52 protein-coding genes (1 of these 52 only partly in view) are annotated in these 55,755 nt (G+C 66.1%); 20 read left to right on the forward strand and 32 right to left on the reverse strand.

Annotation, left to right across the window (positions count from 1 at the left end):
* Positions 1-39: 39 nt before the first annotated feature.
* A protein-coding gene (locus AC0GNO_RS16380; protein ID WP_472903721.1) for an IS3 family transposase occupies positions 40-1,241 on the reverse strand; the annotation gives its coding sequence in 2 pieces (ribosomal slippage) (positions 40-971 and positions 971-1,241; 1,203 coding nt in all).
* 156 nt (positions 1,242-1,397) lie between these two features.
* Here AC0GNO_RS16380 and AC0GNO_RS16385 point away from each other — a divergent pair.
* Complete coding sequence (locus AC0GNO_RS16385) at positions 1,398-2,042, forward strand: hypothetical protein (protein ID WP_472904711.1); 645 nt, start codon at positions 1,398-1,400, stop codon at positions 2,040-2,042.
* A 353-nt stretch (positions 2,043-2,395) separates the two neighbouring features.
* Here AC0GNO_RS16385 and AC0GNO_RS16390 read toward each other — a convergent pair whose 3' ends face one another.
* From AC0GNO_RS16390 to AC0GNO_RS16410, 5 genes are read right to left on the reverse strand one after another with little or no spacing between them, the layout of a single operon-like run.
* Positions 2,396-4,240, reverse strand: coding sequence for a TniQ family protein (locus AC0GNO_RS16390; protein WP_472904712.1), 1,845 nt, complete (start codon positions 4,238-4,240; stop codon positions 2,396-2,398).
* Complete coding sequence (locus AC0GNO_RS16395) at positions 4,241-5,263, reverse strand: TniB family NTP-binding protein (RefSeq protein ID WP_472904713.1); 1,023 nt, start codon at positions 5,261-5,263, stop codon at positions 4,241-4,243. It lies immediately after the preceding gene.
* An 8-nt stretch (positions 5,264-5,271) separates the two neighbouring features.
* Positions 5,272-7,398: a Mu transposase C-terminal domain-containing protein gene (locus tag AC0GNO_RS16400; protein WP_472904714.1), complete on the reverse strand. Its 2,127-nt coding sequence runs from the start codon at positions 7,396-7,398 to the stop codon at positions 5,272-5,274.
* A complete protein-coding gene (locus AC0GNO_RS16405; protein WP_472904715.1) occupies positions 7,376-7,579 on the reverse strand; it encodes a hypothetical protein in 204 nt (67 codons plus the stop codon). Before AC0GNO_RS16405 ends, AC0GNO_RS16400 begins: the two co-directional genes overlap by 23 nt.
* Positions 7,576-8,310, reverse strand: coding sequence for a hypothetical protein (locus AC0GNO_RS16410; RefSeq protein ID WP_472904716.1), 735 nt, complete (start codon positions 8,308-8,310; stop codon positions 7,576-7,578). Before AC0GNO_RS16410 ends, AC0GNO_RS16405 begins: the two co-directional genes overlap by 4 nt.
* A 331-nt stretch (positions 8,311-8,641) precedes the next feature.
* Between AC0GNO_RS16410 and AC0GNO_RS16415 the strand changes: the two genes are divergently transcribed.
* Positions 8,642-9,550 carry a hypothetical protein gene (locus AC0GNO_RS16415; RefSeq protein WP_472904717.1) on the forward strand — a complete coding sequence of 303 codons (909 nt, stop codon included), beginning with the start codon at positions 8,642-8,644 and terminating at the stop codon, positions 9,548-9,550.
* Between the two features lie 162 nt (positions 9,551-9,712).
* On the opposite strand, the gene AC0GNO_RS16420 is transcribed toward AC0GNO_RS16415, so the two are convergent.
* The 11 genes from AC0GNO_RS16420 to AC0GNO_RS16470 form a co-directional block, all read right to left on the reverse strand.
* A complete protein-coding gene (locus AC0GNO_RS16420; RefSeq protein WP_472904718.1) occupies positions 9,713-12,154 on the reverse strand; it encodes an adenosylcobalamin-dependent ribonucleoside-diphosphate reductase in 2,442 nt (813 codons plus the stop codon).
* A 272-nt stretch (positions 12,155-12,426) separates the two neighbouring features.
* On the reverse strand, positions 12,427-13,104 hold the full coding sequence (locus AC0GNO_RS16425; RefSeq protein ID WP_472904719.1) for a carbonic anhydrase: 678 nt from the start codon (positions 13,102-13,104) through the stop codon (positions 12,427-12,429).
* Positions 13,105-13,113: 9 nt separating this feature from the next.
* Positions 13,114-13,947: a peptidylprolyl isomerase gene (locus AC0GNO_RS16430; RefSeq protein ID WP_472904720.1), complete on the reverse strand. Its 834-nt coding sequence runs from the start codon at positions 13,945-13,947 to the stop codon at positions 13,114-13,116.
* A gap of 28 nt (positions 13,948-13,975) precedes the next feature.
* Positions 13,976-14,689, reverse strand: a complete 714-nt coding sequence (gene narI, locus AC0GNO_RS16435) for a respiratory nitrate reductase subunit gamma (RefSeq protein ID WP_472904721.1) — start codon at positions 14,687-14,689, stop codon at positions 13,976-13,978.
* Positions 14,686-15,387 (reverse strand): nitrate reductase molybdenum cofactor assembly chaperone, encoded by a 702-nt coding sequence (narJ, locus tag AC0GNO_RS16440; RefSeq protein ID WP_472904722.1) that lies wholly within the window; start codon positions 15,385-15,387, stop codon positions 14,686-14,688. Before narJ ends, narI begins: the two co-directional genes overlap by 4 nt.
* Position 15,388: 1 nt before the next feature.
* Entirely contained in the window at positions 15,389-16,921 is a 1,533-nt protein-coding gene (gene narH, locus AC0GNO_RS16445) for a nitrate reductase subunit beta (RefSeq protein WP_305723376.1), read from the reverse strand.
* Positions 16,922-16,949: 28 nt separating this feature from the next.
* Positions 16,950-20,777, reverse strand: a complete 3,828-nt coding sequence (locus AC0GNO_RS16450) for a nitrate reductase subunit alpha (protein ID WP_472904723.1) — start codon at positions 20,775-20,777, stop codon at positions 16,950-16,952.
* Between the two features lie 376 nt (positions 20,778-21,153).
* A complete protein-coding gene (locus AC0GNO_RS16455) occupies positions 21,154-22,812 on the reverse strand; it encodes an MFS transporter (protein WP_472904724.1) in 1,659 nt (552 codons plus the stop codon).
* Between the two features lie 24 nt (positions 22,813-22,836).
* A complete protein-coding gene (locus AC0GNO_RS16460) occupies positions 22,837-24,105 on the reverse strand; it encodes an MFS transporter (RefSeq protein WP_472904725.1) in 1,269 nt (422 codons plus the stop codon).
* Positions 24,106-24,275: 170 nt separating this feature from the next.
* Complete coding sequence (locus AC0GNO_RS16465) at positions 24,276-24,968, reverse strand: response regulator (RefSeq protein WP_472904726.1); 693 nt, start codon at positions 24,966-24,968, stop codon at positions 24,276-24,278.
* The gene (locus tag AC0GNO_RS16470) at positions 24,965-26,896 is read right to left on the reverse strand and encodes a type IV pili methyl-accepting chemotaxis transducer N-terminal domain-containing protein (protein WP_472904727.1); all 1,932 of its coding nucleotides are present in this window, start codon (positions 26,894-26,896) and stop codon (positions 24,965-24,967) included. The genes AC0GNO_RS16465 and AC0GNO_RS16470 overlap by 4 nt, the downstream gene beginning before the upstream one ends.
* 148 nt (positions 26,897-27,044) lie before the next feature.
* Here AC0GNO_RS16470 and ccoG point away from each other — a divergent pair, with 148 nt between their 5' ends.
* Entirely contained in the window at positions 27,045-28,469 is a 1,425-nt protein-coding gene (gene ccoG / locus AC0GNO_RS16475; RefSeq protein ID WP_472904728.1) for a cytochrome c oxidase accessory protein CcoG, read from the forward strand.
* A gap of 5 nt (positions 28,470-28,474) precedes the next feature.
* Here the strand turns inward: ccoG and AC0GNO_RS16480 are convergent, their stop codons facing one another.
* Complete coding sequence (locus tag AC0GNO_RS16480; protein ID WP_472904729.1) at positions 28,475-28,954, reverse strand: Rrf2 family transcriptional regulator; 480 nt, start codon at positions 28,952-28,954, stop codon at positions 28,475-28,477.
* A gap of 126 nt (positions 28,955-29,080) precedes the next feature.
* Here AC0GNO_RS16480 and ytfE point away from each other — a divergent pair, with 126 nt between their 5' ends.
* The 8 genes from ytfE (at position 29,081) to AC0GNO_RS16520 (ending at position 36,257) form a co-directional block, all read left to right on the forward strand.
* Positions 29,081-29,803, forward strand: a complete 723-nt coding sequence (ytfE, locus tag AC0GNO_RS16485; protein ID WP_472904730.1) for an iron-sulfur cluster repair protein YtfE — start codon at positions 29,081-29,083, stop codon at positions 29,801-29,803.
* A 109-nt stretch (positions 29,804-29,912) separates the two neighbouring features.
* Positions 29,913-30,962, forward strand: coding sequence for a ubiquinone anaerobic biosynthesis protein UbiU (gene ubiU / locus AC0GNO_RS16490; protein WP_472904731.1), 1,050 nt, complete (start codon positions 29,913-29,915; stop codon positions 30,960-30,962).
* A 2-nt stretch (positions 30,963-30,964) separates the two neighbouring features.
* The gene (gene ubiV / locus AC0GNO_RS16495; RefSeq protein WP_472904732.1) at positions 30,965-31,864 is read left to right on the forward strand and encodes a ubiquinone anaerobic biosynthesis protein UbiV; all 900 of its coding nucleotides are present in this window, start codon (positions 30,965-30,967) and stop codon (positions 31,862-31,864) included.
* Between the two features lie 8 nt (positions 31,865-31,872).
* Positions 31,873-32,394 (forward strand): ubiquinone anaerobic biosynthesis accessory factor UbiT, encoded by a 522-nt coding sequence (gene ubiT, locus AC0GNO_RS16500; RefSeq protein ID WP_472904733.1) that lies wholly within the window; start codon positions 31,873-31,875, stop codon positions 32,392-32,394.
* Complete coding sequence (locus tag AC0GNO_RS16505) at positions 32,391-32,831, forward strand: putative zinc-binding protein (protein WP_472904734.1); 441 nt, start codon at positions 32,391-32,393, stop codon at positions 32,829-32,831. The genes ubiT and AC0GNO_RS16505 overlap by 4 nt, the downstream gene beginning before the upstream one ends.
* Positions 32,824-33,423 (forward strand): UbiX family flavin prenyltransferase, encoded by a 600-nt coding sequence (locus AC0GNO_RS16510; protein ID WP_472904735.1) that lies wholly within the window; start codon positions 32,824-32,826, stop codon positions 33,421-33,423. The genes AC0GNO_RS16505 and AC0GNO_RS16510 overlap by 8 nt, the downstream gene beginning before the upstream one ends.
* Entirely contained in the window at positions 33,420-34,904 is a 1,485-nt protein-coding gene (gene ubiD / locus AC0GNO_RS16515; RefSeq protein WP_472904736.1) for a 4-hydroxy-3-polyprenylbenzoate decarboxylase, read from the forward strand. The genes AC0GNO_RS16510 and ubiD overlap by 4 nt, the downstream gene beginning before the upstream one ends.
* A gap of 54 nt (positions 34,905-34,958) precedes the next feature.
* The gene (locus AC0GNO_RS16520) at positions 34,959-36,257 is read left to right on the forward strand and encodes an acyl-CoA dehydrogenase family protein (RefSeq protein WP_472904737.1); all 1,299 of its coding nucleotides are present in this window, start codon (positions 34,959-34,961) and stop codon (positions 36,255-36,257) included.
* A 10-nt stretch (positions 36,258-36,267) separates the two neighbouring features.
* Here AC0GNO_RS16520 and AC0GNO_RS16525 read toward each other — a convergent pair whose 3' ends face one another.
* The 4 genes from AC0GNO_RS16525 to AC0GNO_RS16540 form a co-directional block, all read right to left on the reverse strand.
* Positions 36,268-37,293, reverse strand: coding sequence for an LLM class flavin-dependent oxidoreductase (locus AC0GNO_RS16525; RefSeq protein ID WP_472904738.1), 1,026 nt, complete (start codon positions 37,291-37,293; stop codon positions 36,268-36,270).
* 165 nt (positions 37,294-37,458) lie between these two features.
* Positions 37,459-37,761: a DUF2917 domain-containing protein gene (locus AC0GNO_RS16530; RefSeq protein WP_472904739.1), complete on the reverse strand. Its 303-nt coding sequence runs from the start codon at positions 37,759-37,761 to the stop codon at positions 37,459-37,461.
* Positions 37,762-37,805: 44 nt separating this feature from the next.
* On the reverse strand, positions 37,806-39,110 hold the full coding sequence (locus AC0GNO_RS16535; RefSeq protein WP_472904740.1) for a tetratricopeptide repeat protein: 1,305 nt from the start codon (positions 39,108-39,110) through the stop codon (positions 37,806-37,808).
* 45 nt (positions 39,111-39,155) lie between these two features.
* Positions 39,156-39,890, reverse strand: coding sequence for a sterol desaturase family protein (locus AC0GNO_RS16540; RefSeq protein ID WP_472904741.1), 735 nt, complete (start codon positions 39,888-39,890; stop codon positions 39,156-39,158).
* A 118-nt stretch (positions 39,891-40,008) separates the two neighbouring features.
* Here AC0GNO_RS16540 and AC0GNO_RS16545 point away from each other — a divergent pair, with 118 nt between their 5' ends.
* The 4 genes from AC0GNO_RS16545 to AC0GNO_RS16560 all read left to right on the forward strand — a co-directional run bounded on the left by AC0GNO_RS16545 (position 40,009) and on the right by AC0GNO_RS16560 (position 43,277).
* Positions 40,009-41,058 carry a GlxA family transcriptional regulator gene (locus AC0GNO_RS16545; RefSeq protein ID WP_472904742.1) on the forward strand — a complete coding sequence of 350 codons (1,050 nt, stop codon included), beginning with the start codon at positions 40,009-40,011 and terminating at the stop codon, positions 41,056-41,058.
* A 157-nt stretch (positions 41,059-41,215) separates the two neighbouring features.
* A complete protein-coding gene (locus tag AC0GNO_RS16550) occupies positions 41,216-42,319 on the forward strand; it encodes an alkene reductase (RefSeq protein ID WP_472904743.1) in 1,104 nt (367 codons plus the stop codon).
* Positions 42,320-42,471: 152 nt separating this feature from the next.
* Complete coding sequence (locus AC0GNO_RS16555) at positions 42,472-42,882, forward strand: SirB2 family protein (protein ID WP_472904744.1); 411 nt, start codon at positions 42,472-42,474, stop codon at positions 42,880-42,882.
* Entirely contained in the window at positions 42,879-43,277 is a 399-nt protein-coding gene (locus AC0GNO_RS16560) for a YbaN family protein (RefSeq protein WP_472904745.1), read from the forward strand. Before AC0GNO_RS16555 ends, AC0GNO_RS16560 begins: the two co-directional genes overlap by 4 nt.
* Here AC0GNO_RS16560 and AC0GNO_RS16565 read toward each other — a convergent pair.
* Positions 43,274-44,464 (reverse strand): phosphoglycerate kinase, encoded by a 1,191-nt coding sequence (locus tag AC0GNO_RS16565; protein ID WP_472904746.1) that lies wholly within the window; start codon positions 44,462-44,464, stop codon positions 43,274-43,276. The two genes, AC0GNO_RS16560 and AC0GNO_RS16565, sit on opposite strands and share 4 nt — an antisense overlap.
* A gap of 192 nt (positions 44,465-44,656) precedes the next feature.
* Between AC0GNO_RS16565 and AC0GNO_RS16570 the strand changes: the two genes are divergently transcribed.
* On the forward strand, positions 44,657-45,016 hold the full coding sequence (locus tag AC0GNO_RS16570; RefSeq protein ID WP_472904747.1) for a PepSY domain-containing protein: 360 nt from the start codon (positions 44,657-44,659) through the stop codon (positions 45,014-45,016).
* Positions 45,017-45,040: 24 nt separating this feature from the next.
* Here the strand turns inward: AC0GNO_RS16570 and AC0GNO_RS16575 are convergent, their stop codons facing one another.
* From AC0GNO_RS16575 to AC0GNO_RS16590, 4 genes are read right to left on the reverse strand one after another with little or no spacing between them, the layout of a single operon-like run.
* Positions 45,041-45,205, reverse strand: coding sequence for a rubredoxin (locus AC0GNO_RS16575; RefSeq protein WP_472904748.1), 165 nt, complete (start codon positions 45,203-45,205; stop codon positions 45,041-45,043).
* A gap of 52 nt (positions 45,206-45,257) precedes the next feature.
* A complete protein-coding gene (locus tag AC0GNO_RS16580) occupies positions 45,258-46,034 on the reverse strand; it encodes a cytochrome b/b6 domain-containing protein (protein ID WP_472904749.1) in 777 nt (258 codons plus the stop codon).
* A 16-nt stretch (positions 46,035-46,050) separates the two neighbouring features.
* On the reverse strand, positions 46,051-46,563 hold the full coding sequence (locus AC0GNO_RS16585; RefSeq protein WP_472904750.1) for a diheme cytochrome c: 513 nt from the start codon (positions 46,561-46,563) through the stop codon (positions 46,051-46,053).
* Positions 46,564-46,589: 26 nt separating this feature from the next.
* A complete protein-coding gene (locus AC0GNO_RS16590) occupies positions 46,590-47,009 on the reverse strand; it encodes a DUF1924 domain-containing protein (RefSeq protein ID WP_472904751.1) in 420 nt (139 codons plus the stop codon).
* A gap of 121 nt (positions 47,010-47,130) precedes the next feature.
* On the opposite strand from AC0GNO_RS16590, the gene AC0GNO_RS16595 reads away from it, so the two are divergent.
* Genes AC0GNO_RS16595 through AC0GNO_RS16605 form a run of 3 tightly spaced genes read left to right on the forward strand, consistent with a single transcriptional unit; the run spans position 47,131 to position 49,651 of the window.
* The gene (locus AC0GNO_RS16595; RefSeq protein WP_472904752.1) at positions 47,131-47,508 is read left to right on the forward strand and encodes a PepSY domain-containing protein; all 378 of its coding nucleotides are present in this window, start codon (positions 47,131-47,133) and stop codon (positions 47,506-47,508) included.
* Between the two features lie 10 nt (positions 47,509-47,518).
* Positions 47,519-48,193 carry a response regulator transcription factor gene (locus AC0GNO_RS16600; protein WP_472904753.1) on the forward strand — a complete coding sequence of 225 codons (675 nt, stop codon included), beginning with the start codon at positions 47,519-47,521 and terminating at the stop codon, positions 48,191-48,193.
* 60 nt (positions 48,194-48,253) lie between these two features.
* Positions 48,254-49,651 (forward strand): sensor histidine kinase, encoded by a 1,398-nt coding sequence (locus AC0GNO_RS16605; protein ID WP_472904754.1) that lies wholly within the window; start codon positions 48,254-48,256, stop codon positions 49,649-49,651.
* Here the strand turns inward: AC0GNO_RS16605 and AC0GNO_RS16610 are convergent.
* From AC0GNO_RS16610 to AC0GNO_RS16620, 3 genes are all read right to left on the reverse strand, one after another.
* Positions 49,629-51,362: a phosphoethanolamine transferase gene (locus tag AC0GNO_RS16610; protein WP_472904755.1), complete on the reverse strand. Its 1,734-nt coding sequence runs from the start codon at positions 51,360-51,362 to the stop codon at positions 49,629-49,631. The genes AC0GNO_RS16605 and AC0GNO_RS16610 overlap by 23 nt on opposite strands.
* Positions 51,363-51,462: 100 nt before the next feature.
* Positions 51,463-52,818 (reverse strand): sensor histidine kinase, encoded by a 1,356-nt coding sequence (locus AC0GNO_RS16615; protein ID WP_472904756.1) that lies wholly within the window; start codon positions 52,816-52,818, stop codon positions 51,463-51,465.
* Positions 52,815-53,546: a response regulator gene (locus tag AC0GNO_RS16620; RefSeq protein ID WP_472904757.1), complete on the reverse strand. Its 732-nt coding sequence runs from the start codon at positions 53,544-53,546 to the stop codon at positions 52,815-52,817. Before AC0GNO_RS16620 ends, AC0GNO_RS16615 begins: the two co-directional genes overlap by 4 nt.
* A gap of 95 nt (positions 53,547-53,641) precedes the next feature.
* On the opposite strand from AC0GNO_RS16620, the gene AC0GNO_RS16625 reads away from it, so the two are divergent.
* Positions 53,642-54,388 carry a phosphatase PAP2 family protein gene (locus AC0GNO_RS16625; protein ID WP_472904758.1) on the forward strand — a complete coding sequence of 249 codons (747 nt, stop codon included), beginning with the start codon at positions 53,642-53,644 and terminating at the stop codon, positions 54,386-54,388.
* On the opposite strand, the gene AC0GNO_RS16630 is transcribed toward AC0GNO_RS16625, so the two are convergent.
* Positions 54,370-55,377, reverse strand: coding sequence for an SDR family NAD(P)-dependent oxidoreductase (locus AC0GNO_RS16630; RefSeq protein WP_472904759.1), 1,008 nt, complete (start codon positions 55,375-55,377; stop codon positions 54,370-54,372). The genes AC0GNO_RS16625 and AC0GNO_RS16630 overlap by 19 nt on opposite strands.
* On the reverse strand, positions 55,374-55,755 hold the end of the coding sequence (locus AC0GNO_RS16635) for an ArnT family glycosyltransferase (protein WP_472904760.1). 1,391 nt of this gene lie beyond the right edge of the window; only the last 382 of its 1,773 coding nucleotides appear in the window; its start codon lies off the right edge, out of view; its stop codon occupies positions 55,374-55,376. Before AC0GNO_RS16635 ends, AC0GNO_RS16630 begins: the two co-directional genes overlap by 4 nt.

The raw sequence follows: 55,755 nt of genomic DNA on the forward strand, positions 1-55,755 counted from the left end.
TGACCTTGCCCTCGTTTGGTGTAGCTCTTAGCCCGACGATTACGCGGCCTTTTTGCGCTGTGCCTCGTACCAGCGTTGCTCGAACTGCATCGGGCTGAGGTAGCCCAGCGAGGAATGAAGCCGGCGGTGATTGTAGAAAGCCATCCAGTCCATCACAGCCTGTTTGGCCTGCTCTCGCGTGGCGAACTTGTGCCCATGCACGCTGGCCGTTTTCAGGCGGCCCCAGAAGCTCTCGGTCGGCGCGTTGTCCCAGCAGTTGCCCTTCCTGCTCATCGAGGAACGCATCTTCCAGTCTTTCAAAGCATCCTGGAATTCGCCGCTGCAATACTGGCTGCCCCTGTCGCTGTGGAATATCAGACCAGTCGGCGGGCGCCGCCGCCACCACGCCATGGCCAGCGCGTCCTTGACCAGGCCCGCCTGCATGTGCGGCTGCAGGCTCCAGCCCACCACCTGACGGCTGAACAGGTCGATGACCGCAGCCAGGTACAGCCAGCCCTCGTCGGTGGCGATGTAGGTGATGTCTCCACTCCACAGCTGGTTGGGTGCCTCGGGGGTAAAGCGCCGCTGCACCAGGTCTGGTGCCACCGGCAGACTGTGGCGGCTGTCGGTGGTGACCACAAACTTGCGCTTGGTTCTGGCACGGATACCGTGCTGCTGCATCAACTTGCGCACCCTGTCCTTGCCCACCCGGATGCCCCTGGCCAGCAGTTCCTTGTGCATCCGAGGCCAGCCGTATTCCCCCTTGACCTCGGCGTGGATGGCGCGGATGTGTGCCAGCAGTGCTTCGTCGCTGTGGCGCCCGCCGGGCCTGCCAGCGATGTCCTGTGGGCGGCGCAGCCAGTTGAAGTAGCCGCTGGCGCTGACCTCCAGCACGCCGCAGGAGACGCTCACCGGGTACTGCTGCCTCATTTGGTGAATCCAGGCGTACCTCGCAGCGTGTCCTGCGCGAAGTACGCCGCGGCTTTTTTTGCGATGTCGCGCTCCATCCTCAGGCGCGCAACTTCCGCTCGCAAACGCGCTATCTCCATCTGCTCGGGCGAGACCCCCACGGCCTTGTTATCGCCCCCAGCGCCGCTCAACGCGCCTTTGGCTGCCTGGCGAACCCAATTGCCCAGACTGGCCTTGGGGATCCCCAACACCTTGGCCACCACAGCAATGGCCTGACCGGCGCTCACCTGACGGACCGCCTCCAACTTGAACTCCTGCGTGTACTGCGCACGCACCTGCTTTGCTGCTGTCATTCCTTGACTCCTTGTCGGTATTTTCAACAAGGACTAAGAACTCCACTTTTCAGGGGCAAGGTCAACACCTACACGCCCGGTGGCGTGCGAACCAAGCAAACTCTGAGGAGCCTGTTGCGCCACTGTGGCTACGGCGTGCCGAGCCTGGAGCGGGCCATGTACAGCGCGAGCAACTCACTGACGATGGTCGTGCAGGATCAGTTTCAGCCGTACTACAAGACCAAAGATGGGGTGAAGACCCGGGAAATGCATCTTCATGACCTTCCATGGCCGACCGACATGTTGATGGCACTGGGCAATGAGCCCGTCACGTTGCGTGTAACGCTGTCGTACTTCATCGAGCCCAACCCGGGCGAGCGCGGAGGTATCGATAAGTATGCCTACCAGTCTCACGCGTTGCGCTTCGCGGTACGCCGGCCTCTCGAAAACGAGGCTGCATTCCGACAGCGCATCAACGCTCAGGCCGCAGCAGACGAACAGGGCTTACCAGGCGCCGCAGCCGGTGGGGATGCAGGCTGGACCATTGGTGAAAAGCTGCGTGCACGCGGGTCTTTATTGTCTGACAGCTGGACGGGAACTGCGGTCGATTTGGCAAACCGCGGCCAGTTGGCGGTGTTTCCTGCGATGGGCTGGTGGCGAAACCGCACATCGCACCAGCGATTCAACCGCTTGGCACGATACAGCTTGCTAATTTCGATCGAAGCACCGACGGTCGAGCAGGATCTTTATGTGCAGGTCTCACAGCAAATCGAGGCAGCAGCCGTGCCCGTAGTGGTTCAAGTGCCAGGGGCGGCCAGCTAGTTCGTTCAGCCAATTGCTCTCCGTTTACTCCTGGCTAAAGTTAGGAGATCGCAACACATCGGAGCAATCTTTCACAGACCAACACGTCGTGAGAAGACCGTTGCGAGTGCCTGCTTCCAGCCGCATCGTCCCATCGCTGTTGTCTGCAGTCCCTGCACTGCAGAGCATCCAGCGTCAAAGTCATTTCAACGCTGGACTGAGACGCTTGAATGAGACCTCCGAAGGACAACACCTGGGATCGCTTCGCGCCCGTCGGCAAGTGCCCCGAATGGCTGCGGCGGTTTGGCCCCCTTAAGGATCTTCCCTCTACGCGAACGTGCGCTGGGGCGCACACGGGGATCCGTGCGAAGTGACTAAATATCCTCCAGGGTGACGAAGGAAGTTTCAAATCCTGCAGCGCGTGCCACCTTCATAACGCTTATACCCAGGCGCTCCGCATGGGCCAAGAGAGCTGGAGTGGAAGTACCAAGTTCATTTGCCAACGTGCAGAGCGGTCGCCATTGACTCAAGAAGTTCTCGACAGACCTCCGGCATATGCCGTTGATGTGCTTGGCAGAACGAACTACATGTCCAGCAGCCACTAGGGCGGTCACAACGTCAGCGTGTGTACCGACCAAACTACCCGCAGCCTTGGCCGAGATGAAGTGGCGAGCTGAATCAACGGCTTGTCGAATCCTGAAAGATTCAACGTCGGCGAGGTCAAACATTAACGAGCCCAGCGTACGACCCGACTTTGCACTGGGCACAATCCTCCCGTCCAAAACCTCACCCAAGAAAATACCTTTGGATCGAACTTCCCCAAGCTTTTTGAGTGCCAGAATTCGATCCAATGATATGAGCTCTTCACCTTCAGAGCTGGGGCCTTGGACTCCATTAGTTGGTTTTCTGGCAATCCCGATCAACCGTTCGGTAAGTGCCTTCAGATCATCTGGCCAGTAGCCCATACGACCATTTGCAATAGGGTTGCTTGAGTAGTGGCCAGAGCGCTTCAACTGCTGGAGTACGCTCACCGGCAACCCTGAGAGCTTCCCGGCCGCGCGAGCTTGGAGGCGCTCTTCGCTCCGTCTCGGAGTCTGATCCACAACCGAAGCATCTGCGACATAGCGGAAACTCTTGCCAGCTTGAACCGTCTTCGACTGGATAAAGCCTCGGGCAGTCCAATTACGAACGGTGATGGGACGGACGCCTAGGCGCGTCGCTAACGTGACTTCGGAGACGAAGCGTTGCTTGTCAGGTTCTGACCGAAGGAGCTTGTTGTCCACGACAGCCCCGCCCCACTCGTCTAGACCGAAACGGACGAACTCCTCGCGGATGAACTCGATTCCCTGTATCCGATCTCTTCTTTTGAAAAGTGCACCGAACAGCGTTTCGAATTTTTTCCGCAAGCCAATGGCCTGCACGTTCGAAGCAATCCCATCATTGGCCATTCGGCGCAGATAACGATGGAATCCGAGCGGCCATTCTGCAAACGCGTCAGATGCTGGCCATGTTCCACCACGTGATTGGCCCACTTCCTTGTTCATTTTTTCCAAAAGCGCAAGTACGCGGAGCAGCGATCCCAAGGGTACGCACAGTAGCTGCTCTGCGGGGAGGCCGCCGTCGGTCATGTTGAATTCCGAAACTGCATCGCCTCGAATCTTTTTGCGCAGAATTGCCATCAACGCAATCGTTGCTGGTGTCGCGGGCTCGGTCACTGCATCGGCCAGAGATGCGCCGCAGCTGCACGTCAAAAGGCCCGGCCTGAGCCATCGAAGCGGCGAGCTACAAGCGGGGCAGCAGTGGAGCAAATGTGTACCGTGCGCAGGACAAGCCACGAATGCAGTTGCGTCCCAGCAGACATCGGCGAATCCGCTCTCCTTGACACACGCAGGACAAATGGCAGGTCTCTTCAAACGAAGTGGTGCCAAATTGAGTCCTCTGCCGATCGGATGGCCGTTTAGCCTGTACTCAGAAAGACCATCGTGGGTGAGGCCGCTGTAGGCGTGAGGGGCCAGCAGGCTGGGGGCCTTGTTCAGAATCGAGGCCAGTTTTTGCACATCAAACCCGGCGGTCTGCATCTCGCCTTGCTCATAGCCGGCATGCCGAAAGACATGCCATGACGTGTCGTAGCCATTTGCTTCGGAGACTCGGAGCACGTAGCCAAATATGCCCTCATGTGGCATGGGATCTGGTGTTCTCAGCAGCAGCGTGCGTACCATCTAAGCGCCTCGTGCCGTGAGCACCTGGCTCAGTGCAACTGCATTTGTCCTTGACCTTACCCGCTTCCGATGATTCGGTTCGGTTTCCACCTCCCGCACACCGACGGCCAGCGCCATCGCAATCTTCTCCTGTGTCACGTCGAAACTGAACGCACGTGCAAAGGGCGAGTCGACAATTACAACGCCGGATTCAGCCCATATAGAAGTCTTGTGAGCCTGCTCAAATCCCTCAAGAGAAATTGAAGATATTCCCACATCCCAAGCATCCCAGACTGCCTGCCGAAGAAGTTTGGTGAGGTGACCCATTAGCCCCCCTGAGGCACACCAGAATCGAAAGGCCATTTCTGGACTGTTCAGTTTTGGCATCGTGAAGTTCTGCGAAATGGACTCGTTGAACGCTTCCAAGATCGACATGAAGTCTTCCCTGCTCGCTTCATCCAACCAATTGAACCGCCGCATGTAGATCGGCGCTAGAAACCGTCCAGAGAGCTGCTCATTCCGACAAAGCACAGGCAAACAGCTTTCCAACCCACTGACCACGAGCGTTACCTTTGTCTGGTCAACGAGGGTCTTGAGCCAATCGGCAGCATCGTAGAAGATTTTCTGCGTGCCTTTGTCGAAGAAATGCTGAAACTCATCGATCATGATCATCAATGTCCCGGACAACCTCAGTTGGTCTTCGAGACGCCCTGTTCGGTTGATCTCCGTACCTGACTCCCATTTCGGATCACCCAAAGACTTGAGCAACAGTCCAGCCACACCTTTCACAGTTGGCCGTGAAGGAGCGGTCACTCGAAGAATTGGAACCACAGCGCCTTCTGCTGTGCGACTACGCGGCATCAAAAGTTCGGTCTCCTCGAGGACACGGCTCTTCCCGGTGCGCGACTCGCCCACCAGGGCCAAGCAAATGGGTTCGGGTGACTTCAAGCTGTATGCCAAGCACTGTTTGATCCGCTGAATTGCGCTCTCGAAAGCGGTGTGCGGAACGAGCGTGGACTCTACGACGAAGCGGGCTTCTTCCATGTAACTACTCAATCAGGAACGTGGTTGTTGGAGTGGTGATTGCGTTGCCGAATCACCGGCGCAAACCGTCGCGATGGCGCATCTGGTTGCTGGAACGCCGGCGGTGTGGCTATCGCCACTACGGGCGGCGGCAGCTCGAGAGCTTTCGCAGGCGTGACTATCGTGGCGTGCTTTGTGGGAGGAGTGTCGGACTGGTGAATCTGATCGGCGCCATGCGCCGTCGCTCCCGCAGGGTGGACATCGGGGTTTCCCGGCACCACAAGAGTTGTTGCTGGGGATGCTTCGCCGCCATCGACATACCTCGCGAGACGTGCGCGAGTCTTGGCTTTCGCCTTTTTTTGCGCGAACTCGTCACGGATCATTTGCGCGATTTGCTCTTTGGCCTGCAGCCAGGCAGTGGAGTCATACCTTTTTGCCTGCTTGGCAGCGTAGCGCTTACAGAGTTTGTGCTGCCATGCAGTCATTCCCGCGGCATAAACTTGTGCCAATGCAGGCACCTTGAACATCCGCTTTTTGTCGGGCGACAGCACCACAATCTTGCCGATATCGCCATCGTCGACACATATCTCGACGTCCAGTTTTTCGCCGAGCTGCATGCGCAGGGTGGTCATGTCGGGCGAGTTGTAGAACAAGCCTTCGAATTCAATTCCCTTGTGAGTCAACCTGCGCTGCTCGCGGCGGCCTAGAATCGCGTCGAGTTTTTCAGGATCGTCGGGCAGCTGGATGTCTTCGGCATTGATGCTTGACCTCCACATGACGATCGGCGGCATTTTCAGGCTTCGGTGTACTCGCTCGTGATACACGTCCACGATCCACTTTCTGACGATGTGTTGCAACGTGCCCAAGCTCACCACCGCATGTTTGATAGGGTCATAGTCGTCTTTTTCAAAGATGTCTGAAAAGGTGGTCCCCGGGGCAATATGCGCAACCTCACGGTTCAGGGTCCCCTGAAATCGTTCGACCTTGCCCTTGAACCAGGGAGTCTTGCGTGGTGAATAGTGGATTTCAATGCCGAGTGAGTAGCAGCCCTCTTCAAGGCTCAGGCTGTGGAACTCGGCGCCGTTGTCCATTGACAGCTCCCGCATCACTCCGTGCGCGTCCCAGCTTCCGAGCACTTCGGGGTACAACGCGTTGAGATCGCTTTTGGGCATGAAGGCGTTCTTCAAGCACCTGGCAACAGTCAAAAAGTTCGGTGGCTCAAAGCCAATGTTGATGCCAAGGATGCAGCGGGTGTAGTCGTCAACGCATACCGTAAGGTACGGGCGACCCAGCGGCAACCTCGACTTGTCATCGATGACCATCAGGTCCATCAAGGTGTGGTCAATCTCTGCGCGTTGCAGCGGCACCTCAGTTGTACGATGCCCGAGTACAGATCTGAAGCGGCGCACTGCTACTTCGCGCCCTTCTCTCGCAACGCTGCGATCGAACGCAGGAACCTCGCTGATCATTCCCCCAACAAGGCGCAGTGTCGGGTGAGGTAGTTGCAAATCCACAGGCCGAAGCCTGTTTTCGCGATTGATCTCAACTTTCGCCTTGTCGAGGACGTCCTGGATCGACCTCTTCTCACGTGTCAGGTACACGGTGTCAATTGCCTGCTCAATGACTGCCAGTACTTCTCGCGGATACCGCCGGTTTCGGTTGCCACGCTTTGTGACCTTGGCAACCACGCCATGAATGTCCCGACCTGAATTGATGAGTTGCTTGCGCCAGCGGTAAACCGTTGTCCAATGCGGCGCTCTCTCGGGCTTGCCGAGCTTGGTCCAGACGGCCAAGGCCGCGGAACGGAGCGCTCCCTCGGTGGCGGGACCATCCATCGCTGCAATGGCATAAGCCCTGCGCACCTTGGCATCCTCCATTAAGGGGGCCGGCACACTGAAGATCGGTTTTCCAAACCTCCGTTCGCTTTGATCTTCTTCACCAGCTTCCGCATGATTGAATTCGAGCGCTCCCGCGACATACAGGGCGCGAAGCTCGGCGTCAGTCTTTTCCTGGATTCGCTTTGTCTTGGTTTCTTCTAGTTGCCACAGGTCATCGCTGACCTTTCGCAGCATCAGCATTTCCCTGCCGTTGATGCGCAAGGCGGTATTTTTTTGGAAAGCAGCTGTCCCCATTTCATTTTCTCCCAGGCATGACATGGAAAGCGAGCTTCGCGATCGCTCTCGGATGCCGGTTCATCTGGATTGAGACTTGGACCGGTGCGGTACGCGCCTGATGCGCTTGCTTGGCGAACACAGCTGATACGGTTGAAATCAGGCTTTCCCCACCATCAGGGTCACCACCGAAATGCCGCGGTGAGGTCAGAGAAAATGCACTCATTCGAAGACACCTCGGTGGCTAGAGCCCGCCCCGGTGATCCCGATCACGGTGCTCTGTTCAAGTGCTTTTCCCATGTCAAAGTAAAGCGCGCCTTCCAGAATGAGTCGACACGCATGGGCCTTGCTTTTGACACCAAGCGCACCAGCCAAGACGTCGCTCCAAGTTAGCTTTTGCGTGTGTTTCAGAATCAGGCGCAGGCGCTCGCGCTCAACGACGTGAATATCACCGCGCCCGGACCGCAGCATCGTCAGCGCGTTTTGCAATCGGGGAGACGCCGTCAGTTCTTCGGCGATCGCGACACGGTACTTGTAGCCGTGTGTGGGCAGCGCCTTGGTCATCAGTTCAGTACGACGGGAAACTTCGGGGCGGCTGGCATCAGCTTGAGTCTTGACTTCCCAGAGTTCCTTGACGCCGTTCACCTGTACTTCTATGTCCGGGTAGTGGTCGTGCTCAATGCCATCAAGGACAAAGCTCACCACCAACGGCTGCTCTTCGAACCGTGCGACCGCTGGGTTTGCATCGAGCAGCCTGAATGCATTCAGTTCGTGTGGAGACTCCCACTGGAGCATTCGCCCCATCTTCCAGCTTGGGTACTTGCCGGAACTGGAGGCCTTTGATCTTGAAATGACTTTCCGCGAGCGGATCTTGCCGTCTTTGGGGTAGCGGATGGCCAGGATGGCATCGGAAACATTGAGCCGTCGATTTTCTTTAGTTTGTATTGCTTTTGACATAACATTGGATTACTGCTGCTTCAGAGCAGGCCCAACCCCGGCCACAAATCGTCATCCCATGTGCGTAAATCAAGCGCGGTGCTGCCTCGCTTGGCTGATACAGACCCCGACTGGGTCACCATTCAACTGACCCACAGGCTTCCTTTGGCAGAGTGCACGCTGTGCGGCCTGAAATACCAATGGTGCGATCCATTTACGTCAGTGACGTCGGCCCGCTAGCTTTACGTTGGGAAGCCGATATGCATTGAGGTTGGCGTGGTTCATTCGTCTTCTTGCGGAAGCCCGAACGTTATCTGGCAGGCCGCTGCCGTACTAGGCTAAAAAAACGCACGTGTTTTCCATTCCAGTCTTTACCAATGCTGCTTTCTGCAAGTCAGACCAGACAGTCTTGCGCCTCGCAGAGCGTTCATCTGCCAAGCCTTGGTCCCAGCGCGACGCACGCCGTGCATGCGAGCGGCTTCAGACGGTTGCGTTCTTGAACGATGTCATGAAGGCAACCGGATCGCCCTCTCCCTACGCCCTTGAAGAGCTGTTGATGAAGGGACTCCCGGGTGTAGTTTTTCCTGCGGATCGTCCCAAACTGTGCGACCGCATGGCAAGTCTTGGCCAGCCTGCGGTGAGCAAACAGCTTGCGCCGTCAGGCAAAAAGGATCTGCGGACCGAGCGCTGGTTTGATCGTATGGTCGCCCTTGCTCCATCTTCTGGCCAGCTTCTTACCCTTCCTATATGGAGGCTGCTCGATCCGCGACCAATCGATCACGTCGAGTGGCATGACTTGGCACACATGCTGGGGACAATTCATCTTGAACAGCTAGGTGAGCCCTTGACTGCCATTCCACCTACAGCCGCTTGGATGATCACTATGCGAGCCAGTGCCATGGAGGACGAATGTGAGTATTTCGTCAACTATCTTGGCCATCAACCCGACCGGGCAGTCATGACCACGATGCTGCTACAGCTTCGCCGTTGGGAGGCTCTGGGCAATTTGATTGGCTACGATTTGTCATTGCAGCAGGCGCTTCGAGCTGCAAGTCACCCCACAGCTGCCCTCGATCTTGCGGTCTTGCAACCAAGAATTGAGGAGTACATCGTGCAATGCTTTGGCGCTGTGCGGGTTCCCCACCCCGAGCTAAACCTTGACACGCAAACTGAGCGTGTTGCAGCTGGTCGTAGCGCTTGGGAAAGGCGAGTGTTGGTCGGACGAGGCGTGGGTCAGCCGGGTTTCGATGCCGCTGTCTAGACGTTTTGCAAAAAAGCGACCCCTGAGATTCAACTGAATCTCAGGGGTCGATGGGAGCGGACAAACTTGCAGGTTTCACCGGTCAAACTTGCAGCTTATGTTGACAAACTTGCAGCTTATGGTGGCACCCACATGAGCGCCTTCGGAACGGCCGGACGGTGCTCATCCGCAGGTGCCGAGATGGCCGCAGGAGGTGCAGTAATCGCAGCCATCCTTTCGGATCATGGCGTGTGCACCGCACTCCGGGCACTTTTTGCCGGCCATCACGCCCGAGGGCATGCCGGTGAGTTCAGGCATGGCCGGCGCCGGGGCAGCCGCCACCACACCCAGCTGGGCGCGGCGCGCGATGATGTTCTGCAGCGCATAGGCGATGGCAGCGACTTCGGAGTCGTGCCACATCGGCACGTGCGTGCCATCGGCCTTCTGGTACGTGCCCAGGCGCACGGGGCCGCGGTCCCAGGCGACCTTGCGCATGTCGGACAACGCACGCCCCAGGAAGCCGCCGCGCGCGGCCAGCGAGAGCATGCGCATGGTGGAGGTGATCCACTGCTGCGATTCACCGCTCTGGCCAACGGGCATGAAGAACTCGATGGCGCGTTCCACCGTGCCATTGCCTTCGGCCGCGGGCACCGGCAGGAAGGAGACCACGATGTACAGCGTCTTGTGGCCTTCCTGCGTCCAGTACTCGATCTTGTCGGCCACGGCCGAGAGGGCACCCTTGGGGCGACTCTCGATCACGGTGCGCATCGGGTCCACGGGCGCTGCGGGCGCCGGGGCCGCATCGGCCTTGGCGTCGGTCGCGGCGCTGCCGGTGTCGAGCACCGAGCCGAGGATGCTGTTGGGCCGGTAGGTGGCCATGCCCTTGAGGTTGGCGCGCCAGGCCTTCTGGTACAGGCTCTTGAAGTCCTGGAAGGGGTAGTCGGCCGCGACGTTGACCGTCTTGGAAATGGCGGTGTCCACGAAGGGCTGCACCGCTTCCATCATGGCGATGTGTTCGCCCGCGCTCATGGCCAGCGCGTTGACGAAGTAGTCGGGCAGCTGGTCCACGTCACCCCCGAGTTCGCGGTACAGGCGCCAGGCGTGGTCTTCCACCGCGTACTCGCTGGTGCTGCCATCGGCCTCGCGCTTCTTGCGGCGGTACATCCAGGAGAACGGCGGTTCGATGCCGTTGGAGGCGTTGTCGGCAAAGGCCAGACTGACTGTGCCGGTGGGCGCGATCGAGAGCAGGTGGCTGTTGCGCAGGCCGTTTTTGCGGATGGCCTTCTTGATCGCCTCGGGCAGGCGGCTGGCGAAGGTGCCAGGGGCCAGGTAGCCCTCGGCGTCGAACTTGGGGAACACGCCCTTTTCCTTGCCCAGCTCGACCGAAGCGAGGTAGGCGGCGTTGCGCATGCGCTCGGCGATCTGGGCCGCCATGGCGCGGCCTTCTTCGCGGTCGTAGCGCACGCAGAGCATGGCCAGGGCATTGCCCATGCCGGTGAAGCCGACGCCGATGCGGCGCTTGGCGGCGCTTTCAGCGCGCTGCTGCTCCAGCGGCCAGAAGGTCACGTCGAGCACGTTGTCGAGCGCACGCACCTGCATCGCCACGGCCTGCTCGAACGATTCGAAATCGAACACCGGCACACCGCCAAAGCCAAACGGGTTCTTGACGAAACGCGTGAGGATGATGGGGCCGAGGTCGCAGCAGCCGTAGGGCGGCAAGGGCTGTTCGCCACAGGGGTTGGTCGCCGCGATGGTTTCGCAGTAGTGCAGGTTGTTGTCGGTGCCGATCTTGTCGAGGAACAGGATGCCGGGTTCGGCAAAGTCGTAGGCCGACTTCATGATGGTGTCCCACAGCTCGGTGGCGGCCAGCGTCTGGTAGACCCACAGGCCATCACCGCGCTGGTAGGCGCCCTTGTCGAGCAGCGTCTTGCCGGGGCGGGCCTTGTGCACCAGCTCCCAGGGCTGGTCGCTGCCCACGGCTTCCATGAAGGCATCGCTCACGCCGACCGAGACGTTGAAGTTGTTCCAGCGACCCGGCGTGCGCTTGGCGGTGATGAACTCCATCACATCCGGGTGGTCGATGCGCAGCACGCCCATCTGCGCACCGCGGCGTGCGCCCGCGCTCTCCACGGTGGAGCAGCTCTGGTCGAACACGTTGATGTAGCTGCAGGGGCCGGACGCCATGGAATGCGTGCCCTTGACCTCGGCGCCCTTGGGGCGGATGCGCGAGAAGTCATAACCCACACCGCCGCCGCGGCGCATGGTCTCGGCGGCTTCGCGCAGCGCTTCGTAGATGCCGGGGTAACCCTCGGCGTCCACGCCCTGGATGGCGTCGCCCACCGGCTGCACGAAGCAGTTGATCAGGGTGGCCTGGATGTCGGTGCCGGCGGCGCTCATGATGCGGCCCGCGCCGATGGCGCCGGCGTGCAGGTTGTCCAGGAAGCGCTGCTCCCATTCGGCGCGCTCGGCCTCTTTTTCCACCGAAGCCAGCGCCCGCGCCACGCGGCGGTAGAGGTCTTCGAGGCCGGTCTCGCCGGGTTTGAGGTATTTTTCGGCCAGCACGTCCTGGCTGATGGGTTGGGTGGCGGTCAGGTCCTGGGGACGCATGGTGTTGTCGCGTTTCATCTCGTTGTTTGATGGAGAAAGGGGAGTGGACGGCCAGGCTGCGGGGTGGTGGCAGGGTGGCTCAGGTCGGGCATGCCGTCGTGTGGGCGGTGAACGACCGGACGGGTGAAAACCACCCTGCATTTTGCCCTGAGCCGCGCCGGTTCAGCGACCACGCATCCGATGCCCGTCCCTTTTCCCGGCGAAATCGGCGGTGGCACCCGGGTGCCCCGGCCCGCCCGCGCCCGGCAACTGCCTCATGAACAGGCAATCCGCCCTCCATATGCCTCAATTCATCCATCAGAAAGAATTTGCCCGTCGTGTTCGACATAAGGCGGATAGGGCCCCGTGCCGCTGTGGGAGGCTAACGAGGCCGGCACAAAGGCACCTTGTTCGGCGTCAAAAACGTGGACTTCCCCCTCCTCGATCACGTAATGCCAGCCGTGCAGCGACAGCTGACCCGCCTCCGCGGCGCGGCGCACCATGGGGTAATCCATCAGCCGCTCCAGCTGCAGCACCACCGCGCGCTGCTCGGTGCGGCGCAGCGCTTCGGCGCTGGGCTGGACCGGCAGCAGGGCCTCGTCGGCCAGCTTGAGCCAGGCCTTGAGCGCCACCGCCTCCTCGGGCGCGCCTTCGTAGGCGGTGCGGATGGCACCGCAATGGCTGTGGCCGCAGACGATGATGCGTTCCACCTTCAGGCTCAGCACGGCGAACTCGATCGCGGCCATGGTGCCGTGAAGTCCGTGCGACTGGTCATAGGGCGGCACGAAGGCGCCCACGTTGCGCACCAGGAACAGCTCGCCCGGCGCCGCGCCCGTCAGCAGGTAGGGCACCAGGCGCGAATCGGAACAGCCGATGAACAGCGTCTTGGGGTGCTGCCCCTGCGCCACCAGATCCTGAAACCGCTGCTGGTGCAGCGGGAAATAGTCCGAGTGGAAATCGCGCAGGCGCAGCAGCAGGTCGTCAGGCATGGCGGGCCATCACTGCACCAAGGGTGAGTCGGCGCCTTCGAGCTCGATCCCTTCGACCTGCGCCTGCCCCACCAGCAACTGCATGTACTGGCGCAGCGCGGTGCTGCGCGACTGCAGCGCGAGCCGGCTGGCGATCTGGTCGCGCACCTGTTCGAACTCGGGCAACTGGCCTTTCTTGCGGCCCAGCACCTCGATGATGTGCAGGCCGAAACGCGTGTGCACCAGGCGCGGATGCACGCCCATGCCCCAGCGCGAATCGGTCTGGAAGAACAGCTCGTTCGCCAGCTCGGGGGCGCAGGCTTCCGGCGTCACCCAGCCCAGATCGCCACCCTGGGCGCCCGAGGGGCAGTTCGACAGCTCGGCGGCCAGTTGCGCGAAGCGCCCCGCGGGCACGTCCTTGCGCGACAGTTCCAGCAACGCGGTCTCGGCGCGCTGCGACAGCGCGTGCACGTTCACGCCCGGCGTCACCGCAAACAGGATGTGCCGCACATGCAGCGCCTGCCCGACGATCAGCCTGTTCTTCTGCGCCTCGTAGTGACGGCGGCATTCCTCTTCGGTGGGGTCGGGCGAGGTCACGGCCTGGTCGAGCATGGTCTCGATGACCTGGCGCTGCGCCTCGTCCGGCTGTTGCGCGACCAGCCCCCGGAAACGCGGCAGCAGGCCCTGTTTCACCGCTTCCTGCATCAGCAGCTCGGTGTAGGCGCGCTCGCGCAGGGTCTGGGCATCGAGCACTTCATCGGGTTCGTGCAGGGCGATGCCGTTGATGCTGGCCACCTGCGGTTGGGCCAGATCGGCGCAGGCGCAGCTGCTGCTGCCGCAACCCACAGTGGAAGAGGGGCTCATGGTGGTGTCCTGGTTCATGGTGGGCCGCTCAGCGTTGGCGCGTGGTGTCGGCGTTCAGGCCCAGCTTGCGGCTGCGCACCACCTGGTAGGGGCGGAACACATAGGCCAGCGTGCCGAAGCCGCTCCACACGTGCACCAGGCGCGAGAAGGGAAAGAGCAGGAAGATCGTCATGCCGAGCACCAGGTGCACCTTGTAGGGCCAGTCCAGCGCCACCAGGCCAGCCGCGTCGGGGCGGAAGGTGACGATGCGCTGCGCCCAGTCGGACAGCACCAGCATGACCGAGCCGTCGCTGTGCCCGTAAGAGAACGGCAGCGTGATCAGACCCAGCACCAGCTGCACCCAGAGGATGACCAGGATGAACAGGTCGGTGCGGTGGCTGGTGAGGCGGATGCGGTCGTCAAAAATGCGGCGGTGCAGCAGCATGGTCAGGCCGATGAAGCAGATCACACCAGCGATACCGCCGGCCACCACGGCCACCATCTGCTTGTCGCCCGGACTGATGAAGGGCTCGTAGATGAAGTGGGGCGTGAGCAGGCCCACGGTGTGACCACCGAACAAAAACAGGATGCCGATGTGAAACAGGTTGCTGCCCCAGCGCAGCTGGCGCTTGCGCAGCAGCTGCGACGAGTCGCTTTTCCAGGTGTACTGGTCGCGGTCGAAACGCGCCAGGCTGCCCATGAGGAACACCGACAGGCAGACGTAGGGGTAGACGTTGAAGAGGAAGTTGTGCAGCGTGTTCATGCCTGCGCTCCTTGGGAAGGTTGGGGTGACTTTCTGACGATCTGGATGGGCTGGGGCTGGTTGGGCTTGGCCTGGCCTTCGGTGGAGCAACCACCAAACACCTCGGGCTCGGCCCAGCTCTCGTCCATTTCCGGCTCGGGCGCCACGGCCACCGCTTCGGCCTTTTCGCCCGCCAGCTCCAGCACGGCGGCCAGCACGCTGGCGTAAGGGCTCTGGCGACCGGCCAGCGCACTGAAGATCACGCGCACGATGTGCGCGATCTCGCCCATGAACTCACGCGCCTGCGGCGGCGGCTGGGTGGACGCGAATTCCAGCACCACCGGCAGGTAATCGGGCAGCTCGTTCGGGCCCAGAAACAGGCCCGCTTTTTCGTAGGTCTGGATCAGGTCGATCATGGCCGGTCCGCGGTCGCGCGAATCGCCGTGCACATGTTCGAACAGGTGCAGCGCGGTGCGGCGGCCGCGGTCGAACAGCTCGACGTACTCGGACTCGATCTCCAGTGCCGGCTGGGTGCCCAGGTGCCTGAGCAGCGCGTCGAGTTCGGCCAGCCGCGCGGCCGGCAAAGCCGCCTCGGTGCGCAGCGCCTGCTGCAGCTCGGCGGTGTGCGCGCGGAACGCCGCGTCGGGGTAGCGCAGCAGGTGCGCCAGCACGCGCAGCGTGAGGCGGGCCTGCACAGGGGAGGAAGAAAACAGGCTCATCTCATGCTCCCAGCTTGATCGGGATGGTGCGCTTCTTTTCAGAACCGAACAGGCTGGTCTCGGTCTGGCCTTCGGAGCAACCGTTGCCGAAACTGAAGCCGCAGCCGCCCTTCACGTTGAAGGTGTTTTCGGCGTACTCGCGGTGCGTGGTCGGGATCACGAAACGGTCCTCGTAGTTCGCGATCGCCATGTAGCGGTACATCTCTTCCACCTCGCGGGCGGTCAGGCCCACCTGGTCGAGCACCTCCTGGTTGACCAGGCCGTCCACGTGTTTGGTGCGCTGGTAGGAGCGCATGGCCAGCATGCGTTCGAGCGCTCGCACCACCGGGCCGGTGTCACCGGCGGTCAGCAGGTTGGCCAGGTACTTGACCGGAATGCGCAGCTGCGACACGTCCGGGATCTCGCCGTTCTGGCTCAGCATGCCGGCGTTGGCCGAGGCGGTGATGGGCGAGAGCGGTGGCACGTACCAGACCATGGGCAGGGTGCGGTATTCGGGGTGCAGCGGCAGGGCCACCTTCCATTCCACCGCCATCTTGTAGACCGGACTCTGGCGGGCCGCGGCCATCCAGGCGTCGGGAATGCCGTCGATGCGCGCCTGCTCGATCACCTTGGGATCGTTCGGATCCAGGAACAGGTCGAGCTGGGCCTGGTACAGGTCGATCTCGTTGGGCGTGCTCGCGGCCTCGGCGATGCGGTCGGCGTCGTACAGCAGCACGCCGAGGTAACGGATGCGGCCGACACAGGTTTCCGAACACACCGTCGGCTGACCGGCTTCAATGCGCGGGTAGCAGAAGATGCATTTCTCGGCCTTGCCGCTCTTCCAGTTGTAGTAGATCTTCTTGTAGGGGCAGCCACTCACGCACATGCGCCAGCCGCGGCACTTGTCCTGGTCGATCAGCACGATGCCGTCTTCCTCGCGCTTGTAGATCGAGCCCGAGGGACACGAGGCCACGCAGGCCGGGTTCAGGCAGTGCTCGCACAGGCGCGGCAGGTACATCATGAAGGTGTTCTCGAACTGACCCATCATGTCTTTCTGGGCCTGCTCGAAACCGTCCAGGTTCGCGTCCTTGCTGCGCTTGCTGAACTCGCCGCCGAGGATCTCCTCCCAGTTCGGGCCCCACTCGATCTTCTCCATGCGCTTGCCGGTGATCAGCGAGCGCGGCCGGGCGGTGGGCGCGTGCTTCATCTCCGGCGCCGACTGCAGGTGGTCGTAGTCGAAGGTGAAGGGCTCGTAGTAGTCGTCAATCTGCGGCAGGTTGGGGTTGCTGAAGATCTTCATCAGCAGCGACCACTTGCCACCCTGCTTGGGCACGATGGAACCGTCGGCCTTGCGGACCCAGCCCCCGTTCCACTTGTCCTGGTTCTCCCATTCCTTGGGGTAACCGATGCCGGGCTTGGTCTCGACGTTGTTGAACCAGGCGTATTCCACCCCGGGGCGGCTGGTCCAGACGTTCTTGCAGGTGACCGAACAGGTGTGGCAGCCGATGCACTTGTCCAGGTTGAGCACCATGCCGATTTGAGCGCGTATTTTCATGTTTGACTCCGAATGAAGGGCCGTGGGCTCAGGGGTTCTCGCCTTGCGACTGGTAGGCGCGAACGAGGTGGTCGTCGGCCGGTGTGTCGAGCCAGTCGACCTTGTCCATCTTGCGCACCACCACGAACTCGTCACGGTTGGTGCCGATGGTCCCGTAGTAGTTGAAGCCGTAGCTGAGCTGCGCGTAGCCGCCGATCATGTGGGTGGGCTTGAGCACGATGCGGGTCACCGAGTTGTGGATGCCGCCGCGCACGCCGGTGATCTCCGACCCGGGGGTGTTGATGATCTTTTCCTGCGAGTGGTACATCATCACCATGCCGGGATTCACACGCTGGCTCACCACCGCACGGGCCGCCACGGCGCCGTTGATGTTGAACAGCTCGACCCAGTCGTTGTCTTCAATGCCGGCCGACTTCGCGTCGTCTTCGCTGAGCCAGACCACGGTGCCGCCGCGGTTCAGCGTGAGCATCATCAGGTTGTCGCTGTAGGTGGAGTGAATCCCCCACTTCTGGTGCGGCGTGATGAAGTTCAGCTGGATCTCTTTGTTGCCGTTGGGCTTGATGTTGTGGATGCCCTCGGTGGTCTTCAGGTCCACCGGCGGCCGGTAGCTGGCCAGGCCTTCACCGAAGGCGATCATCCAGGGGTGGTCCTGGTAGAACTGCTGGCGACCGGTGAGGGTGCGCCATGGGATGTATTCGTGCACGTTGGTGTAGCCGGCGTTGTAGCTCACCGTCTCGCTCTCGATACCGCTCCAGGTGGGCGAGCTGATGATCTTGCGCGGTTGCGCCTGGATGTCGCGGTAACGGATCTTCTCGTCTTCGCGGTAGATCGCCAGGTGGGTGTGGTCGCGCCCGGTCTGCTTGCCCAGCGCTTCCCAGGCCTTCACGGCCACGTGGCCATTGGTCTCAGGGGCGAGCTGCAGGATCACCTCGCAGGCGTCGATGTCGGTGACGATCTTCGGCATGCCCTGCGACACGCCTTCGTCCAGCGTCTTGCCGTTGAGCTGGCCGAGCTGTTCGACCTCGGTGCCGGTCTTCCAGCCGATGCCCTTGCCACCGTTGCCCAGCTTGTCGAGCAGCGGGCCCAGGGCCGTGAAGCGTTTAAAGGTGTTGGGGTAGTCGCGCTCGACCACGGCGACCTGCGGCGCGGTCTTGCCGGGGATCAGTTCGCAGTGGCCCTTCTTCCATTCCTTGACTTCAAAGGCCTGCGCCATTTCGCCGGGGGTGTCGTGCATGATGGGCGAGAGCACCACCTCTTTTTCCACGCCCAGGTGGCCGACGCAGACCTCGCTGAAGGTCTTGGCAAAACCCTTGTAGATCTCCCAGTCCGAACGCGCCTGCCACACCGGGTCCACGGCCGCCGACAGCGGGTGGATGAAGGGGTGCATGTCGCTGGTGTTGAGGTCGTTTTTCTCGTACCAGCTGGCCGTGGGCAGCACGATGTCGGAGTACAGGCAGGTCGTGCTCATGCGGAAGTCGAGCGTGACCAGCAGGTCCAGCTTGCCTTGCGGTGCGTTCGGGTGCCACTTCACTTCGGCCGGCTTGGCGTCGTCCTTGCCGAGGTCCTTGCCCTGCACGCCGTTCTCGGTGCCCAGCAGGTGCTTGCAGAAATACTCGTGGCCCTTGCCGCTGGAGCCCAGCAGGTTGGAGCGCCACACGAACATGTTGCGCGGCCAGTTCTGCGGTGCGTCCGGGTCTTCGCAGCTCATCTCCAGCGTGCCGTCCTTCAGGGCCTTGACCACGTAGTCCTTGGCGTCCAGGCCGGCGGCCTGCGCGTCCTTGACCACCTGCATCGGATTCGTCTTGAGCTGCGGTGCGCTGGGCAGCCAGCCCATGCGTTCGGCGCGCACGTTGAAGTCGATCATGCTGCCGCTGAAGGCGGCCTTGTCGGCGGCGCTCAGCGTGGGCGAGACGATCTCTTCCATGCCGAGCTTCTCGTAGCGCCACTGGTCGGTGTGGGCGTAGAAGAAGCTGGTGCTGTTCATCTGGCGCGGCGGGCGCACCCAGTCGGTGGCAAAGGCCAGCGGCACCCAGCCGGTCTGCGGACGCAGCTTTTCCTGGCCCACGTAGTGCGCCCAGCCGCCACCGCTCTGGCCGATGCAGCCGCACATCATCAGGAGGTTGATGACGCCGCGGTAGTTCATGTCGGCGTGGTACCAGTGGTTCATGGCCGCGCCGATGATCACCATGGATTTGCCATGGGTCTTGTCGGCGTTGTCGGCGAACTGGCGCGCCACGGTGATGACCTGGTCGCGCGGCACACCGGTGATGCTTTCCTGCCAGGCCGGCGTGTAGGCGGCGTCGTCGTTGAAGTCTTTGGCGCCACTGCCCAGACCGCGGTCGATGCCGTACTGCGCGACCTGCAGGTCGAACACGGTGGCGACCATGGCGTAACGTTCTTCACCGGCCTTGCCCAGGCGCAGGCGCACGGCGGGCACTTTGGCGTGGTTGATCTCGCCGCTCTGTGCGTTGGCGGTGAAGTGGGGCGTGGCGTTGCCACCGAAATAAGGGAAGCCCACGTCCACCACCTGGGTCTCCTGCTCGCCGTCTTCGATCACCGAGAGCTTGAGTTTCACCTCGCTGTTGCCGCGCGCCTCTTTGGATTCCAGGTTCCACTTGCCTTCGTCTTCGCGGCCGGGCTCACCCCAGCGGAAGCCGATCGAGCCGTTGGGCAGCACCGCCTTGCCGGCGGTGTCGAAGGCCACGGTTTTCCACTCGGGGTTGCTCTTCTGGCCCAGCTGGCCGTTGAAGTCGCTGGCGCGCAGGTAGCGGTCGGGCACCATGGTCACCGTGCCGTCGGGCAGGGTGTGTTCCTTCAGCATCACCAGCAGCGGCAGGTCGGTGTAGCGGCGGGCGTAGTCGTCGAAATAGCTGGAGCGCTGCTTGCCGCCATCGGGGAAGTAGAACTCTTTCAGCGCCACATGGCCCATGGCCATGGCGAGCGCCGCGTCGGTGCCCTGCTTGGGGTGCAGCCACAGGTCGGACAGCTTGGCGACCTCGGAATAGTCGGGCGTCACCGCCACCGTCTTCGCGCCTTTGTAGCGCACCTCGGTGAAGAAGTGGGCGTCGGGCGTGCGGGTCTGGGGCACGTTGGAACCCCAGGCGATGATGAAGCTGCTGTTGTACCAGTCGGCCGATTCGGGCACGTCGGTCTGTTCACCCCAGACCTGCGGGCTGGCCGGGGGCAGGTCGCAGTACCAGTCGTAGAAGCTCATGCAGGTACCGCCGATGAGCGACAGGTAGCGCGAACCGGCGGCGTAGCTCACCATGGACATGGCGGGGATCGGCGAGAAGCCGATGATGCGGTCGGCACCGTGCTGCTTGATGGTGTAGACGTTGGCCGCGGCGATGAGCTGGTTGACCTCGTCCCAGGTGCTGCGCACGAAGCCGCCCATGCCGCGCACCTGCTGGTAGTCGCGCCGGGCTTCGGGGTCTTGCTGGATCAGCGCCCAGGCATCCACCGGGCTCTTGCTGACCGTGAGCGCGGCGCGCCAGCGTTCCAGCAGGCGCCCGCGCACCATCGGATATTTCACGCGGTTGGCGGAATACAGGTACCAGCTGTACGAGGCCCCACGGGCGCAGCCGCGCGGTTCGTGGTTGGGCATGTCCCAGCGCGTGCGCGGGTAGTCGGTCTGCTGGGTTTCCCAGGTGACGATGCCGCCCTTGACGTAGATCTTCCACGAGCAGCTGCCGGTGCAGTTCACACCGTGCGTGCTGCGAACGATCTTGTCGTGCGCCCAGCGGTTGCGGTAGCCGTCTTCCCAGGTGCGGTCTTCGTTGGTGGTGAGACCGTGGTTGCCCGAAAAGGCCTCCTTGGGCAGGCTGAAGTGGGTCAATCGGTCCAGAAAGTGGCTCATGGGGCGCTCCGGTTGGTGGGTGTTGTTGGGGTCATTTGCAGCTTGCTGTTTGGTTTGTTGGGCAGGGCTTTTTGGACTGCTTTTGCATGCCTGCTTTTGTGGGGGCCGAGGGCAGCGGGGCACACGGTTCCGTCCGTGTCCCCCGCCCTTCGGGCTCCTCCTTTACCTCCCGGAACCGTGCACCCCACTGCCGTCGGCTGCCTGCGTGGTGGGAGCGCGGACTGAAGACCTTGGTGCGCCAATATCGTTGGCTGACTCAGGACGGTGTGGTGCTTCGCTCCGGTAGGTAAAGGAGGAGCCCGAAGGGCGGGGGACACGGACGGAGCGGAGTGCCACGCCGTCCTGAGTCCCGAAGCAACCGTGGAACGAAGTGCCTTCATGGGTTCTTGATCTCAGCGCCGGCACGGAGGTAGAACCACCAGTTCAGCACCAGGCAAACCGCGTAGAAGATCGCGAAGCCGTACATCGCGAACTGCGGCGTGCCGGCCTTGATCTGGGCGCCGATCACCACCGGGGCGATGAAGGCACCGTAGGCGGCAACGGCCGAGGTCCAGCCCAGCACGGGGCCGGCCTGCTGGCGGTCGAAGATGACGCCGATGGTGCGGAAGGTCGAGCCGTTGCCGATGCCGCTGGCGAAGAACAGCACGATGAACAGGCCAATGAAGGCGGGGAAGTACTGCTCGGGCGTGGCCGAGCCGTAGGCCATCATCATCACGTAGCCCACCGCGCCGGACGCCAGCACCATCACGGCCGAGATGACCTGGGTGACGATGGAACCACCGACCTTGTCGGAGATCCAGCCGCCGAGCGGGCGCACCGCGGCACCGACGAAGGGGCCGATCCAGGCGTAGGTGAGGGCCGAGGGGGCGTTCGGGTTTTTCAGCGTGTGCGTCATGACACCGGCCGCATCGGCCACGTGCTGGAAGCCGAAGATCACCGTGATGGCGAGCGGCAGCACCATCGAGAAGCCGATGAAGGAACCGAAGGTGACGATGTAGAGCGCGGTGAGCGACCAGGTGTGTTTGTTGCGGAAGATCGCGAACTGCTTGCTCACGCCCTCCTTCATGGGGCCGAAGGCCGCGAGCTTCATCATCAGCAGCGCGAGGATGATGTCCAGCGGGATCGCCACCCACATGTTCAGGATGCCCAGGCCGGTGGGCGCTGGCAGGTACAGCCAGAGCATGAAGATGGCCGGGATGAAGGCCAGGGTGTAGAGGTAGGTGACCTTGGCGAACGCGGCGATCGGGTTGCCTGCATCGGGCGACACCGTCTTCAGGTTGTTCATGCCGAACCAGGCCAGGATCGACAGGGGAATCAGCGAGATCACCCAGGCAAAGCCGGCGTTCTGGATCCAGGTGGGCGTGCCGGCGGCGATCTTGCCGAAGATCCAGCCGCTGTCTTTCACCAGCGTCATGGACTCACCGCCGAGGGCGCCCAGCAGCGGCACCGTCATCACCAGCGGGATCACGATCTGCATCGTCGTCACGCCGAAGTTGCCCAGGCCGGCGTTCAGGCCCAGCGCCGTGCCCTGCAGCCGCTTGGGGAAGAAGGTGCTGATGTTGGACATGGAGGACGCAAAGTTGCCACCGCCCACGCCCGACCACAGCGCCAGCAGCTGGAACACCCACAGCGGCCACTCGGGGTGCTGCAGCGCCACGCCGGTGCCGATGGCCGGGGCCAGCAGCATGGCGGTGGTGAGGAAGATGGTGTTGCGGCCACCGGCCAGGCGCACCAGGAAGGACGCCGGGATGCGCATGGTGGCGCCGGCGATGCCCGAGATGGCGGTCAGCGTGAAGAGCTCGGCCTGGGTGAAGGGGAAGCCCAGGTTGAGCATCTGCACCGTGATGATGCCCCACATGCCCCAGACCGCGAAGCCGCAGAGCAGCGCGGGCACCGAGATCCAGAGGTTGCGGTAGGCGATTTTTTTGCCTCTGGTTTCCCAGAAACGCTCGTCCTCGGGCCGCCAGTCGGCGATGTCGGCCCCGTGGTCGCCGGCAGCGGCGCCCGAGGCAGACAGGTTGGCTTTGGTGTTCATGGTGGTGTGTGCCGACCGCGGGGGTCAGTTCTGAAGGGAAAAGGATTTGGCGTCGGCGCCCATGACCTGGGTCTTGCGCACTTCGGTCCAGTACATCCAGATCAGCGAGACCCAGACCACGCCGTACATCAGCATGAAGGCGCTGGAGCGGATGCCGGTCAGGTCCATCAGCGCGCCGAACATGATGGGCAACACGAAGCCGCCCATGCCGCCGGCCAGGCCGACGATGCCGCTGATGGCGCCGATGTTTTTCGGGTAGTCGTCGCTGATGTACTTGAAGACGCTGGCCTTGCCGAAGGCCCAGGAAATGCCCAGGATGAACATCAGGCCGGTGAACATGTAGACATTGAGGCCGATGTGGAAGGTCTTGGGTCCGTCCACGGTCGTGACGGTGAAGTCGGTCTGCGGGTAGGACAACAGGAACAGGCAGATCCAGCTCACCCACATCACCCACCAGGTGACCTTGTGGGCACCGAACTTGTCCGACAGGATGCCGCCGATGGCGCGCAGCACGCCGCCGGGCAGCGAGAACGCCGCGGCCAGCAGGGCGGCGACGCGGATGTCGAGGCCGAACTCGCCGACGTAGTACTGCACCATCCACAGGCTCAGCGCCACGTAGCCACCGAACACGATGCTGTAGTACTGGCAGTACTTGATGACCTTGGGGTCCTTCAGCGACTTGAGCTGGTCCTTGAAGGTCACGTTGCTCGGCACCAGGTGCGCCGGGTCGCTGTGGCTGAAGAGCCAGAACAGGATCACCGTGCCCAGCATGATGGCCGCGTAGACCTGCGGCACCATGGTCCAGCCGAAGGCGACCAGCAGCACCGGCGCGACGAACTTGTTGACCGCAGCGCCCGAGTTGCCGGCGCCGTACACGCCCATGGCCATGCCCTGGCGGTTTTTCGGAAACCAGCGCGCCACATAGGGCGTGCCGACCGAGAACGAGCCGCCGGCCAGGCCGACGAAGAGGCCGATGGTGAGGAAGTGCCAGTAGGCGGTGGCGTAGCTCATCATCCAGATCGCCGGCACGGTGAGCGCCATCAGGATGGTCATCACGATGCGGCCGCCGTAACGGTCGGTCCAGATGCCCAGCGGCACGCGCACCAGCGAGCCGGTGAGCACCGGCGTGGCCATCAGCAGGCCGAACTGCGTGGAATTGAGGTCGAGCGCTTTCTTGATCGGGATGCCGATGACGCCAAACATCATCCACACCATGAAGCAGACGGTGAAAGCCAGCGTGCTGACGATCAGCACCGACCAGGCTTTCCGTTGATTGCGAAGTTCAGAGGCCATGTTCTTTCTCCTGAGGCATGACAGGAATGTCCGCTTTTCGCGCCCCGCCGAATATCCACCGATGGTGGCGCGAGCACAAGACAGAAGAACGATGGCCCGATGACCGGCATCGTCCGGAAGAACTACCCCGGGGCCGGAATCACCCGCGCTTGATGTGGATCAAGCGGATTTCAGGCCAGACCCCGGCTGGTCGCATAGACCGCAGCCTGTACCCGCGAACTCAGGCCCAGCTTGCGCAGGATGTGCTGCACGTGGATCTTCACCGTGGTTTCGGCAATGTCGAGCGAGCGAGCGATCAGCTTGTTGCTGTCGCCACGCGCGATCAGCAGCAGGATTTCGCGCTCGCGCGGCGAGAGCAGGTCGGGCGAGGGGCCGTCGGACCGGGGTGGCTCCAGCGGTGCCGGCGCGCTGCCGGCCGGGCGGGCGCGGAACACCGAAACCAGCTTGGTCAGCATCTGCGGGCTGATCACCGATTCGCCATCCAGCACCTTGACGATGGTCTCGCCCAGGTGATCGGATTCCACCGTCTTGAGCAGGTAACCGTCGGCACCGGCGCGCAAGGCGGCCGCGAGGTCGTCCTCGTTCTCGCTCACGGTGAGCATCAGGATGCGCGCCTGCGGTGCGGCGTCTTTCAACGCGGGTATCGCGTCCACGCCGCGCACACCAGGCAGGTGGTTGTCGAGCAGGATCACGTCGGGTTGGGGCGTCTGCGCCAGGCAGCGCAGGGCTTCGCCGATGTCACCCGCCTCACAGATCACCTGGAAGCGCTCGTCCTGCGACAGCAGGGCCCGCAGGCCGCGGCGAAACAGGTTGTGGTCGTCGACCAGCAGCAGCTGGATGCGGGGCGCGGGTGCATGGATCATGGGGCGGGCAGGGTCTCGGACAGTTCTTGCAGGTTCAGGCCCAGCGTGCCGATGCCAGGGGCGCTCACCGGGTACGGGGGCAGGATCAGGGTCACCGTGGTGCCCTGGCCGGGGCTGGACAGCAGTTCCACGCTGGCCCCGATGCGCTCGGCACGCTCGCGCATGATCTTCATGCCGACGTGGTTTTCGCTGCGCTGCTGCCGGGTGTCGAAGCCGGCGCCATTGTCGCGCACGACAAAGCGCCAGCGCGCGCCCTTGAACACGTCGAGGCTGACGTGGCTGGCGCCGGCGTGCTTGCGCACGTTGGACAGCGCTTCCTGCAGCACATGCAGCACCTGCACCTGCACGTCGGCCGGCAGCGGCAGGCCCTGCCCATCGAGCTGCAGGCGCGTGGGCAGACCGGTCTGGTGCTGGAACTTCTGCAGCGTTTCCTGCAGCGCGGCCTCGATGTCGTCGGTGTTGGTGCGGGTGCGGAAGTGCACCAGCAGCTCGCGCACGTCGTTGATGCTCTCCTTCAGGCCGGTATCGAGCTCGTCCAGCGTGGAACTCACCTGGTCGGGCTGCTGCTTCTGCAGCGCGCTGCGCAGCAGGCCGGCCTGGATCTTCAGGAACGCCAGCGACTGCGCGATCGAGTCGTGCAGCTCGCGCGCCAGCAGGGCGCGCTCCTCGCCCACCGCGGCCTCGCGCTCCAGCGCCGCGGCGCGCAGGCCTTCGAGCGCGCTGGCCAGGTGGCTGGCGAGCGCATCGAGCAGTTCGGTCTCGTCGGCGTTGATCTGCACATCGCTGCGAAAGAACAGGTCGATCTCGCCGATCAGGCGCTGCTGCAGGCGCACCGGCACGCTCACCAGGCTCTCGTAGCCCGCGCGCGCGCAGTGCCGCATGGGAGCGGCGTCGTGGCTGAGGATGGGAATGACCCGGGTGCGGGCGTCGGGCCTGAGGTTGCCGCAGGCGCAGGCACCGGCCAGCAGGCTGCGCTCTTCTTCCTGCATCTCCTGCGGGAAACAGTCGGAGGCCAGCATCAGGTAACGCTGGTTGGCTTCGTCGGACCAGCGCACCGCCACCGCGTCGGCCTTCATGACCTGGCGCACGCGCTGCGAGAAGCCGCGCGAGAGTTCCTCGATGGTGTTGGCCTGGGCCAGAAAGGCGCTCACTTCATAGAGCGCTTCCAGACGGGCGCGCTGCGCCTCGATGCGCTGCGTCTTGGCCTGCACCTTGGCCTCCAGCCCCTCGTAGAGCGACTGCAGGGTGCTGGCCATGCGGTTGAAGCCGGCGGCCACCTGGCCAAACTCGTCCTGCGTGTCAACGTCGATGCGGGTGCCGAATTCGCCCGCTTCCACCTGCGCCAGCACCCTGCGCAGATGGGCCAGCGGGTTGATCACATAGAGGTACCCGGTGTAGAGCATGATCACCGCCCCGCCAATGGCCAGCGCCATCATCACGAACTGGAACAGGTTCAGGATGGCGGTGTAGCCCGAGAGCTGCTTCTCGATCACCAGCACGAAGCGGTCGATGGCGTCGACAAACTCGCCCGCGGCCTGCAGCGAGCGCGCCGCATCGGGCGGCAGCTCACCCAGCCACAGCGGGCGCTGGTTCTGCCACAGCGCCTCGACAATGACGAACTGCTGGGCCACCTCGTCGTCCCAGGGCACGAACAGCGGACGGCTGGGGTCGCCGCTGCGCAGCAGGCCCAGGCTGCCATCGAACTGGGACACCAGGGCCTGGACCTCGCTGGCCGGCAGCTGGGCCGCCACCGCGCTGTTGAGGCGCCAGGTCTGCATGCGCATGCGGCCGGCTTCGTTCACTGCCGCGGCACCGCCTTCGAGCTGCCAGGTCACCCACAGCGTGAGCCCGATCGAAGCCAGCGCGATGACCAGCAGGCTGGCGCCGATGCGGATCAGCTTGATCGAGAGCGAGACGGTGGATGGCATGACCGTAGGTTAGCGGCTTTGCACCGACCCCGATACCAGCCCGTTGCGCACCCGGTGCCGGAGACCCCGGCACGGGCAGGGGTTTGCACGGCGCCAGATCGTCAAACTAATGTGCATCTAAAATGCATCTTTTCGTGCCATCGATGCCATGTCAAATACACGCGAACCGGCGGCCCAGCCGGTGTTCTTTCCCTTGCTGGACCAGCAGCAGAAGATCTACCCGCGCTCGGTGAGCGGGCGCTTTGCGCGCTGGCGCTGGGTGATGGTCTGGCTGACCCAGATCGTGTTCTATGGCCTGCCCTGGCTGCAATGGAATGGCCGCCAGGCGGTGCTGTTCAACCTGGAGGAGCGTCACTTCTATGTGTTCGGCCTGGTGCTGCAGCCGCAGGACTTCATCTACCTCGCCGCGCTGCTGGTGCTGTCGGCACTGGCGCTGTTTTTCGTCACCGCCATCGCCGGCCGCGTGTGGTGTGGCTACGCCTGTCCGCAGACCGTCTACACCGAGATTTTCCTCTGGGTCGAGCGGCACACCGAAGGCGACCGCAGCGCGCGCATGCGGCTGGACGCCCGGCCCTGGGGGCTGGAGAAGCTGCTGCGCAAGACCGGCAAGCAGGTGGCCTGGATCGCCATCGCGCTGTTCACCGGTTTCAGCTTCACCGGCTATTTCATTCCCATCCACAGCCTGGCCGAGCAGAGCCTGGCGCTGACGCTCACGCCCTGGGCCACGTTCTGGGTCTTCTTCTACGGCTTCGCCACCTACGGCAACGCCGGCTTCATGCGCGAGCAGGTGTGCAAATACATGTGCCCTTACGCGCGCTTCCAGAGCGCGCTGATCGACATGGATTCCATGGTCATCGCCTACGACACGAAGCGGGGCGAGAACCGTGGTGCGCGCTCGCGCAAGGCCGACCCCAAGGCGCTGGGTCTGGGCGACTGCGTCGACTGCACGCTGTGCGTGCAGGTGTGCCCGACCGGCATCGACATCCGAAACGGTTTGCAGAACGAATGCATCGCCTGCGCGGCCTGCATCGACGTCTGCGACGAGGTGATGGACAAGATGGGCTACGCGCCCGGCCTGATCCGCTACTCGTCGGGCAACGGTATCGAGCAGGGCTGGTCGGTTGCGCGCATGCTGCGGCGGGTCTGGCGCCCGCGCGTGCTGATCTACGCCGCGCTGCTGCTGGTGCTGGGCAGCGCCTTCGTCTGGAGCGTCGGGAACCGCAGCGACTACGGCGTGGCGCTCAGCCGCGACCGCGGCGCGCTGGCGCGCCAGACCGGCAACGGCGACGTGGAAAACACCTACCGGCTGCAGATCACCAACAGCCTGGAGCGACCGCGCGGCTACATCACCCGGGTCACCGGTCTGGAGGGCCTGCGCCTGGACACGGCTGCCGAACTGTCGGTGGGCGCCAACGGCACCGCCAGCATGCCGGTGCGCCTGGTGCTGCCGCTCGCATGGGCACAGCGCCACAGTGGCCAGACACTGCCGGTGGTGATCGAGGTCCTGCCGGTGGACGGTCCAACCGAGCCAGCGCTCACCGTGCGCACGACCTTCGTCGTGCCGCGTCACTGAGCGGCTCAGCTCCTGAAGGCAGGCAAGCCCGGTACCAGCTGGATGCGGGCAGCGGAATTCGCGCCGCCGACAGCCGGCATGGGCGCAATCAGGTCGGCCAGCGTCACCCCGTCGAGCACCGCGAGGTAGCTGTCCATCGCCTGCCGCAGCGCGCCCTTGAGGCGGCAATAGCCGTCGAGCCGGCAAGTGTTGTGCTCGCTGTCGAAACATTCAACCAGGGTGAAGTCTGTCTCGGTCTGGCGGATCACGTCGCCCAGCACGATCGCCTGCGCCGGCTTGAGCAGGCGCAGACCGCCGCCACGACCGCGCGTGGTCTCCAGCAGGCCCATGCTGGAGAGCGTCATCACGATCTTGGTCAGGTGGCTGCGCGAGATGCCATGGGCCTCGGCGATCTCGCTGATGGTGGCGGGCTTCACGCGTTGCGCGCAGGCGGCACAGTACATCAGCACCCGCAGGCTGTAGTCGCTCCAGTGGGTCAGTCGCATGCCGAGATCTCCTGGCGGCGGGGCATCGTTCTTCCGGATACCCCGTGTCGTTCTGAGGAAATATTCACCTCGTCTGAATTTTATCTTTTAATACATGCATTCACTGTGAATATTTAAGGAAGCCCCATGAACCACGCCGCCACCGTTGCCATCCCCACCACCGACCGCGCCCAGCAGGCCATTGGCCAGATCGCCGTCAACCTGCCGGGATCGACCGCGGTGTTCCGCCGCCTCAAGCTCGATTTCTGCTGCGGCGGCCAGGTGGCGCTGCAACAGGCCTGCGCCAGCAAGGGCCTGCCGCTGGACGCGGTGCTGGCCGAACTCGCGGAACTGGAGCGTCCGGACGAACTGCCCGCCACCGAATCGCCCGAGGCGCTGGTCGACCACATCCTCACGCGTTACCACGCGGTGCACCGCGAGCAACTGCCCGAGTTGATCCGCATGGCCCGTCGCGTGGAGGCCGTGCACCGCGAAAATCCGGATGTGCCGGTCGGACTGGCCGAATTGCTGGAGACCATGGAGGCCGAACTGCTGGGCCACATGGCGCTGGAAGAACAGGTGCTGTTCCCTTTGCTGCGAGCGGGTGGCCAGGGTGCAGACAGCGGGCCGATCCAGACCATGCGCGACGACCACACCGGCCACGGCGCGCAGCTCGAACGCCTGATGGCCCTCACCGACGACGCCAACCCGCCGCGCGGCGCGTGCAACACCTGGCGCGCCCTGTACGCCGGCATTGCGCAGCTGTCCGACGACCTGATCAACCACATCCACCTGGAAAACAACGTGCTGTTCCCGCAGTTCGAGGCCCAGGTGCAGACGGGCTGCGGATCGGCCTGTGGTTGCGCCTGACTTGCGCCAGATCAAGCCATGAGCCCCTTGACCCAGGTCAACGTCCGGGCCCCGGGCCGCTGATACCTTCGCGCCCGCCTGGCACCGGACTGTCCGCGGTGCCGCCTTCATGACCGTCCCTTCCATGGCCCTTGACCACACGCTAGAGAACCCCCACACCCTGGACCTGGTCTGCCCGGCCGGCAGCCTGCCCGCGCTCAAGGCCGCGGTGGACCACGGCGCCAACTGCGTCTACCTGGGCCTGCGCGACGCGACCAACGCGCGCAACTTCGCCGGCCTGAACTTCGACGACGCGGCCATCGCGACCGGCGTGGCCTATGCGCATGCGCGCGGCTGCCAGGTGTTCATGGCGCTCAACACCTACCCCCAGGCCGCGCAGCCGGAGCGCTGGCGCGAGGCGATGGACAAGGCGGTGAACCTGGGCGTGGACGCGGTGATCCTGGCCGACCCGGGCCTCATGCGCTACGCCACGCAGCGCCACCCGCAGCTGCGGCTGCACCTCTCGGTGCAGGGTTCGGCCACCAACCCCGAAGCGATCAACCTCTACCACCGCGAGTTCGGCATTTCGCGTGCCGTGCTGCCGCGCGTGCTCTCGCTCGATCAGGTTCGCCAGGTGGTGCAGAAGACGCCGGTGGAGATCGAGGTGTTCGGCTTCGGCAGCCTGTGCGTGATGGTCGAAGGGCGCTGCGCGCTCTCGTCCTACGTGACCGGCGAATCGCCCAACACGCACGGCGTGTGTTCACCCGCCAAGGCGGTGCGCTGGCAGGAAACCCCGAAGGGCCTGGAGTCGCGCCTGAACGGCGTGCTGATCGACCGCTACGCCACCGGCGAGAGCGCGGGTTACCCCACGCTGTGCAAGGGGCGTTTCGACGTCGAGGACGACACGAGCTACTACGCGATCGAAGAGCCCACCAGCCTCAACACGCTTTCGCTGCTGCCGCAGCTGCTGCAGATGGGCGTGCGCGCGATCAAGATCGAAGGCCGCCAGCGCAGCCCGGCCTACGTGGCCCAGGTCACGAAGGTCTGGCGCGAAGCCATCGACCACTGCGTTGCCCAGCCCCAGCACTACACGCCCAAAAGCGCCTGGATGGCCTCGCTCGACCAGGTCGCGGAAGGTCAGCAACACACCTTGGGCGCCTACCACCGTCCATGGAAGTGAACATGAAACTTTCTCTCGGACCCCTGCAGTACTACTGGCCGCGCCAGACCGTGTTCGACTTCTACGAGGCCATGGCCGCGACGGCGGTGGACATCGTTTACCTCGGCGAGGTCACCTGCTCGCGCCGCCACGAGCTGCGCCTGTCGGACTGGCTGGACGTGGCCGAGCTGATGCGCGCTGCGGGCAAGACCGCTGTGCTGTCCACCCAGGTGCTGATGGAGTCGGGCTCGGACGTGAGCGCGATGCAGAAGGTCGCGGCGAACACCGACTTCATGGTCGAGGCCAACGACATGGGTGCGGTGGGTGCACTGGCCGGTCAGCGCGGTTTCGTCGCCGGCCCGCACCTCAACATCTACAACGGCCCCTCGCTGCAATGGATGGCGTCGATGGGCGCCAAGCGCTGGGTCGCTCCGCTGGAGATGCCGCGCCAAGACCTGGCCCTGCTGCAACAGGCGCGTCCGGCCGGCCTGCAGACCGAGGTGTTCGTGCACGGCCGCCTGCCGCTCGCTTTCTCGGCCCGCTGCTTCACCGCGCGCCACCGCAACCTGCCCAAGGACGACTGCCGCTTCAGCTGCATTCACCACCCCGACGGCCTGATGCTCAAGACGCGCGAGCAGGCCGAGTTCCTGGTGCTCAACGGCATCCAGACCCAGTCGGCGCGGGTGCACAGCCTGATCGATGCCTGGGACGATCTGTGCACCCTCGGCGTGGACGTGGCGCGCATCAGCCCGCAGTCCTTGCACACGGCGGAGGTGATCGGCCTGTACGACGCGGTGCGCCGCGAAGCGCTGAATGGCCCGGCGGCACGCGCTGCCCTGCTGCCTCTGCTGCCCGACCGCGACTGCAACGGCTACTGGCACGGCCAGCCCGGGCAGGAACGCATCGAACCCGCCCTCGCCTGAAAGCCCCCATGCACACGACCACCACCGCCCGTCCCGACACCCACCACGTGCTGCCCGCTCCGGTGGGCGCCCTGCTCGGGCGCCTGCCGGCCTACCCCGGCTCGATGCTGCTGGTCACCGCGCTCAACCTCGTGCTCGCGCGCCAGCTGCCGGCCGACGTGCGCCAGCGCCTGGAGGGCCAGCGCATCCGCATCCTGGTGCGCGACGCCGGCCTGCGCTTCGACTTCGTCTGGCGCGGCACGCTGTTCCGCGCCTGCCCGCCGCAGCCCGAAACCGAGCTGACCCTGAGCGCCAACGCGCACGACTTCGTGCGCCTGGCCCGGCGCCAGGACGACCCCGACACGCTGTTCTTCAACCGCCGCCTTTCGATGGAGGGCGACACCGAGCTCGGCCTCGTGGTCAAGAACGCGCTCGACGCTCTGGAATTGCCGGTGTTCGATGCGCAGCACTGGGCGCCGCCGCGCGTGTGGGAGCGCCTGCGCGCACGCCTGTCCAGCCCAGCCGCCGGCTCGCGCCCCTGGCAGCGATGAGCACGCCAGCGAGCCGCACTGCCGCAGCCCGCCCGCTGGTCTACGCCTGCTCGGGCTGCTCCAGTGCCGCGCAGCTGGCCAACCACGTGGCCGTGCGCCTGGACCGCGCCGGTCTGGCCGAGATGTCGTGCATCGCCGGCGTCGGCGGCGACGTGCCCTCGCTGCTGAAAACCGCGCGCTCGGGCCGCCCCATCGTGGCGCTCGATGGCTGCCCGCTGGTGTGCGTGAAGAGCAGCCTGGCGCGCCACGGCATCGTCCCCGACCAGCACCACCAGCTGCAGACCTATGGCGTGCGCAAGCGCCAGCACGAAGACTTCGACCCGGAGCAGGCCCAGCAGGTGCTGGCGCAGGTGAGCGCCGGTCTGCACCAGCTCGCCGCGACCGAACCGACGGCTGCAACGGCGACGGAACCCGAACCAGAGGCCCTGCATGACTGAGGCCCCTTCCGCCCAGCGGCGCCTGCTGGTGGCCATCACCGGCGCCAGCGGCGCGGTGTACGGCCTGCGCCTGCTGCAGGTGCTGGGCGCGATGTCCGGTGTGCAGGTGCACGCGGTCGTGTCCGACGCCGGCTGGCTCACGCTGCGCCACGAACTGAAGCTCGCGCATGACGCGCTGCGCCCGCTGGTGCACACGCTGCACGACGCGGCCCACCTCGGCGCCGCGCCGGCCAGCGGCTCGTTCCGCTGCGACGGCATGGTCATCGCGCCCTGCTCCATGCGCACGCTCGCGGCCATCGCCCACGGCCTGTCGGACAACCTGGTCACCCGCGCGGCCGACGTGATGCTCAAGGAACGCCGCCGGCTCGTGCTGATGACGCGCGAGACCCCGCTGCACCTGGGCCACCTGCGCAACATGACCACGGTCACCGAGATGGGCGCCATCGTCTGCCCACCCATGCCCGCCTTCTACCTGCGGCCCAAAACGCTCGACGACATCGTGGACGCCAGCGTGGCGCGCGTGCTCGACCTGCTGGACGTGCCGCACGCGCTGAGCCAACGCTGGCAGGGCATGGACATCGCGCCCGCATGACTTACAAGGACCTGCGCGAGTTCATCGCGCAACTGGAAACCGCGGGCGAACTGCGGCGCGTGAGCCAGCCGGTCTCCCCGCACCTGGAGATGACCGCGCTGTGCGACCGCGTCCTGCGCGCCAGCGGCCCGGCCCTGCTGTTCGAGCGACCCACCGGCCACAGCATGCCGGTGCTGGGCAACCTGTTTGGCACCACCAACCGCGTGGCGCGCGCCATGGGCGTGGACAGTCTGGCCGATCTGCGCCAGTTCGGCGAGGTGCTCGCCGCGCTCAAGGAGCCCCAGGCGCCGGGCGGGCTGAAAGACATGGTGGCCCTGGGCGGTCTGCTCAAGAAACTCTGGCACATGACGCCGCAGGAGCACGCGTCGGCGCCCTGCCAGGACGTCGTGTGGGAGGGCGCCGACGTGGACCTCGCGCGCCTGCCGATCCAGCACTGCTGGCCCGACGACGTGGCCCCGCTCATCACCTGGGGCCTGGTGATCACACAGGGCCCGCACAAGCCGCGCCAGAACCTGGGCATCTACCGCCAGCAGGTGCTCTCGCGCAACCAGCTCATCATGCGCTGGCTGGCGCACCGCGGCGGCGCGCTCGACTTCCGCGACCACGGCCGGCTGCACCCCGGCCAGCCCTACCCCGTGGCGGTGGCGCTGGGTGCCGATCCGGCCACCATCCTGGGCGCGGTCACGCCGGTGCCCGACAGCCTGAGTGAGTACCAGTTCGCCGGCCTGCTGCGCGGTGCGCGCACCGGGGTCGTGCGCGCCCTGGGCGTGCCGCTGCGCGTGCCGGCCTCGGCCGAGATCGTGCTCGAAGGCCACATTCACCCGGACCCTTTGCACCCGAGCGGCTTCCAGCACGCGCTCGAAGGCCCCTACGGCGACCACACCGGCTACTACAACGAACGCGCCGAGTTTCCGGTGTTCACGGTCGAGCGCATCACGCTGCGACGCGACGCCATCTACCACTCCACCTACACCGGCAAGCCGCCCGACGAACCCGCCGTGCTGGCGCTGGCGATGAACGAGCTGTTCATCCCGCTGCTGCAGCGCCAGTTCCCCGAGATCACCGACTTCCACCTGCCTTCCGAGGCCTGCAGCTACCGCATGGCGGTGGTGCAGATCCGCAAGGCCTACGCCGGCCACGCGCGGCGCGTGATGATGGGCGTGTGGAGCCACCTGCGCCAGTTCATGTACACCAAGTTCGTCGTGGTGGTGGACGAGGACATCGACGTGCGCAACTGGGGCGAAGTCATCTGGGCCATGAGCACACGCATGGACCCGGCGCGCGACAGTTTCACCATCGAGCACACACCCATCGACTACCTCGACTTCGCCTCGCCCGTGAGCGGTCTGGGCAGCAAGATGGGACTGGACGCGACCAACAAATGGCCCGGTGAAACACAGCGCGAATGGGGCCGCGTGATGCGCATGGACCCGGCGGTGACGGCCCGCATGGACCAGCTGGGTGAACAGCTGGGGCTGTGACAACGCTGTCGCCCACGCGCTGACAGGCGCGCAACCCCTGCCCACAATCGCCCCATGGACTTTCAGCACAGCCCCCGGGCGCAGATGCTCCAGCAGCAACTGGAGACTTTCATGCAACGCTATGTGCTGCCGCACAACGCGGCCTGGCACCAGGCGGTGCAGCAGGGGGACTACCCGCCACCCTTCCTCGAAGACCTGAAGACCCTGGCACGCGAAGAAGGGCTGTGGAACCTGTTCCTGCCCGGGCTGCGCGAAGACGAACCGGGCACCCGGCTGGACAACCTCGACTACGCGCCGCTGGCCGAGGCCATGGGCAAACTGCACTGGGCGGCCGAGGTGTTCAACTGCAGCGCACCCGACACCGGCAACATGGAGCTGCTGCACCGATTCGCCACGCCGGCGCAGCGCACGCAGTGGCTCACGCCGCTGCTCAATGGAACGATCCGATCCGCCTTCGCCATGTCCGAGCCCGACGTGGCCTCGTCCGACCCGACCAACCTGCAAACGACGGTGCGGCGCGAGGGCGATGGCCTCGTGCTCAACGGCCGCAAATGGTTCATCACCGGCGTCGCCCACCCCAACTGCAAGCTGCTGATCGTGATGGCGCGCAACGCAGCCGACGACAGCGGTGCACCGGACATCAAGCACCACCAGCACAGCATGCTGCTGGTGCCGCTGGACACGCCGGGTATTGAGGTGGTGCGCAACATCAGCGTGGTGCACCACCACGCGCCCGAAGGGCATTGCGAAATCGTCTTTCGCCACGTGCGCGTGCCGGCCGACCACCTGCTCGGTGGCTGGGGCGAAGGCTTTGCGATGGCGCAGGCGCGGCTGGGGCCGGGCCGCGTGCACCACTGCATGCGCACCATCGGCCAATGCGAGCTGGCGCTGGCGCTCGCCACCGAACGCGCGCTGGAGCGCCAGACCTTCGGCAAATACCTGGCGGACTACGCCAACGTGCAGGAGTGGATCGCGCTGTCGCGCATCGAGATCGACCAGGCGCGCCTGCTGGTGCTGCGCTGCGCCTGGCTACTTGACCACCCCGACCGTGCCGAACCCGCCGCCGTGCGCGCGCAGGTGGCCGCGATCAAGGTGGTGGCCGCGGGCCTGCAGACCCGCGTGGTGGACCGCGCGATGCAGATCTTCGGCGCCATGGGCCTGTCACCCGACACGCCGCTGGCGCAGTTCTGGACCTGGGGCCGCGCACTGCACCTGCTCGACGGCCCCGACGAGGTGCACCTGCGCAGCGTGGCGCGGCACGAGCTGGAGCGGGCCCGCGTGCGCATGGGCGCGTCTTCGGCCTACTTCACGACGCCCGAGCAGATGCGCACGCCGCCACACCTGTCGGCCTGAAGGGCCCAGTTCAGGCCGCCACCGGCTCGCGCATCGCCGCCGCAGCGATGTCCAGTGAACGCAGGCGCAGCGCCGGGTCGAACACGTCGCTCACCAGCATGAACTCGTCGGCCTGGGTCGCGTTGGCGAGTTTCTGCAAACCGGCGCGCACCGTGTCCGGGCCGCCGATCACCGCACAGGCCAGGAAGTCGGCGATCGCCGCACTGGCCTGGGTGTCCAGCGTTTCCATGAAACCGGCGACCGGCGCCGGCAGCTGGCCGCGTTTGCCGGTGAGGATGCCCAGCACACGCTGGTAGGTGCTGCTGGCCAGGTACTCGGCTTCGTCGTCCGTGGGTGCGGCGATCAGTGGCACGCCGACGATGGCGTAGGGCTTGTCCAGCACCGCCGAGGGCTTGAAGTTGTGGCGGTACAGGTCCAGCGCCTGCAGCAGGTAACGCGGTGCAAAGTGCGAGGCGAAGGCGTAGGGCAGACCACGCTCGGCCGCCAGCTGGGCCGAGAACAGGCTGGAGCCCAGCAGCCAGATCGGCACATGGGTGCCCGCGCCGGGCATGGCGATCAGCTTCTGGCCCGGCACCGCATCGCCCAGCAGGCGCTGCAGTTCGGCCACGTCGCGCGGGAAATCGTCTTCGGTCTCGCGCCGGTCGCGGCGCAGCGCGCGCATGGTCAGCGGGTCGGTGCCGGGCGCGCGACCCAGGCCCAGGTCGATGCGGCCGGGGTAGAGCTCGGCCAGCGTGCCAAAAGCCTCGGCCACCACCAGCGGCGCGTGGTTGGGCAGCATCACGCCGCCCGAACCCACGCGCATGCGCTGCGTGGCGCCAGCGATGTGGCCCACCAGCACGGCCGTGGCCGAACTGGCGATGCCACTCATGTTGTGGTGCTCGGCCAGCCAGTAGCGGGTGAAGCCCAGGGCTTCGGCGTGTTGCGCGGTGCGCACGGTGATGGCCAGCGCATCGGCCACCGAGCCGCCTTCGCGCACGGCCACGAGATCGAGCAGGGAGAGGCGGATGTCTTGCAGGGGCTTGGGCATGGGATTCATGGACCGCATTGTCAGATGCTTTGCATCCCGCCGGTCGGTGAGCCCGCGAAAGACCCCTGTACCCCTCCCCCGGCGCGCCGCCTCCACCCACCGGATCAGCGGCCCTTGATGGCCCCACCGGAGCGCCAACGCACGGGAAACGCGGTCAACGCACCGCCATCCGGCTCACCCGGCGGGCGGAAGCACCCGCAGGGTGAGCGCTTCGAGGGCCTGCACGATCAGGCGCTCGGGCCGGTCGCAGGTGTGGCTTTCACCGGCCTCCAGGATGATGTCCCGCGGGTCGCGGTCGTGGGTGATCCAGGCCCGGCCGGCGATGCACTGGATGCGCCAGCCCAGCGGCCTCGCGATGCGGTACAGGGACGACCGGGGCAGCACCCAGGTGTCGGTGGTGGGGCGCGGGCGGGCGGCCGGGCGCGACCGGCGGAACCGGCCCAGGGTGGGTGGCAGGGACAGCTGTACGGTGTGCATGGTGCGGGGCCGGCAGGACCGGCGAAAGGGTTGAAGGAAGAAACTCACGCGGCCAGCGCCTCGCGCCGCGCGGGCAGGCGCTGCCGGGCCAGGGCCAGGCGCTCCTGCTCCAGCGCGCGCGCCAGGGCTTTCTGGCCGCTGCGCTGGGCCGCGGTGATCAGCGTGAGGTCGATCAGGTCGCGCTGCGCATGGCTGCCACCGAACCGGTGCGACTGGCTGCGCACCGGGCGCAGCAGGGCCACCGCACGCGCCCAGTCCTGCTGGCCGAAGGCGATGCAGGCCTGCGTGACCACCGAGCCGACCTCGCGCATGAAGGCCGCGTTGTCGCCCTCGCTGGCCATCGCGTTGCGCTGGGCCTGCAGCAGCGTCTGCAACAGGTCCTCGCGTCCGGCGGCCACGAAGGCCATGGCCGCGTGCCAGTCGCTGAAAGCGTAGTGACCGTCGCCCGCGAAGGGTGCCCAGCGTTCGGCCAGTCGCTCCCAGCGTGCGCCCACGTCCGCCCCCTGCAGGTCCAGCCGCCACAGCAGCGCACTCGCGTCCACCAGTTCCACATGGATCTCGGGGCGGTGGCCGTGGATCGGCCCGTCGTACAGGGCCAGCACCTCGGCCAGGTCGCCCTGCGCGAGGTGGTGCAGCGCGAGGTGCCACCAGTTGTGCACGGCCAGGAAGTTGTCGGTCTGCCAGCCTTCGTTGCCACGCATCCACTCGATGCCTTCGTCGCGCCGGCCCTGCATCTCCAGCACGTGGGCCACCGCGTGCTGCGCCCAGGCGTCGCGGGGCTGCAGGTCCACGGCCAGGCGCCCCAGGCGCTCGGCGCGTGCGTAGTCACCGGTTTCTTCGAGCCCGAAGGCCTGCATGCCCAGCACCGCGTGCCAGCCGGGCAGGGTAGCGGACCACGCGGGCAGGGCGCGCGCAATGCGGTCGCGCAGCATGCGCGAATCCCCCACGAAGAAGTCGAGCTGTTGGCCGGCCTGCAGGGCCAGCGCGTCCAGCGGGTAGTGCACGCTCAGGTCTTCCAGCGTGAGCGCGGCGGCGCGCCACTGGCCGTCGCACAGCTGCGCGATGGCCCGCAAGTGCCAGGCCTCGCGTTCGTTGTGCGGCAGCTTGCGCGCGGCGGCCAGGGCCTCGCGCGCCGGCGCCACGCCAGCCGCTTCCGAGGACAGCAGGTAAAGCCAGGCGCGCAGCACCTGGGCCATCACCAGGTCGGGGGCGTCGGCCAGCGCCGCTTCGGCGGTGGCCAGGGGGTTGTCGGCAAAGCAGCGGAACTGGTGCAGGGCCTGCTCCAGCAGGTCCAGGGCGTGGGCGTTGCCGCCCGAGAGGGTGTAGCCGACGGTGTCTTTCGTGGTCATGGGAATGCTCCAGGGTTGGGGTGAGGAAAAAAGAAAGGAAAGGGATCAGTGCCGGGCGCGCGACACGTCGCGGAACGCCAGCATTTCGGGAATGCGCGCAGAGGCGCCGTCGTGGAAACCCAGTTCGGGCCAGGGCGCGTTCGCCGGTCCGTTGCGGAAGGTGCCGAACAGCAGGTCCCACAGCGGCAGGTCGGCGTAGTTGTGCGCGTGCACGCCGCGCTGGTGGTGGATGGCGTGGCTTTCGGGGCGCTGGATCAGGTAGCCCAGCCAGGTCGGTGTGCGCACACGGGTGTGCTGGAACACCGAGAGGAAGGTCAGCACCGCCACCGCCCAGGCGCCCGCTGCGGGGCTCAGGCCGAGCAGCGGAAACAGCACCAGGCTGGAGATCGTGGTGAACAGCGCCGTGTCCAGTGGGTGCAAGTAGAAGGCACCCCAGGGGTCGAGCGATTCGGCGCTGTGGTGCATCTGGTGGCCCAGGCGCCAGAGGGTGTCGAAGCGGTGCGCGCTGCGGTGGTACCCGTAGTGGAAGAACTGGTACACCAGCACGCCCAGCGCCGCACCGCCAGCGGTGCCGAAGGCGGCCCCGTCGAAAACGTGCAGGCCCCCGGAGAAGCGGCTCCAGAGGTGGCCGACGACCAGCGCCAGCCCGGCGTTGACCACGGTGATGGACAGGGCCCGTGAGCGCCAGCCGCGCACGCGGCCCGCGTGGGCGTGGGTGATGGCATCGAGCAGGAGGAAGGCGGGCAGCACCGCCAGGGTGAGGATTTCGGGCCAGGACATGGTGTTTCCAGTGAGGGTTTGCAAGGGGATTTGACGGTTCTAGAATCGGTCAGGCACTGTAGGCAGACCCCCCGTTTTCACCTGCAGTCAAATCCGACAGCCACCCGACAAAACCGCCATGTCCGCCCCCGACGGCGCCCCCGTGCTCGCCACCGTTGCCATCCTGGCGCTGCCCGAGGTGGCGGCCTCGATGCTGTTCGGCATGAGCGACATGTTCATGGGCGTGGGGCGCGACTGGCCCCTGGTGGTGGAGGACCGGCCGGGCCGCTCGTTGCTGCGGGTGCAGATCGTCTCGGCCGACGGCCAGCCCCTGACCATTGCCAACGGCGTGCACCTGGCGCCCGACACCTCCATCGCCAACGCCGTGGCCCCGCAGGTCATCTGCATCCCCGAGGTGTTCGTGGTGCCGAGCACCGACCTGCGCGGACGCTATGAGGCCGAAGCGGCCTGGCTGCGCGAAGCCCATGCCCGGGGCGCCATCATCGCGGCGGCCTGCTCGGGCGCGCTGCTCATGGCCGAAGCCGGCCTGCTCGAAGGCGAGGACGCCACCACCCACTGGGCCTACTGCGACGTGCTGGCGCAGCGCCACCCGGGCATCCGCCTGCACCGCCGGCGCGCGCTGGTGACCGCGGGCGAAGGCCAGCGCCTGGTGATGGCCGGTGGCGGCACCTCCTGGCAAGACCTCGCGCTGTACCTGATCGCCCGGCTGGTGGGTCTGGAGGCGGCGATGCAGATGGCGCGCCTGTACCTGATCGACTGGCACGAGAGTGGCCAGCAGCCGTTTGCCCGGCTCTCGGCGAGCCGGCAGTCGGACGACGCGGTCATCACGCGCTGCCAGCTCTGGGTCGCCGACCACTACGGCGAGCCGAGCCCGGTGGCGGCGATGACGCGGCTCTCGGGCCTGGCCGAGCGCTCCTTCGTGCGCCGCTTCCAGCAGGCCACGGGTTTGTCACCGCTGCAGTACGTGCACCACGTGCGGCTCGAAGAGGCCAAACAGTTGCTGGAGGGCAGCGAGGACTCGATCGAGGCCATCGCCGGCCAGGTGGGCTACGAAGACGCGGGCTATTTCGCGCGCCTGTTCAAGCGCGAGGTCAACCTCACGCCAGCCCAGTACCGCAGGCGCTTCGCGGGCCTGCGCGAGGTGCTGCAGCAGGGCCGGACCGTGTGATCGCCGGTGCCGTGCACCCCGGTAGACACGGGGTGCCGCGTCCGGCATCACTTTTTTGCAGCGCCCTCGGTGGCGCCACCGTCCGTCGGCGACGGCCTGTGCCGGCGGCGAGGCGTAGACTGGGCCGCATCTCCATCCCTGTAGCCCTTACCCGCCCATGACCACCCTGTTTGAACCCCTGCAAGTCGGCGCCCTGAGCCTGTCCAACCGCATCGTCATGGCCCCGCTCACGCGCAACCGCGCGCCCGAAGCCATCCCCACGCCGCTGATGGCGATCTACTACGCCCAGCGCGCCAGCGCCGGCCTGCTGATCACCGAAGCCACCGCCATCACCCACCAGGGCCAGGGCTACGCCGACGTACCCGGCCTCTATGGCACCGAGCAGCTCGACGGCTGGAAACGTGTGACCCAGGCCGTGCACGATGCCGGCGGCAAGATCGTGGTGCAGCTCTGGCACGTGGGCCGCGTTTCACACCGCGAGCTGCAGCCGCACTTTGGCGCGCCGGTCGCGCCCTCGGCGATCCGCGCCCACACCAAGACGGTGCTGATCAAGGACGGCGTGCCGACCTTCGTCGAAACTTCCGAGCCGCGCGCGCTCGACGCCGAAGAAATTCCCGGCATCGTGATGGACTACCGCCACGCCGCGCTCAACGCAATCGCCGCCGGCTTCGACGGCGTGGAGATCCATGCCGCCAACGGCTACCTGATCGACCAGTTCCTCAAGTCCGGCAGCAACCACCGCAAGGACGACCACGGTGGCAGCATCGCCAACCGCACGCGCTTTTTGCTGGAGGTGACGCGCGCCGTGACCGAAGCCATCGGCGGCGACCGCACCGGCATCCGGCTCTCGCCCGTGACACCGGCCAACGACGCTTCGGACGCCGACCCGCAGCCACTGTTCGACCATGTGGTGCGCAAACTGGCCCCGCTGCAACTGGCCTACCTGCACCTGATCGAAGGCGCCACCGGTGGTGCGCGCGAACTGCCGGACCGTCCCTTCGACTACGCCGCGCTCAAAACCGCCTACCGCGAAGCCGGCGGCCGGGGGGCCTGGATGGTCAACAACGGCTACGACCTGACGATGGCGCGCCAGGCGCTGGCCGATGGCGCCGACCTCGTGGCCTTCGGCAAAGCCTTCATCGCCAACCCGGATCTGGTGACACGGTTGCACGCGGGCGGTCCGTTCAACACCCCCGACAAGACCACCTTCTACGGCGGCGGTGCGAAGGGCTACACCGACTACCCGACGCTGGCGGGCTAAAGCCCCCTTGCGTCCCGCGCCTCTGTCGGCGCGGGCCGGGGCTCCGCCGCTGCGCGGGTCGCTGCCCCCCGAGGGGGCTGTTTCGCCTTGGGGCGGCCCAGCGGCGAAACCTTGCCCCACGCTCCGCCGCTGCGTCCTATGATGCGCGGACCATGCCCGCCCCCGAACTGATTGCCGCCCTCTACCCCTGGCTCCGACACCTGCACATCACCCTGGTGGTCTTGAGCGTGTCGGTGTTCATGGCGCGCGGCCTGGGTGTGCTGGCGGGGCAGGCCTGGCCCATGCGCGACCTGGCCCGTGGCCTGAGTCCGGTCATCGACTCGCTGCTGCTGCTCGCCGGCGCCACGCTGTGGTGGCTGCTGCAGCTGAACCCCTGGCACAACCACTGGCTGGGCGCCAAGCTGGTGCTGCTGGTGGTCTACATCGTGCTGGGCAGCTTTGCCCTCAAACGCGCGCCGACGCGCACCGGCAAGGCCTTCGCCTTTGTCGCGGCACTGTCGGTGGTGGGCATCATGGCCAGCATCGCGGTGGCCCACCATCCGCTGGGGATGTTCGCGCCGTGAGCGCCACCCAGGCGCCCCACCGTTCGTGCCTGGTGCGTGGGCTGCTGTGGGCCGCCGGTTCGCTGGCGCTGCTGCTGGGCCTGATCGGCGTCGTGCTGCCGGGCCTGCCCACCACCCCCTTCATCCTGCTGGCCGCTGCCTGCTACGCCAAGGCTTCGCCGCGCCTGCACCGCTGGCTGCTCAACCACCGGCTCACCGGTCCGATGCTGCGCGACTGGGAAAAGCACCACAGCCTGACACGGCGCAACAAGACCATCGCCGTCGTCTCCATGGCGGTCATGGTCAGCGTGTCCATCTGGAGTTTCCGCGGGCGCGTGGCGGTGCAGCTGGCGCTGCTGGCCCTGGGCGCCATCGGAGCGTGGGTCGTTCTCCGGATTCCAACCCGGAGGCGTTAGCCCGCGCGCCGTGCCAGCACCTCAAACGCCGGCAGCGTCTTGCCTTCCAGCACTTCGAGGAAGGCACCACCGCCGGTGGAGATGTAGCCCACGTCCTTCTCGATGCCGTATTTGGCAATGGCGGCCAGGGTGTCGCCACCGCCGGCGATGCTGAAGGCGCTGCTCTCGGCAATCGCGTGCGCGATCACCTTGGTGCCGTTCTCGAAGGCGGCGAATTCGAACACGCCCACCGGGCCGTTCCAGACGATGGTGCCGGCCTTCTTCAGTTGCTCGGCCAGCAGCTTCGCGGTCTCGGGGCCGATGTCCAGGATCAGGTCGTCGTCGGCCACGTCGGTCGCGGCTTTCACCGTGGCCACGGCGTCGGGGCTGAAGCTCTTGGCGCAGACCACGTCGGTCGGGATCGGCACCGCGGCGCCGCGCGCTTTCATGGCTTCGATCACGGCCTTGGCTTCGCCGATCAGGTCGGGTTCGGCCAGGCTCTTGCCGATCTTCAGACCGGCCGCGAGCATGAAGGTGTTGGCGATGCCGCCGCCAACGATCAGGCCATCCACGTTCTTGGCCAGCGCCTGCAGGATGGTGAGCTTGGTGCTGACCTTGCTGCCGGCGACGATGGCGATCAGCGGGCGCTTCGGGTTGGCGAGCGCCTTGCCGATGGCGTCCATTTCGGCGGCCAGCAAGGGGCCGGCGCAGGCGATGGGCGCGGTCTCGGCGATGCCGTAGGTGCTGCCTTCGGCGCGGTGCGCGGTGCCGAAGGCGTCGTGCACGAAGATGTCGCAGAGCTTGCCGAGCTTGGCGGCGAGTTCGGGCTTGTTCTTCTTCTCGCCGACGTTGAGGCGGCAGTTCTCCAGCATGACGAGCTGGCCGGGTTCGACGGACACGCCATCAACCCAGTTGGCCACCACGGGGATGCTGCGGCCCATGAGTTCCCCCATGCGCGCGGCGACCGGAGCGAGCGAGTCTTCGGGCTTGAATTCGCCTTCGGTGGGGCGGCCCAGGTGGCTCGTCACCATGACGGCGGCGCCGGCGTCCAGCGCCATCTGGATCGCGGGGATGCTGGCGCGGATGCGCGTGTCTTCGGTGATCTTGCCCGCGTCGTCCTGCGGCACGTTGAGGTCGGCGCGGATGAAGACACGCTGACCCTTGGCCTGGCCACTGGCGCAGAGATCGGAGAAACGGATGAATTGCATGGTGAAGCCTTGAACAGGTGCGAAGTGAAGGGGAACAGCGCAAATTGTAGGGAATGCGCTGTCGGCACCTGAAGCCGCCAGACCGGCGTTGGCCCCCGCGGCGGCTGTTTAAGGATGCGTAAATGTTGGGGCGCCAGTATCTGGTGGCCCGATCCATAGGGATCTCCATCAACCACTGCCTCTCAAGCGCCCATGTCACCCAGCACCCCGCCTCGCCTCCCACACGCCCTCATCGGCTCGCCTGCGTTCGCTGCCCTGTGCCTTGCGCTCCTGATCGGGTCCAGCGGATCGGCACTGGCCAGCACCCCGGGCGAAAAGGTGGTCTGCACCGATCTGCCACGCAGCCAATGGCTGTCCGAGGCGCAGGCACGCGAGCGTTTCAAGGCGTCGGCCTACCTGCTGGTGAAGTTCAAGGTGTCGCGGGGCAACTGCCACGAGTTCTACGCCATCGAACACGGCGGTGGCATCGTGGAGGCCTACCAGCATCCGGTCACGGGCGAGACGATTCGCATGACCCGTGTGCCGCCACCGAAGGCAGCGAAACCGCGCTGAGTCCGCCCGCCAGGCTGGCGAGGCTCACGCCTCGCACAGCACGAAGTCGGCCTTGCCCACGCCGCATTCGGGGCAGCGCCAGTCATCGGGCACGTCGGCCCAGCGTGTGCCCGGCGGGAAGCCTTCTTCAGGCCAGCCAGCGGCTTCGTCGTACAGCCATCCGCAGACGACGCAGAGATATTGCTTCATGGTGGTTGCTTTCAGAATTCAGTTCGTCAAATAAGACCCGGGCTCAGGACAGTCAATCGTCATCACCGTGATCGCGCCCGCCGCCGTTGCCCGACATGAGGCTGCTCAGGGCCTTGGCCGACACCAGTCCGTTGGGCGACTGCTGCCATTCCCAGGCGCCGTAGGCCAGCACCGCGAGCAGCAGCAGGGCGGCCAGCCAGGCGCGGTTCTTCTGCACCAGGCCCGGACCCGGGCCTTCCACGCTGCCGGTCAACATGGGCGATGCCAGGTTCTTGCGGCGCAGCAGGCTCAGCCCCAGGATCAGGGCCAGATGGGCCAGCACCACAAAGAGAAAGGCTTCGCCCAGAAATTCGTGCATTTCGCCCAGCCAGTCTTCGCCGGGGAACACACCCCATTCGTTGAAGGTCGCATAACCGCTCAAGGTGAGCGGCACCACCAGCACGAGCAAGGCCACCACCGCCAGCGCCATGAGCAGGTTCTGCCCCTGGCGCCAGTTGACGGCGGCGATGGATGGGGCCGTGCGCAGCGACCGGAGCCACGCTGGCGCGCTGCCCAGCTTGCGCCACATCAGGCCCAGGCCCGCCTGGCGCGGGCCGACCAGGCCATACAGCACGCGAAAGCCCAGCAGTCCGGCCATGGAATACCCGAGCGTGACGTGCAGCATGCGCCAGCTTTCGCCATCGGCCGTCAGGTAGGCGCCCAGAAAACACAGGGCGAACAGCCAGTGAAACATGCGCGTGGGCGCATCGGTGACACGACGGCGAGCGGCTGGTCGCGCCTGGGACGCGCCTGCGGCAGCAGAGGAAGGCATGGGGGTGGTGGCTTGCATGGTGGTTCTTCCGGGTTCAGTCTTTCCAGAACCAGCGCTGGCCCAGGCTCACGCCCGCCGGCAGCCGGAGGCTGTCGTCATCGAAGTCGCCACGGTCGGCACCGGGGTGGCAGGCCGCGCAGTTGGCCGCGCTCTTGACGCTGGCGTGTTTCCAGACCGGGGTGGGGACCTCGCGGTGCTTGCGCTCGAACCAGGCCGAGCGCGTGAGGCGGTCCTCAGGCGGTTCCTCGACCACGCGCTTGTAGGTGCCCGCGTTCGCCTGCAGCCAGGCGCTGAGCTGCTTGACCGTGGCGTCATCCAGCGAAGCGTCGGTGCCGTAGTGTTTGTCCAGGCCGGCCATGATGCGTTGCCACGAGCGGGCGGGCAGCAGGCCAGGCGCGTACGCGGTGTGGCAGGCCGCGCACTCGGCCATGTAGGCCTGGGGCATGTTGCGCGGCATCATGCGCCCGCTGTCGGCCTGCGCGGCGGACAGTGCGGCGACGCCCAGGCCGAGGGCCACGAGCAGGGATCGGGTGGAGGGGGTGTTCATGGATCGCTCCTGGATCTCGAGGTCGTTCACTTCAGGCTGTTCAGGTAGGCCAGCACGTCGGCCTTTTCGTTCGCGCTGCATGCGCGGCTGAGCACGTCGTTGCAGTTGCGCTTGAACCACTTGTCGACTTTCGCCGTGTCGGTGAACGCCTTGGGGTTGAAACCCGGCGCCAAAGGCGCGATCAGCTTGCCGGTGTTGGCGTGTTTGCCTTGCGTGGTCGGCGGTGTGCCGTGGCACGAGGCACACGACCACTCGCCACCGTGTTTCGTGTTGAAGAAGGTCTGGCCTTTGGCGGCGTTGCCGGGCGAGCCGGCCTGGGCGCTCCAGTGCTGGAGCTGTGCGGCGGGCGTGGTGTCGGCGGCGTGGACGCTGGCCGACCACAAGGTGCTGGCCAGTGCCGCGGCGAGCAGGCCGGCGGACACCCGGGAAGAACGGTCAAGCAACATGATGGTGCCTTTCAAGAAGGATGAACAGGAGGGGCTGGATGCAGTGTGCGAAACCCCGCTTGAACGCCGGCTGAAGCGGTCGTTCATCTGGCGTTAAGGAATGCCGCCCGACAATGGCCCCATGAATGTGCTGACATGCCCCGGATACGCCCCTGCGCCGCTGCGGACCCTGCTGGTGGCCATGGCGCTGCTGCTGGGTGGACCGGGCACGACCCCCGCCTGGTCGCGTGACGACGACCACGTGCGCGCCCTGCAGGCCGTGCAGGCCGGGCAGGTGCTGCCGCTGCGATCGGTGCTGGAGCGGCTGGAACGGGAGCACCCGGGCCAGGTGCTGGAAGTGGAGCTGGAGGACGACAACGGCCGCTGGCTCTATGAGATCAAACTGCTGCAGGCCGGTGGTCAACGGATCAAGCTCGAACTGGACGCGAAGACCGGCGAGGTGTTGCGCCGCAAGAACCGCGACGATCACCTCCGCAACCGCAAAGACACTGGACGCTGAAAGAGCCCGCATGCGCATCCTCCTGGTCGAAGACGAACCCACCCTGCGCGCCCAGTTGCGCAGCGCGCTCGAAGCCGCCGGTTACGCGGTGGACGAGGCACACAACGGCCGCGACGCGCACCATCTGGGCGATACCGGGGCGTTTGACGCGGTGGTGCTCGACCTCGGCCTGCCGGTGCTCGACGGCCTGTCGGTGCTCAAGCGTTGGCGCGATGCCGGCCGCACCCTGCCGGTGCTGATCCTGACCGCACGCGACAACTGGAGCGAGAAAGTGGCGGGCATCGATGCCGGCGCCGACGACTACCTGACCAAACCCTTCCACACCGAAGAACTGCTGGCGCGCCTGCGCGCGCTGATCCGCCGCGCCAGCGGCCTGGCCTCGCCGGTGCTGCAGTGCGGCGCGCTGGCGCTGGACACGCGCAGCGGCCGCGTCACGCTCGCGGGTCAGCCGGTCGCCCTGACCAGCCACGAGTACAAGGTGCTCGACTACCTCATGCACCGCCCGGGCTCGGTGGTCTCGCGCACCGAACTCACCGAACACATCTACGCACAGGACTTCGACCGCGACTCCAACACCATCGAGGTGTTCGTCGGCCGGCTGCGCAAGAAGCTGCCGCCCGAACTGATCGAAACCGTGCGCGGCCTGGGCTACCGATTGGTGCAGCCGCAGGCCAGCACGGGCTGAGCCGGCGCCATGCCGCACACGATGCCCGGGGTTGCGGCGTTGCCTTAAGCTCAGCAACCCATGATCACGCTCGGCCGCTGGGCCTCCTCGCTGCGTTTTCGCCTGCTGGCCGCCACGCTCGCCGCGCTCGCGCTGGCGCTGCTGCTGGCCGGTGTGTGGCTCAGCGGGCTGTTTCGCGAACACGTCATGCGCCAGTTCGAAGCGGCGCTGACCCTGCAGCTCGACCAGCTGACCACGCAACTGGAAATGGACGCCAGCGGGAAGCCCGTGATCGATCCGCGACAGCTCTCCGACCCGCGCTGGCAGACACCCTATTCCGGCCTGTACTGGCAGCTCGACCAGGTGGGCGGCGATGGCGCCATCCGCAGCGGCGTGCTGCGTTCGCGCTCGCTCTGGGACACCACCCTGCCGCTGAGCGCGGATGCGCTGGCGAACGGCGCCGTGCACGTGCACGAAGGCAGCGGTCCGCAGGGCGCGGCCGTGCTGATGCTGGAACGCACCGTGGCGCTGGGCGAACAGCCTGGCGTGCGCTGGCGCCTGATCGTGGCGGCCGAAACCCGGCAGGCGCTGGAAGCGGTGGACCGCTTCACCGGTGTGCTCTCCATTTCGCTGCTGGTGCTGGGTGCGCTGCTGGCCTTGGCCGCGGTGACCCAGGTCGCGGTGGGTCTGTCGCCGCTGCGGGGCCTGCAGCAGGCCCTGGTGCAGGTGCGCGAAGGCCGCTCCGCCCGGTTGCAGGGCCGTTTTCCCAGTGAGGTGCAGCCCCTCATCGACGACTTCAACGGCGTGCTGGACCGCAACGCCGAGGTGGTGGCGCGCGCGCGCACCCAGGCGGGCAACCTGGCCCACGCCCTCAAGACCCCGCTGGCGGTCCTGCAGCAGGCCGCCGCGCAGACACCGCCACCGGGCGCAGCGCCGGATCTTGCGCGGCTGGTGCAGGAGCAGGTGGCGAGCGCACAACGCCACATCGACTGGCACCTCGCCCACGCGCGCGCAGCCGCGGCCGAGCGCCTGCCCGGCCAACGCACCGCCGTGGCCCCGGTGGTGCTCGGGCTGGTGCGGGTGATGCAGCGGGTGCACGCCGAACGTCACATCGGTATCGACGCCACCGGTCTGCCCGACACGCTGGCCTTTGCGGGCGAAGAACAGGACTTGCAGGAGATGCTGGGCAACCTGATCGACAACGCCTGCAAATGGGCGCGCCACACGGTGGTGGTCAGCGCCTCCAGCGAAGCCGGCCGGCTGTGCCTGCGCGTCGAGGACGATGGTCCGGGCATCGACGACCAGGCCCGCGCCGCCGTGCTCGCGCGGGGCGCGCGGCTGGATCAAAGCGTGCCCGGGTCGGGGCTGGGCCTGGCCATCGTGACCGATCTGGCCCGGCTCTACGGCGGCGACGTCCGCCTGGACACGGCCAGCCTGGGCGGTCTGGGGGTCGCCCTCAGCCTGCCGGCCGCGGACTGACCGCGGCCTGCACACGCGGCCTGGCGCAGGGCGCCAGCGCATCGAGCGGGCGCTGGTACGCCGAGGTGCGCACGTCCATCAGCCCCAGCACCGAATGGAACACGTTGTCGTGGGACAGGGCCTCGCCCGAGCGCTGGCGCAGGCAGTCCACCGACACACCGCTGCGCTGCTGCAAGCCGGGCGACAACCAGGCCACCATGGGCACATGGGTTTGCTGCTCGGGCGCCAGCGCGTAGGGCAGGCCGTGCAGGTAGAGCCCGTTTTCGCCCAGCGATTCGCCGTGGTCTGACAGATAGAGCAACCCGGTGTCGTGCCGCCCCTGCCCGGCCTGGCGCTGCAGCCAGTCCAGCGTCTGGCCCAGGAACTGGTCGGTGTAGGCGATGGTGTTGTCGTAGGCGTTGGCGAGCGCTTCGGGGGTGCAGTCCGAGAGCGTGGCGCTGGTGCATTCGGGCTCAAAGCGCTTGTGCCCGGGCGGCGTGCGCCTGTGATACGCCGGGCCGTGGCTGCCCATCTGGTGCATGACGAGCACCACGCCGCGCGCGCGGCGTTGCGGGTCGAGGGCGGCGATGCGCGCATCGAGGTCCTGCAGCATGACCGCGTCAAAACACTCACCGTCAGCACAGAAGCCCGGCACGGCCAGCTCGCGCGTGCTCGCATGGGGGACCCGGTCACAGACGCCCTTGCAGCCCGCCTGGTTGTCCAGCCAGAGCACCGCCAGACCGGCCCGCTGCAGCACATCCAGCAGGTTTTCGTGGCGCGCGGTTTCGTCACCGCCCTGGGCCCGCGTCAGGGGCGAGAACACGCAAGGCACCGACACCTGGGTGTTGGTGCCGCAGGAACGCACCTGGCTGAAGTTCACCAGATCACCCTGCTGCTGCCAGCGCGCCAGCGTGGGCGTGGTGTCACGGGCGTAGCCATCGAGCGCGAAGTGGTCGGCGCGCGCCGTCTCGCCCAGCACCAGCAGCAACAGCGGTGGCCGCGCCTGGTTCGTATAGCTCGCGCCGAGCACCGCGTCTTCACCGACCGGCGTCAGGGTGCGCGCCTGCGCGGGCAACTGCTGCGCGGCCAGTTTGCCCGCGGCGTACACCGTGTTGAGGGGATTGATCATGAAGCGCAGCGTCTTCTGGTTGCGCATCAGCGAGGCGAGGTCCTGGTAGCTCAGCAGCGCCGCGCCCACCGCCAACACCAGGCCCGCCACCACGCCCAGGCCGTTGGGCAGCAGCCGCGAAGCCGCGTGGCCCATCGCCACCGGCCGGTGCCACAACCACCCCAGCGCCGGTGCCGCCACCAGCAGCAGGCTGCCCGCCAGCGACCACGACAGCAGGTCGCGCACCTCGCGCGCATCGGTGTGCAAGGCATTGGCCAGCATGGTGCTGTCGATCACGACACCGTACTGCCACATGTAGTGGCTGTTCAGCGCCGCCATCACCACCAGCAGGGACGCGGCCGGTCGCAGCAGGCGCGGCCACGCCAGCAGCGACAGCAGGGCCACCGTGCCACCCACGATCATCAGACCCAGGCCCATGAACGCCGTCCAGCGGACCTCGCCGCCGGACAGCATGCGCTGCCACAGCGGCAGATTGCCCGGAACGGCCAGCCACAGCGCGAGCAGCCAGACGGTCTGGCCCGGGGAACGGGCCGTGTTGGCGGTGAAGGTGGCGGGCGCCCGCGTGGGTGGGGCGGACAACGCCGGGGACAAGCTGGCCTGCATGGTCACATTCGATGCGCCAGCACACACTGGCCCCGCCAGCGTAGGCAGCCTGGGTTAAGCCAGCCTTATGCCGACCTGTTCCACCAAGAAACCAGGGTTCTCAGCGTGCCCAGCGCAGATTGAACCGCGTGCTCATGGGCGGCTCGCCCGCGTCGCGCTCCAGCGTGGCGCCCATCTGTTCGGCGATGCGCCCCACCAGGCGCAGGCCCAGACCGAGGCCGGGCTCGGACGCTGCGGTGACGGCACCCGAGCCCGCGCGTTGACCGTCGTCGGAAACGGACACACCGAATCCGTCGGATGAGCGCCAGATTTCGACCGACACCTGGGTGCCTTCGGGTGTGTGGCGCAGGGCGTTTTCGATCAGGTTGCGCAGGGCCAGCTCCAGCAACATGGGCTGGGCCGACACGCGCACCGGCTGCTCGGGCTGCTGCAGGGACAGCTCGTGACCCGTCTCGTACGCCAGCTGCGCATGGTTCGAAATCAGACGCGCCGCGAGCTCGCCAAGCTCGACGTCCTGCGCCTCCAGCAGGTTGGACGGACCCCCGTTGCCGGTGCGCTGCGCGCGCGCCAGGTCCAGCAGCTGCGACAGGATGCGGCCGGCACGCAGGGCCTCGCGCTCCAGCCGGTCCAGGCGTTCGGGCGAGGCGTCCGCCTGCGCAGCCCGGGCCTGCAGCGCAATGACCGCCAGCGGCGTGCGCAGCTCGTGCGCCACGTCGGAAGCGAATTCGCGCTCGCGCTGCGCCTGCTTTTGCAAGGTATCGACCAGCGTGTTGATGGCCGAGACCGTGCTGGTGAATTCGCGAAAACGGTGCCGGGTGTCCAGCCGCTGACCGGCGAACCCGTCGAGCGCGGCCACCTCGCTGGAGAGCTGGTCCAGCGGGCGCAAACCGCGCCGGATGGTCCACCACAGCAGCAGGGCCACCAGCGGCAGGATCAGGATCGCGGGTTGCGCCACGTGTTCGGCGATGTCTTTGCCGAGCTCGCCACGCTTCTTCATGTCCATCAGCGCCAGCACGCGGCGCTCGCGCCCGTCCATGTTCAGGCGCACGCCGAAGCTGCGCCAGTCACCCAGGCCGTGTTCGGTCTGCAGCGTCAGGGTGCGGAACCCCCGCGGGGGCAGGTCCGTGATGTCCAGTCCCGGCGCGACGCGGTGGGTGTCGGCGACGAGGCGGCCATCCTCCCAGGCCAGCACCGCGACGTCCTGCAGGTACTCGTGTTCGAGGCCGGCCGACGCCGGCACCACGTTCTGGCTGGCCCCGGTGGGCGAGGCTTCGATCCACAGCTTGGCCACCGCCACCAGCTGGCCGTCCGAAAACTTGCGCGCCTCGCGGAACCCGGTGGACCAGGCCACGGCGATCAGGGTCAGCCACACCAGCAGCAGCGCGCCGAGCGTCCAGCTCAGGATGTAGCGGCGCAACACGGGCTGCCGCGATGGGAAAGCGGCCACCGGGTTCATGCGGGGTCCGCCCGATTCGGCGCGGCGGTGGGTGCCACTTCGCGGGGAATGAAGTAGCCCACGCCACGCACGGTCTTGATGAGCGACTCACCCAGCTTGCGGCGCAGGTGGTGCACGTGCACCTCGATCGCGTTGCTGTCGAGCGCTTCGCCAAAACCGTACAGCGCCGATTCGAGCCGGGCCTTGGACAGCACCTGGGGCCGCGCCTGCAGCAGGGTCAGCAGCAGCGCAAACTCGCGCCCGCCCAGCGCCACGGGCTGACCGGCCAGCTCGACGGTGCGCGCGGCCGGGTCGAGCACCAGATCGCCATGTTCGATCAACGGCTTGCTGCGCCCGCTCGCCCGCCGCAGCATGGCGCGCAGCCGGGCGAGCAGTTCGTTGGCGTCGAACGGCTTGACGATGTAGTCGTCGGCCCCGCTGTCCAGGCCGCTGATGCGGTCGCTCACGCCATCGCGCGCGGTCATGATCAGCACCGGCATGTCGCTGCGCGGCAGCGCTTCGTGGGCCCGGTTGCGCTCACCGAGGCGGCGCAGGCGCGCCAGCAGGTCCAGCCCGTCGCCATCGGGCAGGCCCAGGTCGAGCAGCAACACGTCAAAGGGCTCCACCGCCAGGGCCGTCCAGGCGGTATCGAGCGTCGAACACACGTCCACCGCGTAACCCGCCTGGCGCAGCGAATCGCTCAGACCGCTGGCGATGCCGGGATCGTCTTCCACCACAAGTGCGCGCATTTCAGGGGCGGGCCAGGGACCCGGTGACAAAAGGCTTCCATTATCCGGACCGCGCTTAAGCGGCTCTTAAAGTGCGCCGCGCACGATGCGGCCCCATGCACATCCGTCCCGCTGCCCGTTCCCTGCTGTCCCCTTCGACTCCCGGCACCCACCTGCTGAGCGGCCTGCTGGCGGTGCTGGTGCTGACCCTGCTGTGGGACTTCTCGGGCCTGGACCTGCCCGTGCTGCAGGCCATCGGAACGCCCGAGGGGTTTCCCTGGCGCCACCACTGGCTGCTGGAACAGGTGTTGCACGATGGCCTGCGGCAGCTCGCCCTGGGCTTCTACCTGCTGCTCGGGCTGTGGGTGCTGTGGCCACAGACCTGGCCCGGCCCGGCCATTGACCGGCGCGAGCGCCTCGCCGTGGTGGTGCTGGTGGCGCTGTCGCTGCTGGCGGTGAATCTGGTGAAGTACAACAGCCTCACCAGCTGTCCCTGGGAGCTGCAATCCTTCGGCGGCCGCGCACCCTACGTGTCGCACTGGAACTTCCTGGACACGGACGGCGGTCCTGGCCGCTGCTTCCCCGGCGGTCACGCGTCCAGCGCCCTGGCCTTTCTGCCCCTGTGCCTGCCCTGGCTGCTGCCGCCCCGAGGGGTCGACCGCGAGGCCGCGACCGGCTGGCGCTGGCTGCTGGTGCTCCTGTTCGCGGGCGCTCTTGCCGGTGCGGCGCAGACCCTGCGCGGCGCGCACCCGCCCAGCCACACGCTGTGGACGCTGCTGACCTGCGCCAGTGTCAGCCTGGCCGGGTGGCTGGGGGTTCGGCCCTGGCTCGCCGGACAGGCAACTCAGGCGGCGTCGCCGTAATAACCGCGGTACCAGTCCACGAAGCGCTGCACACCGATCTGCAGATCGGTGTTCGGGCGGATGCCGAAACCCTTTTCCAGCGCCGTGGTGTCGGCCCAGGTCTCCGGCACGTCGCCCTGCTGCATCGGCATGAAGTGCTTGATGGCCTCGATGCCCGTGGCCTTTTCGATGCAGCCGATGAAGTCCATCAGGCTCACCGGTCCGTTGTTGCCCACGTTGAGCACCCGGTGGGCGGGCGCGTCTGCCGTGGCCACCGGTGGCACGGCCATGACCTTGAGCACAGCGTTCACCACGTCGTCCACATAGGTGAAGTCGCGGCGCATCTGGCCGTTGTTGTACACATCGATCGGCTGGCCCGCGAGCACGGCGCGCACGAACTTGAAGATCGCCATGTCCGGTCGCCCCCAGGGGCCGTACACGGTGAACAGGCGCAGCCCCGTGGCCGGGATGCCGTAGAGGTGGCTGTAGCTGTAGGCCATGAGTTCGTTGGCCTTCTTGCTCGCGGCGTAGAGCGAGATCGGCTGGTCGGTGACCATGTCCTCGCGCAGCGGCATCTGGCGCGCCGCACCATAGATGGAGCTGGACGAGGCATAGACCAGGTGCCGCACACCGCTGTGACGACACCCTTCCAGCACCGTCAGCATGCCGGCCAGGTTGCTGTCCAGGTAGGCCATGGGGTGGTCGACGGAATGGCGCACGCCGGCCTGGGCCGCCAGGTGCAAGACAACCTCATAGCGGGTTTCGGCAAACAGACGCGCCATCGCATCGCGGTCGGCCAGATCCAGGCGGTGGAACACGAAGCCGGGCCGGGCCAGCAACTGCTGCAGGCGGGCCTGCTTGAGCGCGGGCTCGTAATAGGCGTTCAGGTTGTCCAGGCCCTCGACCTCAAAACCCTGGTCGAGCAGGCGCTGGCACAGGTGGAAACCGATGAAGCCGGCGGCGCCGGTGACCAGGATTTTCCGGCCGGGCGCAACAGACAATTCGCTCATGGCAATACCCCGCTCGTGACAGGTTGGTAGTGGAAACGCTGGATACGGGCCGGAGACCCACAGGACGGCCGCACCGCATCGGGACCCAGGAGCATCCATTCGCGCCTGTGCGCCTCGCCCAGCGACACCGCACGCGCCCCATCGAAACAGCCCAGTTCAGCGCCGTTGGGCACCAGCAGGTGGCGCCCCGGGGCCTCACGCATCCAGATCCAGGCGTTCTGCTCCTGCTGCAACAGCGGTGCCAGGTAGCTGAAATGGGTCAGCGGGCGCTGGCTGAACAGCAGGAACTGTTCCTTGAAATAGATCAGTCCGAGTTCGGCGCCGGGCGGCAGACGCTGCTCAACCTGCAGCATCATGTTGCGGGGCGTGCGGTGAGGG

The sequence above is a fragment of the Hydrogenophaga sp. L310 genome (assembly GCF_055703065.1).

Coding starts and splice junctions, on each gene's coding strand:
- AC0GNO_RS16465 (WP_472904726.1), bottom strand. CDS start 24,968: ATGATCCATGCACCCGCGCCCCGCATCCAGCTGCTGCTGGTCGACGAC.
- narJ (WP_472904722.1), bottom strand. CDS start 15,387: ATGAGCCTGTTTTCTTCCTCCCCTGTGCAGGCCCGCCTCACGCTGCGC.
- ubiV (WP_472904732.1), top strand. CDS start 30,965: ATGAAACTTTCTCTCGGACCCCTGCAGTACTACTGGCCGCGCCAGACC.
- AC0GNO_RS16580 (WP_472904749.1), bottom strand. CDS start 46,034: ATGCAAGCCACCACCCCCATGCCTTCCTCTGCTGCCGCAGGCGCGTCC.
- AC0GNO_RS16600 (WP_472904753.1), top strand. CDS start 47,519: ATGCGCATCCTCCTGGTCGAAGACGAACCCACCCTGCGCGCCCAGTTG.
- AC0GNO_RS16430 (WP_472904720.1), bottom strand. CDS start 13,947: ATGAGCCCCTCTTCCACTGTGGGTTGCGGCAGCAGCAGCTGCGCCTGC.
- AC0GNO_RS16610 (WP_472904755.1), bottom strand. CDS start 51,362: ATGCAGGCCAGCTTGTCCCCGGCGTTGTCCGCCCCACCCACGCGGGCG.
- AC0GNO_RS16520 (WP_472904737.1), top strand. CDS start 34,959: ATGGACTTTCAGCACAGCCCCCGGGCGCAGATGCTCCAGCAGCAACTG.
- AC0GNO_RS16620 (WP_472904757.1), bottom strand. CDS start 53,546: ATGCGCGCACTTGTGGTGGAAGACGATCCCGGCATCGCCAGCGGTCTG.
- AC0GNO_RS16570 (WP_472904747.1), top strand. CDS start 44,657: ATGTCACCCAGCACCCCGCCTCGCCTCCCACACGCCCTCATCGGCTCG.
- AC0GNO_RS16410 (WP_472904716.1), bottom strand. CDS start 8,310: ATGTCAAAAGCAATACAAACTAAAGAAAATCGACGGCTCAATGTTTCC.
- AC0GNO_RS16420 (WP_472904718.1), bottom strand. CDS start 12,154: ATGAAACGCGACAACACCATGCGTCCCCAGGACCTGACCGCCACCCAA.
- AC0GNO_RS16400 (WP_472904714.1), bottom strand. CDS start 7,398: ATGTCATGCCTGGGAGAAAATGAAATGGGGACAGCTGCTTTCCAAAAA.
- AC0GNO_RS16510 (WP_472904735.1), top strand. CDS start 32,824: ATGACTGAGGCCCCTTCCGCCCAGCGGCGCCTGCTGGTGGCCATCACC.
- ubiT (WP_472904733.1), top strand. CDS start 31,873: ATGCACACGACCACCACCGCCCGTCCCGACACCCACCACGTGCTGCCC.
- AC0GNO_RS16545 (WP_472904742.1), top strand. CDS start 40,009: ATGTCCGCCCCCGACGGCGCCCCCGTGCTCGCCACCGTTGCCATCCTG.
- AC0GNO_RS16555 (WP_472904744.1), top strand. CDS start 42,472: ATGCCCGCCCCCGAACTGATTGCCGCCCTCTACCCCTGGCTCCGACAC.
- AC0GNO_RS16540 (WP_472904741.1), bottom strand. CDS start 39,890: ATGTCCTGGCCCGAAATCCTCACCCTGGCGGTGCTGCCCGCCTTCCTC.
- ubiD (WP_472904736.1), top strand. CDS start 33,420: ATGACTTACAAGGACCTGCGCGAGTTCATCGCGCAACTGGAAACCGCG.
- AC0GNO_RS16585 (WP_472904750.1), bottom strand. CDS start 46,563: ATGAACACCCCCTCCACCCGATCCCTGCTCGTGGCCCTCGGCCTGGGC.
- ccoG (WP_472904728.1), top strand. CDS start 27,045: ATGTCAAATACACGCGAACCGGCGGCCCAGCCGGTGTTCTTTCCCTTG.
- AC0GNO_RS16625 (WP_472904758.1), top strand. CDS start 53,642: ATGCACATCCGTCCCGCTGCCCGTTCCCTGCTGTCCCCTTCGACTCCC.
- AC0GNO_RS16390 (WP_472904712.1), bottom strand. CDS start 4,240: ATGGTACGCACGCTGCTGCTGAGAACACCAGATCCCATGCCACATGAG.
- AC0GNO_RS16550 (WP_472904743.1), top strand. CDS start 41,216: ATGACCACCCTGTTTGAACCCCTGCAAGTCGGCGCCCTGAGCCTGTCC.
- AC0GNO_RS16565 (WP_472904746.1), bottom strand. CDS start 44,464: ATGCAATTCATCCGTTTCTCCGATCTCTGCGCCAGTGGCCAGGCCAAG.
- AC0GNO_RS16615 (WP_472904756.1), bottom strand. CDS start 52,818: ATGAACCCGGTGGCCGCTTTCCCATCGCGGCAGCCCGTGTTGCGCCGC.
- AC0GNO_RS16425 (WP_472904719.1), bottom strand. CDS start 13,104: ATGCCTGACGACCTGCTGCTGCGCCTGCGCGATTTCCACTCGGACTAT.
- ytfE (WP_472904730.1), top strand. CDS start 29,081: ATGAACCACGCCGCCACCGTTGCCATCCCCACCACCGACCGCGCCCAG.
- AC0GNO_RS16460 (WP_472904725.1), bottom strand. CDS start 24,105: ATGGCCTCTGAACTTCGCAATCAACGGAAAGCCTGGTCGGTGCTGATC.
- AC0GNO_RS16450 (WP_472904723.1), bottom strand. CDS start 20,777: ATGAGCCACTTTCTGGACCGATTGACCCACTTCAGCCTGCCCAAGGAG.
- AC0GNO_RS16525 (WP_472904738.1), bottom strand. CDS start 37,293: ATGAATCCCATGCCCAAGCCCCTGCAAGACATCCGCCTCTCCCTGCTC.
- AC0GNO_RS16535 (WP_472904740.1), bottom strand. CDS start 39,110: ATGACCACGAAAGACACCGTCGGCTACACCCTCTCGGGCGGCAACGCC.
- narH (WP_305723376.1), bottom strand. CDS start 16,921: ATGAAAATACGCGCTCAAATCGGCATGGTGCTCAACCTGGACAAGTGC.
- AC0GNO_RS16505 (WP_472904734.1), top strand. CDS start 32,391: ATGAGCACGCCAGCGAGCCGCACTGCCGCAGCCCGCCCGCTGGTCTAC.
- AC0GNO_RS16455 (WP_472904724.1), bottom strand. CDS start 22,812: ATGAACACCAAAGCCAACCTGTCTGCCTCGGGCGCCGCTGCCGGCGAC.
- AC0GNO_RS16605 (WP_472904754.1), top strand. CDS start 48,254: ATGATCACGCTCGGCCGCTGGGCCTCCTCGCTGCGTTTTCGCCTGCTG.
- AC0GNO_RS16470 (WP_472904727.1), bottom strand. CDS start 26,896: ATGCCATCCACCGTCTCGCTCTCGATCAAGCTGATCCGCATCGGCGCC.
- AC0GNO_RS16405 (WP_472904715.1), bottom strand. CDS start 7,579: ATGAGTGCATTTTCTCTGACCTCACCGCGGCATTTCGGTGGTGACCCT.
- AC0GNO_RS16595 (WP_472904752.1), top strand. CDS start 47,131: ATGAATGTGCTGACATGCCCCGGATACGCCCCTGCGCCGCTGCGGACC.
- AC0GNO_RS16630 (WP_472904759.1), bottom strand. CDS start 55,377: ATGAGCGAATTGTCTGTTGCGCCCGGCCGGAAAATCCTGGTCACCGGC.
- AC0GNO_RS16575 (WP_472904748.1), bottom strand. CDS start 45,205: ATGAAGCAATATCTCTGCGTCGTCTGCGGATGGCTGTACGACGAAGCC.
- AC0GNO_RS16385 (WP_472904711.1), top strand. CDS start 1,398: ATGTACAGCGCGAGCAACTCACTGACGATGGTCGTGCAGGATCAGTTT.
- narI (WP_472904721.1), bottom strand. CDS start 14,689: ATGAACACGCTGCACAACTTCCTCTTCAACGTCTACCCCTACGTCTGC.
- ubiU (WP_472904731.1), top strand. CDS start 29,913: ATGACCGTCCCTTCCATGGCCCTTGACCACACGCTAGAGAACCCCCAC.
- AC0GNO_RS16590 (WP_472904751.1), bottom strand. CDS start 47,009: ATGTTGCTTGACCGTTCTTCCCGGGTGTCCGCCGGCCTGCTCGCCGCG.
- AC0GNO_RS16395 (WP_472904713.1), bottom strand. CDS start 5,263: ATGGAAGAAGCCCGCTTCGTCGTAGAGTCCACGCTCGTTCCGCACACC.
- AC0GNO_RS16530 (WP_472904739.1), bottom strand. CDS start 37,761: ATGCACACCGTACAGCTGTCCCTGCCACCCACCCTGGGCCGGTTCCGC.
- AC0GNO_RS16480 (WP_472904729.1), bottom strand. CDS start 28,954: ATGCGACTGACCCACTGGAGCGACTACAGCCTGCGGGTGCTGATGTAC.